The 53911-nt window shown below is 59.7% G+C and carries 57 protein-coding genes and 1 pseudogene; 37 read left to right on the top strand and 21 right to left on the bottom strand.

Translation table 11 applies throughout. From position 1 onward, the window contains the following. Positions 1-112: 112 nt before the first annotated feature. The 7 genes from AC1MDC_RS27675 to AC1MDC_RS27645 all read right to left on the bottom strand — a co-directional run bounded on the left by AC1MDC_RS27675 (position 113) and on the right by AC1MDC_RS27645 (position 5527). Positions 113-460, bottom strand: coding sequence for a ribonuclease E inhibitor RraB (locus AC1MDC_RS27675; protein WP_085701190.1), 348 nt, complete (start codon positions 458-460; stop codon positions 113-115). Between the two features lie 209 nt (positions 461-669). Beyond that, positions 670-903 (bottom strand): hypothetical protein, encoded by a 234-nt coding sequence (locus AC1MDC_RS27670; protein WP_085690506.1) that lies wholly within the window; start codon positions 901-903, stop codon positions 670-672. A 156-nt stretch (positions 904-1059) separates the two neighbouring features. Beyond that, on the bottom strand, positions 1060-1935 hold the full coding sequence (speE, locus tag AC1MDC_RS27665; protein WP_085701189.1) for a polyamine aminopropyltransferase: 876 nt from the start codon (positions 1933-1935) through the stop codon (positions 1060-1062). 253 nt (positions 1936-2188) lie between these two features. Beyond that, complete coding sequence (locus AC1MDC_RS27660) at positions 2189-2380, bottom strand: PLDc N-terminal domain-containing protein (RefSeq protein ID WP_007959984.1); 192 nt, start codon at positions 2378-2380, stop codon at positions 2189-2191. A gap of 71 nt (positions 2381-2451) precedes the next feature. Next, positions 2452-2982 (bottom strand): hypothetical protein, encoded by a 531-nt coding sequence (locus tag AC1MDC_RS27655; protein WP_085701188.1) that lies wholly within the window; start codon positions 2980-2982, stop codon positions 2452-2454. 90 nt (positions 2983-3072) lie between these two features. After that, positions 3073-3591, bottom strand: coding sequence for an ankyrin repeat domain-containing protein (locus AC1MDC_RS27650; RefSeq protein WP_085705301.1), 519 nt, complete (start codon positions 3589-3591; stop codon positions 3073-3075). A gap of 97 nt (positions 3592-3688) precedes the next feature. Further along, entirely contained in the window at positions 3689-5527 is a 1839-nt protein-coding gene (locus AC1MDC_RS27645; protein ID WP_480394110.1) for a long-chain-acyl-CoA synthetase, read from the bottom strand. Positions 5528-5914: 387 nt separating this feature from the next. Between AC1MDC_RS27645 and AC1MDC_RS27640 the strand changes: the two genes are divergently transcribed. Then, entirely contained in the window at positions 5915-6193 is a 279-nt protein-coding gene (locus AC1MDC_RS27640) for a DUF3509 domain-containing protein (RefSeq protein WP_085701185.1), read from the top strand. A gap of 78 nt (positions 6194-6271) precedes the next feature. Here the strand turns inward: AC1MDC_RS27640 and mtnC are convergent, their stop codons facing one another. From mtnC to aroC, 5 genes are all read right to left on the bottom strand, one after another. After that, complete coding sequence (mtnC, locus tag AC1MDC_RS27635) at positions 6272-6955, bottom strand: acireductone synthase (RefSeq protein ID WP_085701184.1); 684 nt, start codon at positions 6953-6955, stop codon at positions 6272-6274. A gap of 4 nt (positions 6956-6959) precedes the next feature. Continuing rightward, positions 6960-7505, bottom strand: coding sequence for a 1,2-dihydroxy-3-keto-5-methylthiopentene dioxygenase (locus tag AC1MDC_RS27630; protein WP_039770173.1), 546 nt, complete (start codon positions 7503-7505; stop codon positions 6960-6962). A 91-nt stretch (positions 7506-7596) separates the two neighbouring features. Beyond that, on the bottom strand, positions 7597-8223 hold the full coding sequence (locus AC1MDC_RS27625; protein ID WP_085710648.1) for a methylthioribulose 1-phosphate dehydratase: 627 nt from the start codon (positions 8221-8223) through the stop codon (positions 7597-7599). Further along, the gene (locus AC1MDC_RS27620) at positions 8220-9365 is read right to left on the bottom strand and encodes an MFS transporter (protein WP_480394109.1); all 1146 of its coding nucleotides are present in this window, start codon (positions 9363-9365) and stop codon (positions 8220-8222) included. The genes AC1MDC_RS27625 and AC1MDC_RS27620 overlap by 4 nt, the downstream gene beginning before the upstream one ends. Before the next feature lie 31 nt (positions 9366-9396). Continuing rightward, positions 9397-10488, bottom strand: coding sequence for a chorismate synthase (aroC, locus tag AC1MDC_RS27615; RefSeq protein ID WP_227234993.1), 1092 nt, complete (start codon positions 10486-10488; stop codon positions 9397-9399). 130 nt (positions 10489-10618) lie between these two features. On the opposite strand from aroC, the gene AC1MDC_RS27610 reads away from it, so the two are divergent. Together AC1MDC_RS27610 and AC1MDC_RS27605 are read left to right on the top strand one after the other, a co-directional pair. Beyond that, positions 10619-11572, top strand: coding sequence for an alpha/beta hydrolase (locus AC1MDC_RS27610; RefSeq protein ID WP_227234991.1), 954 nt, complete (start codon positions 10619-10621; stop codon positions 11570-11572). A gap of 148 nt (positions 11573-11720) precedes the next feature. After that, positions 11721-12512, top strand: coding sequence for a hypothetical protein (locus AC1MDC_RS27605; protein ID WP_085701179.1), 792 nt, complete (start codon positions 11721-11723; stop codon positions 12510-12512). Positions 12513-12554: 42 nt separating this feature from the next. On the opposite strand, the gene prmB is transcribed toward AC1MDC_RS27605, so the two are convergent. After that, a complete protein-coding gene (gene prmB / locus AC1MDC_RS27600) occupies positions 12555-13463 on the bottom strand; it encodes a 50S ribosomal protein L3 N(5)-glutamine methyltransferase (RefSeq protein WP_085701178.1) in 909 nt (302 codons plus the stop codon). A gap of 239 nt (positions 13464-13702) precedes the next feature. Here prmB and AC1MDC_RS27595 point away from each other — a divergent pair, with 239 nt between their 5' ends. The 5 genes from AC1MDC_RS27595 (at position 13703) to AC1MDC_RS27575 (ending at position 16474) form a co-directional block, all read left to right on the top strand. Then, positions 13703-14293, top strand: a complete 591-nt coding sequence (locus tag AC1MDC_RS27595) for a cysteine hydrolase family protein (protein ID WP_011333204.1) — start codon at positions 13703-13705, stop codon at positions 14291-14293. 131 nt (positions 14294-14424) lie between these two features. Next, positions 14425-14745 carry a hypothetical protein gene (locus tag AC1MDC_RS27590; protein ID WP_007960009.1) on the top strand — a complete coding sequence of 107 codons (321 nt, stop codon included), beginning with the start codon at positions 14425-14427 and terminating at the stop codon, positions 14743-14745. Between the two features lie 74 nt (positions 14746-14819). After that, positions 14820-15377, top strand: coding sequence for a Smr/MutS family protein (locus AC1MDC_RS27585; protein WP_039769915.1), 558 nt, complete (start codon positions 14820-14822; stop codon positions 15375-15377). Between the two features lie 77 nt (positions 15378-15454). Next, entirely contained in the window at positions 15455-16000 is a 546-nt protein-coding gene (gene folE, locus AC1MDC_RS27580) for a GTP cyclohydrolase I FolE (protein ID WP_085705311.1), read from the top strand. Between the two features lie 102 nt (positions 16001-16102). After that, positions 16103-16474: a glutaredoxin family protein gene (locus AC1MDC_RS27575; RefSeq protein WP_039769909.1), complete on the top strand. Its 372-nt coding sequence runs from the start codon at positions 16103-16105 to the stop codon at positions 16472-16474. A 32-nt stretch (positions 16475-16506) separates the two neighbouring features. Here AC1MDC_RS27575 and AC1MDC_RS27570 read toward each other — a convergent pair whose 3' ends face one another. Beyond that, entirely contained in the window at positions 16507-17673 is a 1167-nt protein-coding gene (locus AC1MDC_RS27570) for an aminotransferase-like domain-containing protein (protein ID WP_480394108.1), read from the bottom strand. A gap of 82 nt (positions 17674-17755) precedes the next feature. On the opposite strand from AC1MDC_RS27570, the gene AC1MDC_RS27565 reads away from it, so the two are divergent. The 4 genes from AC1MDC_RS27565 (at position 17756) to AC1MDC_RS27550 (ending at position 22182) form a co-directional block, all read left to right on the top strand. Continuing rightward, complete coding sequence (locus AC1MDC_RS27565; RefSeq protein WP_011333199.1) at positions 17756-18199, top strand: MarR family winged helix-turn-helix transcriptional regulator; 444 nt, start codon at positions 17756-17758, stop codon at positions 18197-18199. A gap of 196 nt (positions 18200-18395) precedes the next feature. Next, on the top strand, positions 18396-19745 hold the full coding sequence (locus AC1MDC_RS27560; RefSeq protein ID WP_039769903.1) for an NCS2 family permease: 1350 nt from the start codon (positions 18396-18398) through the stop codon (positions 19743-19745). Positions 19746-19832: 87 nt separating this feature from the next. Continuing rightward, positions 19833-20462: a LysE family translocator gene (locus AC1MDC_RS27555; protein WP_480394107.1), complete on the top strand. Its 630-nt coding sequence runs from the start codon at positions 19833-19835 to the stop codon at positions 20460-20462. A gap of 139 nt (positions 20463-20601) precedes the next feature. Beyond that, positions 20602-22182: a hypothetical protein gene (locus AC1MDC_RS27550; protein ID WP_480394106.1), complete on the top strand. Its 1581-nt coding sequence runs from the start codon at positions 20602-20604 to the stop codon at positions 22180-22182. Between the two features lie 107 nt (positions 22183-22289). Here the strand turns inward: AC1MDC_RS27550 and uraH are convergent, their stop codons facing one another. Next, positions 22290-22643, bottom strand: a complete 354-nt coding sequence (gene uraH / locus AC1MDC_RS27545) for a hydroxyisourate hydrolase (RefSeq protein WP_011333195.1) — start codon at positions 22641-22643, stop codon at positions 22290-22292. Between the two features lie 430 nt (positions 22644-23073). Between uraH and puuE the strand changes: the two genes are divergently transcribed. The 9 genes from puuE (at position 23074) to AC1MDC_RS27500 (ending at position 31141) form a co-directional block, all read left to right on the top strand. Beyond that, positions 23074-24000 carry an allantoinase PuuE gene (puuE, locus tag AC1MDC_RS27540; RefSeq protein WP_085701129.1) on the top strand — a complete coding sequence of 309 codons (927 nt, stop codon included), beginning with the start codon at positions 23074-23076 and terminating at the stop codon, positions 23998-24000. Continuing rightward, complete coding sequence (gene uraD / locus AC1MDC_RS27535) at positions 23997-24512, top strand: 2-oxo-4-hydroxy-4-carboxy-5-ureidoimidazoline decarboxylase (protein WP_085748493.1); 516 nt, start codon at positions 23997-23999, stop codon at positions 24510-24512. The genes puuE and uraD overlap by 4 nt, the downstream gene beginning before the upstream one ends. A gap of 90 nt (positions 24513-24602) precedes the next feature. After that, positions 24603-25598, top strand: coding sequence for an allantoicase (gene alc / locus AC1MDC_RS27530; protein WP_085701128.1), 996 nt, complete (start codon positions 24603-24605; stop codon positions 25596-25598). A gap of 117 nt (positions 25599-25715) precedes the next feature. Then, positions 25716-26219, top strand: a complete 504-nt coding sequence (locus AC1MDC_RS27525; protein ID WP_027613342.1) for an ureidoglycolate lyase — start codon at positions 25716-25718, stop codon at positions 26217-26219. 51 nt (positions 26220-26270) lie between these two features. Next, positions 26271-27584 (top strand): urate hydroxylase PuuD, encoded by a 1314-nt coding sequence (locus AC1MDC_RS27520; protein WP_064378710.1) that lies wholly within the window; start codon positions 26271-26273, stop codon positions 27582-27584. Between the two features lie 170 nt (positions 27585-27754). Then, entirely contained in the window at positions 27755-29113 is a 1359-nt protein-coding gene (locus AC1MDC_RS27515; RefSeq protein WP_011333188.1) for a nucleobase:cation symporter-2 family protein, read from the top strand. An 84-nt stretch (positions 29114-29197) separates the two neighbouring features. After that, positions 29198-29983 carry an outer membrane protein OmpK gene (locus AC1MDC_RS27510; RefSeq protein WP_085701126.1) on the top strand — a complete coding sequence of 262 codons (786 nt, stop codon included), beginning with the start codon at positions 29198-29200 and terminating at the stop codon, positions 29981-29983. 1 nt (position 29984) lies between these two features. After that, on the top strand, positions 29985-30359 hold the full coding sequence (locus AC1MDC_RS27505; protein WP_139832634.1) for a hypothetical protein: 375 nt from the start codon (positions 29985-29987) through the stop codon (positions 30357-30359). Next, positions 30356-31141 carry an outer membrane protein OmpK gene (locus AC1MDC_RS27500; RefSeq protein WP_085701125.1) on the top strand — a complete coding sequence of 262 codons (786 nt, stop codon included), beginning with the start codon at positions 30356-30358 and terminating at the stop codon, positions 31139-31141. Before AC1MDC_RS27505 ends, AC1MDC_RS27500 begins: the two co-directional genes overlap by 4 nt. 130 nt (positions 31142-31271) lie before the next feature. Here the strand turns inward: AC1MDC_RS27500 and AC1MDC_RS27495 are convergent, their stop codons facing one another. Beyond that, positions 31272-32444: a patatin-like phospholipase family protein gene (locus AC1MDC_RS27495; protein WP_085705323.1), complete on the bottom strand. Its 1173-nt coding sequence runs from the start codon at positions 32442-32444 to the stop codon at positions 31272-31274. A 36-nt stretch (positions 32445-32480) separates the two neighbouring features. After that, positions 32481-33413 (bottom strand): lipid A biosynthesis lauroyl acyltransferase, encoded by a 933-nt coding sequence (locus AC1MDC_RS27490; protein ID WP_480394105.1) that lies wholly within the window; start codon positions 33411-33413, stop codon positions 32481-32483. 117 nt (positions 33414-33530) lie between these two features. Here AC1MDC_RS27490 and minC point away from each other — a divergent pair, with 117 nt between their 5' ends. From minC to AC1MDC_RS27450, 8 genes are all read left to right on the top strand, one after another. Then, entirely contained in the window at positions 33531-34268 is a 738-nt protein-coding gene (gene minC / locus AC1MDC_RS27485) for a septum site-determining protein MinC (RefSeq protein WP_085701203.1), read from the top strand. A 169-nt stretch (positions 34269-34437) separates the two neighbouring features. Then, the gene (gene minD, locus AC1MDC_RS27480) at positions 34438-35250 is read left to right on the top strand and encodes a septum site-determining protein MinD (protein WP_085690474.1); all 813 of its coding nucleotides are present in this window, start codon (positions 34438-34440) and stop codon (positions 35248-35250) included. Next, on the top strand, positions 35250-35504 hold the full coding sequence (minE, locus tag AC1MDC_RS27475) for a cell division topological specificity factor MinE (protein WP_007960071.1): 255 nt from the start codon (positions 35250-35252) through the stop codon (positions 35502-35504). The genes minD and minE overlap by 1 nt, the downstream gene beginning before the upstream one ends. Before the next feature lie 91 nt (positions 35505-35595). Beyond that, a complete protein-coding gene (locus tag AC1MDC_RS27470; RefSeq protein ID WP_266200343.1) occupies positions 35596-36231 on the top strand; it encodes an RluA family pseudouridine synthase in 636 nt (211 codons plus the stop codon). A 46-nt stretch (positions 36232-36277) separates the two neighbouring features. Further along, positions 36278-36871 (top strand): hypothetical protein, encoded by a 594-nt coding sequence (locus tag AC1MDC_RS27465; RefSeq protein ID WP_480394104.1) that lies wholly within the window; start codon positions 36278-36280, stop codon positions 36869-36871. Between the two features lie 76 nt (positions 36872-36947). Further along, positions 36948-38237 (top strand): M18 family aminopeptidase, encoded by a 1290-nt coding sequence (locus tag AC1MDC_RS27460; protein WP_085705327.1) that lies wholly within the window; start codon positions 36948-36950, stop codon positions 38235-38237. A gap of 132 nt (positions 38238-38369) precedes the next feature. Continuing rightward, positions 38370-38546, top strand: a complete 177-nt coding sequence (locus AC1MDC_RS27455) for a hypothetical protein (RefSeq protein WP_007960078.1) — start codon at positions 38370-38372, stop codon at positions 38544-38546. Positions 38547-38622: 76 nt separating this feature from the next. Next, positions 38623-40782 (top strand): mechanosensitive ion channel family protein, encoded by a 2160-nt coding sequence (locus AC1MDC_RS27450; protein ID WP_085705329.1) that lies wholly within the window; start codon positions 38623-38625, stop codon positions 40780-40782. A 409-nt stretch (positions 40783-41191) separates the two neighbouring features. On the opposite strand, the gene AC1MDC_RS27445 is transcribed toward AC1MDC_RS27450, so the two are convergent. Further along, entirely contained in the window at positions 41192-41905 is a 714-nt protein-coding gene (locus AC1MDC_RS27445) for a UTRA domain-containing protein (RefSeq protein WP_085701120.1), read from the bottom strand. A gap of 351 nt (positions 41906-42256) precedes the next feature. On the opposite strand from AC1MDC_RS27445, the gene AC1MDC_RS27440 reads away from it, so the two are divergent. From AC1MDC_RS27440 to AC1MDC_RS27415, 6 genes are all read left to right on the top strand, one after another. Beyond that, positions 42257-43321, top strand: a complete 1065-nt coding sequence (locus AC1MDC_RS27440; protein WP_085690470.1) for an ABC transporter substrate-binding protein — start codon at positions 42257-42259, stop codon at positions 43319-43321. A gap of 178 nt (positions 43322-43499) precedes the next feature. Next, positions 43500-44306 (top strand): alkaline phosphatase family protein, encoded by an 807-nt coding sequence (locus tag AC1MDC_RS27435; protein ID WP_085701119.1) that lies wholly within the window; start codon positions 43500-43502, stop codon positions 44304-44306. A 5-nt stretch (positions 44307-44311) separates the two neighbouring features. After that, entirely contained in the window at positions 44312-45148 is an 837-nt protein-coding gene (locus AC1MDC_RS27430; RefSeq protein ID WP_170929806.1) for an ABC transporter permease, read from the top strand. After that, a complete protein-coding gene (locus AC1MDC_RS27425; RefSeq protein WP_085690467.1) occupies positions 45135-45935 on the top strand; it encodes an ABC transporter permease in 801 nt (266 codons plus the stop codon). Before AC1MDC_RS27430 ends, AC1MDC_RS27425 begins: the two co-directional genes overlap by 14 nt. Beyond that, on the top strand, positions 45932-46921 hold the full coding sequence (locus AC1MDC_RS27420) for an ABC transporter ATP-binding protein (protein WP_011333173.1): 990 nt from the start codon (positions 45932-45934) through the stop codon (positions 46919-46921). The genes AC1MDC_RS27425 and AC1MDC_RS27420 overlap by 4 nt, the downstream gene beginning before the upstream one ends. Before the next feature lie 34 nt (positions 46922-46955). Beyond that, positions 46956-47609 carry an HAD family hydrolase gene (locus AC1MDC_RS27415; protein WP_085701116.1) on the top strand — a complete coding sequence of 218 codons (654 nt, stop codon included), beginning with the start codon at positions 46956-46958 and terminating at the stop codon, positions 47607-47609. 45 nt (positions 47610-47654) lie between these two features. Here AC1MDC_RS27415 and AC1MDC_RS27410 read toward each other — a convergent pair whose 3' ends face one another. Beyond that, on the bottom strand, positions 47655-48617 hold the full coding sequence (locus AC1MDC_RS27410; RefSeq protein ID WP_480394103.1) for a zinc-binding dehydrogenase: 963 nt from the start codon (positions 48615-48617) through the stop codon (positions 47655-47657). Between the two features lie 181 nt (positions 48618-48798). Between AC1MDC_RS27410 and AC1MDC_RS27405 the strand changes: the two genes are divergently transcribed. Continuing rightward, positions 48799-50883 (top strand): carboxy terminal-processing peptidase, encoded by a 2085-nt coding sequence (locus tag AC1MDC_RS27405; protein ID WP_170929802.1) that lies wholly within the window; start codon positions 48799-48801, stop codon positions 50881-50883. A gap of 133 nt (positions 50884-51016) precedes the next feature. Then, positions 51017-52807: a bifunctional diguanylate cyclase/phosphodiesterase gene (locus AC1MDC_RS27400; RefSeq protein WP_480394102.1), complete on the top strand. Its 1791-nt coding sequence runs from the start codon at positions 51017-51019 to the stop codon at positions 52805-52807. Between the two features lie 135 nt (positions 52808-52942). On the opposite strand, the gene AC1MDC_RS27395 is transcribed toward AC1MDC_RS27400, so the two are convergent. Together AC1MDC_RS27395 and AC1MDC_RS27390 are read right to left on the bottom strand one after the other, a co-directional pair. Continuing rightward, positions 52943-53359: a hypothetical protein gene (locus AC1MDC_RS27395; protein ID WP_480394101.1), complete on the bottom strand. Its 417-nt coding sequence runs from the start codon at positions 53357-53359 to the stop codon at positions 52943-52945. Further along, positions 53359-53911: pseudogene (locus AC1MDC_RS27390) on the bottom strand (type IV secretion protein Rhs); the annotation flags it as partial. The pseudogene AC1MDC_RS27390 and the gene AC1MDC_RS27395, both read right to left, overlap by 1 nt.

Here is a 53911-nt window from a genome sequence, read left to right as displayed (position 1 = left end):
TTTTTTTTGCGCCGGTTTCTTGTTTCAGGGTTTTGCCGTGCAATGTTCAAGGTGCAGAAACGACAACGGCCGACCCGAAGGTCAGCCGTAGCTCGACGTGTTGCGAGAGTAATCAGTTCAAACGGTGCCGGCTGCGGATCTCCTGTTTCACGCCCCAGCCTTCGATGATGCCGCCCAAAGGCTCGACCACCGCCGAAAAGCCCTGCTCGAAATCGCCAATATCGTCGTAGGTTGCGTACATCACTTTGCTCAATTCCAGCGACCAGGCGCCGTCGTCGCGCGCACTGACCTGGGCATTGATGGATTCACCGCGAAACTTGCCTGCCGCCCTGCGCGCCCGCTCCTCGTCCGGGAAAATGGCGTAGAACTCGATGGGATGGAATCGGGAAAAATCGAAACCGCCTTCTTTCATGCGGCGCAGCACGCTGCTGCTGATGTCTTCTTGATAGGCTGTGCTCATGAAACGTCCCCCTCGCATAGATGGATAGACTTTCCGTATTCCCTGCACCTGGCCGAACAGCCCAGGCATTACGGCAACCGCGTTGCCGCCGGGAAACAAGCATGTAGCTGACAAGACCAGACCTTAGCGATCCGTTCGCTGATCTCGCTTGCAGAGTAGCCCCAAGAGAGAGCCGCTGCCAAGGCCTGGCAAGTAATGTAAAAGAAGATTCAGATTGGGGTGATGCTGCGGATTTCGATGCTGTGCTGGGTTTTCAGGCTTTTTACGCCGGCATCGGCGGTGCGCCCTTCCAGGTCGTTCAGGTCAAGCTCGGCGGCGACCGGCAGCAATCGTTCCTTGATGAGGCGGGCTGCCCGTTCATGGCTGGGGCATTCCTCGCACTCGAAGACCTCGTCGATCGTTTCACCATGATCGTCCACGAAAGTGACTTTCCACTTTGACATCGGAGCCTCCTCGATCAAACCCGCAAGTGGGCTTACATCTATCTCGACTTTTGTCAGGATTGATCGTTCCCGGGGATTGCAGCCTTGAACATTAAAAAAAGCCGAGGCCGGTGTGTTTTCGCACACCGGCCTCGGCTTTTTCTTACCCGCGAAGGATCAGTCGTTGCTGGGCTTGTTCACCGCTTGCAGCACGTATTGCGGCAAGGCGAAGGCGCCAATGTGAATTTCCGGGTTGTAGTAGCGGGTGACGATGCCGCTGCCGATGAAGCGCTGTTGCAGGATTTCGCGACTCAGCTTGCGGTAGGCCGGGTTGGTCGAACCCCAGGCGAACGTCATCGAACCGCCGATGTAGGTCGGCACGGCCGCCTGATAGAAGTGCCAGTCCGGGAACAGGCTGCGCAGGCGGCCGGCGGTGGTTTTCACTTCTTCGATCTGCATGAACGGCGTGCCGTTCTGGGTCACGAGGATGCCGCCCTCGTTCAGGCAGCGGTGGCAGGCCTGGTAGAAGTTTTCCGAGAACAGCACTTCGCCCGGGCCGATCGGGTCGGTCGAGTCGGAAATGATCACGTCGAATTTTTCGGTGGTGGTGGCGACGAAGCGCATGCCGTCGTCGATCACCAGATTCAGGCGCGGATCGTCGTAGGCGCCCCTGGAGTGGTTCGGCAGGAACTCCTTGCACATGTCGACCACGGTGCCGTCGATCTCGACCATGGTGATGTGCTCGACGCTCGCGTGTTTGGTCACTTCGCGCAGCATTCCGCCGTCGCCGCCGCCGATGATCAGCACGCGTTTGGCGGTGCCGTGAGCAAGGATCGGCACGTGGGTGAGCATTTCGTGATAGATGAATTCATCGGCTTCGGTGGTCTGGATCACGCCGTCCAGCGCCATCACCCGGCCCATGCGCGGGTTCTGGAAGATCACCAGGTGCTGATGTTCGGTGCGCACTTCGTGCAGCAGTTTTTCCATGCGAAAACGCTGGCCGTAGCCTTCGTACAGGGTTTCCAGGTATTCGCTGGTCTTGGTGACGGTCATGGTGAAGTGCTCCGATGAATGCGCGGGCGCCAATCGTCAGGTTCGATTGCCCGGGAAAGGCGCGCATTCTACGTTGCCGAAGATGACAGGTCGAACCTTCCGCTGACAGACGACATTTTGAAGCCGCAGAAAGGCAAATGTGGGAGCGAGCTTGCTCGCGAAGAGGCCATCCGACTCAACACATTTGCTGAATGAAAAATCGCCTTCGCGAGCAAGCTCGCTCCCACAGGAAAGAACCTGTTCAGTTGTGAAACTAGATCCGCACGTTGCCCCGCGGCCCGGCAATCGCCCAAATGATCAGGCCCAGTACCGGCAGAAGGATGATCAGCAGCACCCAAAGGATTTTCATCCCGGTCTCGGCGCCGCTTTTCAGCACATTGATGATCGCCCAGATGTCGAGCGCAAGAATGATCAGGCCGACCAGGCCGTTGAACGTGGAACCCATAGTGTCGCTCCAGAATAGTGGCATGCACTTTTAGGATAGACGGCCGCGCACAGGGTTCCCTTTTATTGCGTTCAAACGTGAACGGCGACCTTCAGGGCTTCCAGCGACGGCGCGGCAGCAATGCCGACTTCGGCGCACAGTTCCATTACCCGTGGCACGTCGTTGCCGTAGACCAGCACCACTTGCAGTTCGTCGTCGAGCAACTGGCTGAAGTTCATCAGCGTGTAACCGCCGTTTTCCTTGTTCAGGCTGCTCATCTGCACCTGGATGCGGTTGAGCGCGGTCAGCGCTTCGGTCTTGGCCAGTTGCTTGGGCTTGAGGTTGAACTCGACGCCTGGCCCGAACGAGGCAATGATCTGCGCGAACAGGTCAACGTAGGTGTCGGCCTGGAACAGCACGGTCTCCGGCAGACTGCCGACCACGACCCACTCGCCCAGCGGAATCGGGAAAGTGTCGTCGTAGTTGATGTCTGGGTTGGCGGTCAGAAAGGCGTCGGCATCGGCGTAGGCCTGTGCCGCTTCGTCAGCGACCTTCAGGATCTCGTCTTCGCCCATGCAGCCGGAGCTGATTTTGCTGATGAGTTCGGCGAGTGCGGCTTTCATGGGGGCGGATCCTGTGGCGAAGGGAATTTTGAGGGCGCGAAGGATAGCGCATTCTCGCCTTCGCCACAGAGCGGGTTCCGGCCAGCGGCTTCAGCCCAGCAGTTTTTCCAGCTGCGCGGTGGTGTCCACAGCGCCCATGGTGCGGGCAGCGTCCAGCGCGGTGATGCCGTTGGCATCCTTGGCTTTCGGGTCCGCGCCCTGGTCGATCAAGTAGTCGACGATTTCAACCCGGTTGAACATCGCCGCCATCATCAGCGCCGTGCGTCCGTCAAAGGAAGCGCCTTCGATCTGCGCCCCACCGGCGACCAATGCCTTGACCACCGCCAGATCACCCTTGAACGCCGCGCCGGCAATCGGGCTCTGGCCGTTGCCGTTGCGTTGTTCCGGGTCGGCCTTGTGCTTGAGCAGCACTTGCACCGCGTCCACGTGACCGTAGTAACTGGCGAGCATCAGCAGGGTGTCGCCCTTGCTGTTGGTCAGGTTCACCGGTAGGCCCGCAGTGATCAGGCGATCCAGCATCACCGCATCGCCCTCGCGCGCCTTGTTGAATACCTGTTCGGTGAATTCGGCAGCTTCTTCGGGGGTCATCTGGCGGCTTTGGTCGGACATTGGGCAACTCCACTTTCGGTCAATCGGAAAGCCGATAGTTTCCCGAGCGCGGCGATAGCTGTCATCCCCTTTTTTCCAAGACCGGCGATAGCCAATATCAATAGCGGTACTTGCCTGCACGGATATCCGCGAGAACTTCATCCGTCAACTGTACGTAGGTTTCGGTCCCCGGCAGCCAGGCATAGATCGGGTCATCCCCCGTCAGGCCAGGATCGAAGCCTTCGTTTTTCAAGCGCGTCTTCTGGTATTTGAAGGTGCCGGTGGTTTCCATTTTCACCTTGACCCGCAAGAACAGCGGCACCGCGTAGGCCGGCATCCGTTGGCGGGCGAAGGCCAGCAATTCGGCGAAATCCAGGGTTGCCAGCGACTCGGCCGGGGTGATAGCCGCCATCCCGGCGCGGCCATTGGTGTTGGGGATTTCCACGCCATAGGCCACGGCTTCGGAAATGTGCGGGTGCTGGAGCAGCAGATTTTCAACCTCGGTGGTCGAGACGTTCTCGCCCTTCCAGCGGTAGGTGTCGCCGAGGCGGTCGACAAACTGCGCATGACCGAAACCGATGTTGCGCAGCAGATCGCCAGTGTTAAAAAAGCGATCGCCCTTGGTGAATACGTCCTGCAGCACGACCTTGGCGGTTTTCTGCGGATCGGTGTAACCGTCCAGCGGCGCCTTGTCGTCGATTCGCGCCAGCAGCAGGCCCCGCTCGCCCCGGTCGACCTTGCGCATGAACCCGTCAGCGCCACGAATCGGCTCGCCGCTGTCCTGATCGTAGGCGACCAGCTCCCAGGCCATCAGCGAGAAACCGATGGTGTTGTCGAAGTTGAGGATGTTGGTGAAGCCGATATTGCCGTCGCTGGCGGCGTAAAGCTCGCAAATGTGTTGCACCCCGAAACGGGTCTTGAACTCGGCCCACGCGCCGGGCCGCAGACCATTGCCAATCATCTTGCGCACGTCGTGACGGCTGTCGTCGGCGCTGAGCGGCTGATCCACCAGATACCGGCACAACTCGCCGACGTAACCGATGGTGGTGGCGCGGTAGCGGCGCACATCGCTCCAGAATTGCCGGGCGCTGAACTTGCGGCGAATGGCGAAGCCGGACGCGCCGTTGACCGCCGAGCCCCAGCACACGCAAAGCCCGGTGGCGTGGTACAGCGGCAGGGTGCAGTAGACGATGTCGTCCGGGCGCATGTCGAGGGCGATCATGCCGAAGCTCGCCGAACTGCGCATCCAGCGCCCGTGCTTGAACACGCCGGCTTTCGGCAAACCGGTGGTGCCGGAGGTGTAGATATAGAAACAGGGGTCGTCGAAAAAAATCTGCCGGCTGCTGGCCGGGTTGTCGCCCGAGGCGTCGGCACTGGCGCTGATCAGGTTGATATAGCCCTCGGGCGCGATGCCCGGATGGCTGAAGGTATCCTGATCGGCGACGAACCAGATGCGCATTGCAGGGATCGACACTTGCTCGCGTACCGCCGCAAATGCCGGCAGCAGTTCCTCGCCGACGACGATCGCCGCCGGCGTCACCAGATTGATGCTGTGAATCAGCGTATCGCGGGTCTGCGAGGTATTGAGCAGCGCGCTGACGGCGCCGACCTTGGCCAGCGCCAGAATCGTCACCAGCAGTTCCGGGCGGTTCTCGATGAACACCGCCACCACATCGCCCTTGCCTATGCCCTGCCCGATCAGATAGTGGGCGATGCGGTTGGCCCACTGGTTGACCTGTGAATAACTCAGCACCACCTCGCCCGAGAGCAGCGCAGGGCCATCGGGGTTACGCAGGGTCGCTTGCTCGAATGTCCAGCCCAGGCCACAGGTTTGGGTCGGATCCTTGACGTTGGCCACCTTCATGCCTTTCACCACCCGTGGGATAGCTCTGGCAATCGTCGGCAGTTTGCGGAGCATCATGCCCCAGGTAATCGTGTCGCTCGGCGCGTGGCGCATGGCAGCTCCCGTTCGACCTTGACGTGCAGGCCGGATTTTTATTGTCGGGCAATCGGGTGAGGCAACCGGCGCTTCTCGAGCGAGGGTCGAGGCCGAAAATACGTCAGGGATTCGCGGGCTGTACACGCGGTTTTTGCAATGTTTTGTATCCGCCAGCGCTACAAGACGAAGCGCGATTGCGGCAGTCCGGAATGGTTCCATCAGATCGACAACGATCCCGCAAAATGCAGGATGCACGATGGCCATTCATGCAGATTGCACGACAGGAGAAATCAATGAATTTTATATGTTATTGATTTATAAGGATTTTTAAAAACGAAAATACTGGCACAATCGCTGCAACTCCCTACGCATGCTTGCCATTCAAGTGCATACGGAGCGAAAGACATGAACCTGATCCAAGAAAAATTTACTTCCCTGTTCTCCAACTTCGCCGTCACCACTGCGCCACGTCCTGATGGCGGGATTTTGCTGACCCTGAAGAGTGCCGACGGCAAAGTGTTCAAACGCGTGCTCTCCTATCAGCAATTGCACGCCGCCGACCAATTGTCGTGGGCGATCAGCGCGATCCGCCGTGATCTCGCGGAACAAGCCAGTGAGCTGCCGCAAATCGGCATGCTGCAAAGTCAGCAGCGTTTTGCCCTGCCGACCTATCACTCGATGTAATTCGAACACCGTAAAAAAAAACAGGCCGTGAAGCTTTCGCTTCACGGCCTGTTTTTTTTACGCGTCGATTGTGTGAACTCAGAAGGCTTCCGGTTCGATCCCGGTAAAGCTGTCGACGGTCACATGCCCTTCCAGCTCCCCGCCCTCACGGGCCAGCCCGCAAGTTTGCAAACCGGCGGCCCTGGCGGCGTCGAGTTCCTGGACGATGTCGGACAGAAACAGAATTTCTTTCGGCTCCACTCCGATGGCCTGCTGGATATTGCTGTATGACTGCGCTTCGCGCTTCGGGCCCGACGTGGTGTCGAAGTAGCCGCTGAACAGCGGCGTCAGATCCCCGGCTTGCGAGCAGCCGAAAATCAGCTTCTGCGCCTGGATCGAACCGGACGAATAAACAAACAGTTGATATCCGGCCTGATGCCAGCGCTGGAGCGCTTCGACGGCGTCCGGGTAAACATGCCCCTTCAACTGCCCGGCCTGATAACCCTGTTCCCAGACCATGCCCTGCAACGCTTTCAGCGGCGTGGCTTTGCGGTCTTCGGCGATCCACGCCAGCAGAATTTCCACGACCCGCTCAACGTCGGCGTGCGGTTCGTTGCTGTCGCGGCGCACCGCGTCCAGTTGCTCGGCGACGTCAGCGCGCTGGGCATTCTGGCGAACGAAGTCCGGCAGATGTTTCGCTGCGTACGGGAACAGCACGTCGAACACAAAACTCACCGCGCTGGTGGTGCCTTCGATGTCGGTGAGAATGACCTTGATCGACATCGGCTCAGTCCTCCAGACGCGGGAAGCGGCCGGCAATGTCTTCGCCGGTGAAGTTGGCAACCCAGCCTTCAGGGTTGTTGAACAGACGGATCGCCACGAAATGCGGGTTCTCGCCCATATCGAACCAATGCTTGGTACCGGCCGGCACCGAAATCAGGTCGTTCTTCTCGCACAGCACGGCGTAGACGTAATCGTCGATGTGCAGGGTAAACAGGCCACGACCGGCGACGAAAAAACGCACTTCGTCTTCGCCATGGCGATGTTCTTCGAGGAACTTGGCGCGCAATTCGGCTTTTTGCGGATGGTCGCTGTTGAGGCTGATCACATCCACCGTGATGTAGCCGCGCTCGGTCATCAGTTTGTCGATCTGCTCTTTATAGGCTCCGATCACCTCTTCCTGGCTGGCACCGGGCTGGATTTTCGCGGCGGCCTGCCAGCGGTCGAAGCGTACGCCCTGCTCGGCCAGGGTCGAGGCGATGTCTTCGAAATGGGTCAGCACCTTGTTCGGAATTTCGGGGCTGGAAACGTGATAGACGGACAGGCTGCTCATGGGGCACTCCTCGGTATCGGCCTTGCCGTCCGGTTCTTTCAGACCGGTCGGGCACTGCATTCATCAGGCAAATGGGCTGGTTCTGGTGAAGTCAGCCTTGGCGGTTCATGACGCTGCGGGTCTTCAACTCGCATTCAAACAGGAATTCAAAGGCCTCGATCTGGCGCAACGCGTCGCTCATCTGCGCGCCCCAGGTGTAGAGACCGTGGCCGCGAATCAGATAACCGACGCAATCGGGATGGGCGTCGAGCCAAGGCTGCACCTTGGCGGCAAGGCGCGCAATGTCCTGATCGTTGTCGAAGATCGGCACGCGCACCCGGGATTCGTGGGTGGAGATGCCGCTGAAGGCCTTTTGCAGTTCGTAGTCTTCGAACTCGATAAAGTCTTCCGGCGTCAGGCGCGACAGCACCGTGGCGTTCACCGAATGGGTGTGCAACACGGCGCCGATTTCCGGACGCCAGCTATAGAGCTGGGTGTGCAGCAGAGTTTCGGCGGACGGTTTTTTGCCCGGTTCCAGGCTGTTGCCGGACAGGTCGGTAGCGAGCACATCGTCCAGACCCAACTGGCCCTTGTGCTTGCCGGACACGGTCAGCAGCGCTTCGCTCGGTGACAGGCGCGTCGAGTAATTGCTGCTGGTGGCCGGCGACCAGCCGCGACCATAAAGAAAACGCCCGGCGTCGACAATTTGCTGGGCGAGCTGTTCACGGGTAAGGCTCATGGCCTGTCCTCTTGCATTCGAATGGCAATGATAACGGCAGCGGCGAGCGCTGCGAGACTGGCAATACTAAAGGTCAATGTCGCGCCGAGGGCATTCCAGCTGTAGCCGGAATACAACGCGCCGAGCGCACCGCCCGTGCCGGCCAGCGCTGCGTACAACGCCTGGCCCTGCCCTTGCTGGCGCGCGCCGAAGCTACGTTGCACGACCGCGATGGCAGCCGCATGAAAGCTTCCGAACGTCGCCGCGTGCAGCACCTGGGCAAACAACAGGATCCACAGGAATTCGGCGAACGAACCTAGCAGCAACCAGCGCAGCGCCGCCAGCAGAAAACTCGCCATCAGCACCCGCCGCAGGGAAAAACGCGCGAGGATCCGGCTCATGGCCATGAACATCAGCACTTCCGCCACCACGCCGACCGCCCAGAGCATGCCGATCACGCCACGGCTGTAACCCAGTCGTTCGAGGTGCAAGGTCAGAAACGTGTAATACGGCCCGTGACTCATCTGCATCAGCGCCACGCAACCGAAGAACGCCAACACGCCGGGATTGCGCAACTGTTTGAGAAAGCCTTCGCCCGTCGGCCGGTTACCCTGAGGCGGCTGAGCGTTCGGCACCCACAAACTGCTGAGCACGATGCCGGCCATGATCAACACCAGCGCCGCCGGGTAAATGTCGAGGCTGAGCCATTCGAACAGGCGCCCGAGGGCGACCACGGTGATGATGAAACCGATCGAGCCCCACAGGCGAATCTGACTGTAGCGGGCGGTCTGGCCCTGTAAATGCGCCAAGGTGATGACTTCGAACTGCGGCAGCACCGCGTGCCAGAAGAAAGCGTGCAAGGCCATGACCATCGCCAGCCAGGCGTAGGTCTTGCTGACGAAGATCAGTGAGAAGGTCAGCAGCGTACACACCGCGCCAAAGCGCACGATCGCCAGGCGTCTGCCGGTGTAATCGCCAAGCCAGCCCCAGATGTTCGGCGCCACGCAGCGCATCAGCATCGGGATCGCCACCAGCTCGCCGATGCGCGCGGCGCTGAATCCGAGGTGATCGAAGTACAGCGCCAGAAACGGCGCCGTCGAGCCAAGCAAGGCGAAATAGAACAGATAGAAACTGGACAGCCGCCAGTACGGGAGCGCCGCCACGGTCAGACCGCGGCGGCTTTGAGATCACCCATCAAAGCTGACCCAGCACCGGAGTGCTTACACGCACGTCGGCGTTCTGGCCACGGTGACGCAACAGGTGATCCATCAACACGATGGCCATCATCGCCTCGGCAATCGGCGTGGCGCGGATGCCGACGCACGGATCGTGGCGGCCTTTGGTAATCACTTCGACCGGGTTTCCATCGATGTCAATCGAACGGCCCGGAGTGGTGATGCTCGAGGTCGGCTTCAAGGCCAGGTGCGCGACGATCGGCTGACCCGAAGAGATCCCGCCGAGGATGCCGCCGGCGTTGTTGCTGAGGAAACCTTGCGGGGTCAGTTCGTCACGGTGCTCAGTGCCGCGTTGGGCGACGCAGGCGAAACCGGCGCCGATTTCCACGCCTTTGACCGCGTTGATGCTCATCAGCGCGTGGGCCAGTTCGGCGTCGAGGCGGTCGAAGATCGGCTCGCCCAGGCCCGGCATCACGCCTTCGGCAACCACGGTGATCTTCGCCCCGACGGAGTCCTGATCGCGGCGCAACTGGTCCATGTAGGCTTCCAGCTCCGGCACTTTGTCCGGATCCGGGCTGAAGAATGCATTCTGCTCGACCGATTCCCAGGTCTTGAACGGGATTTCGATCGGGCCCAGCTGGCTCATGTAGCCGCGAATGACGATGCCCTGGCTGGCCAGGTACTTCTTGGCGATGGCGCCAGCGGCGACGCGCATGGCGGTTTCCCGCGCGGAGCTGCGACCGCCGCCGCGATAATCGCGCTCGCCGTATTTGTGGTGGTAGGTGTAGTCGGCGTGGGCCGGGCGGAACAGGTCCTTGATCGCCGAGTAGTCCTTGGATTTCTGGTCGGTGTTGCGGATCAGCAGGCCGATGGAGCAGCCGGTGGTGCGACCTTCAAACACGCCAGAAAGGATTTCGACTTCGTCGGCTTCCTGGCGCTGGGTGGTGTGGCGGCTGGTGCCCGGCTTGCGACGGTCGAGGTCGCGCTGCAGGTCTTCAAGGGAAATCTCCAGGCCCGGCGGGCAGCCGTCGACAATGGCGACCAACGCCGGACCATGGCTTTCGCCCGCGGTGGTGACAGTGAACAGCTTGCCGTAGGTATTGCCGGACATGCAGGACGCTCCGTGAAATCGAACCCAAATTCGTGATGCGCGCCAGTATACGCAGGCTAACCGAGTAGTTCATCCTCGAACCTTAGCGGTGCGGGTGAGTCCAACCGGCACCTTGGCAAATGATGGCGTGATGATGCTGCGAGTTTTGATCTTGAGTCTTTCCCTGTTTACCGGCTTCGTCCAGGCGACTGTCCTGCAACGTCCGGTCACGTTGACTACCGACAACGGCAAACTTTTCGGCTCGCTGTTGCTGCCGAAATCCGACAACCCCGTGCCGGTTGTCCTGATCCTTTCTGGCTCGGGTCCTACGGATCGTGACGGAAACAACCCCGATGGCGGGCGCAATGACAGCCTCAAGCGATTGGCCTGGGTGCTGGCCAGACACAACGTCGCCAGTGTGCGTTTCGACAAGCGCGGCGTGGCTGCCAGCCTGGCGGCGACCCCGGATGAGCGAAACCTGTCGGTGGAAGCCTATGTGGCGGACGCCGTGGCCTGGGGACAGAAGCTGAAAGCCGATCCGCGCTTCGGCCCGTTGATCCTGCTCGGCCACAGCGAAGGCGCGCTGATTGCCAGCCTTGCTGCTCCAAAGGTCGACGCAGCGGCGGTCATTTCGCTCTCCGGCACGGCTCGACCGATCGATCAGGTGCTGCGCCGGCAACTGGCCCGCAGCCTCCCTCCTGCGCTGATGCTGCGCAGCAATGAACTGCTCGACAGCCTCAAGGCCGGGCGCACCGACGACAATGTGCCGGCGCCGTTGCAGGTGATTTTCCGTCCGAGCGTGCAGCCGTACCTCATTTCGCTGTTCCGTCAGGATCCGGCAGCGGCCTTCGCCCGGCTGAAAATGCCGGCGCTGATCGTGCAAGGCAGCAACGACATTCAAGTTCAGGTCGATGATGCGAAATTGCTCAAGGCCGCCAAACCGGACGCGCAACTGGCGCTGATCGAAGGCATGAACCACGTGTTGCGCATCGTGCCCAACGACGTGAAGCGGCAACTGGCTTCCTACAAGGACCCGAATTTGCCCCTGGCGGCGGAGCTGGGGACCCGCGTCCTTGAATTTATTGACGGACTTCGCACCCGTTAAGCGCTAGGGGGCGTTCTCAGCTAGTTTTCACGCGTAAAAACTAGCTGAGAACGCCCCCAGACCCTCTAGGACTTTGAAAAACGGCCGATAAGCCTTTGTCGCCAGCGTACTGGCTGGCGGCAAGCAGCTTGGACAGGATCTCGCCGTTATGACTGATACCCAGACTTCACCCGACACCACCGCTGAAAAAGACGCACCGCCAGCGGTCGAGCTGCCATGGGCGGACGTCCACGTCGAGCACCACAAGATGCTCCGCCTGGCGCCGTTACAGACCGACCGCAACACCGGCGGACGGCCGCTGCGCTTCGTTGAGTTCGGTTACGCGGAACGCAACAGCAAAGAACACAGCCTGATGCGCATGGCGATCAAGTTGCCCGCTCAGCGCGTTCGCAAGGAACAGAATCATCTGGACGTGTGGGTCGACCACGCGACCAAACGCGTGCATTTCGGCCCGGACAGCGGTTTGCAGATCGAACCGATGAACCGTGGCATCGGCCGTTTCATGGCCGCCCAGGGCATCAATTGGGCGAAAAAGCGCTGGCCCACCTACACCGTCGACGGCATGGACTTGAACAACAAGGACGCGCTGAACGAAGACACCCGCCTGCGCCGCGACCACTTTCTGCGGGTGCATGGCTTCGACGTGGTTTACGCCGACGCCCAGCATTTGAAGGGTAGCGTCAAGGAAGTCCAGGTCGGTGACCTGCTGGGCGACTGGAACAGCGAAAAGCTGCAGATCGTCGAAATTCTTGAAGCTGCACAGATGTTGCAGCAGGCCGAGCAGAATCTGGCCGAGCAGGAAGTGAAGCTGAAGAAGCAGGAAGACAAGGTCAGCAAGTTCAAGCGCGAAGACGCCGGATTGCGCTTCACCATTACCTGCCTGGTGGCGTTTGCGGTGTTTCAGGCCGGGCTGCTGATCTGGATTGCAACGCACCGCTAAGCCAATGATCGTTCCCACCGGGGTGGGAACGATCGTTTCAGGTCAGACGCGGGAAGCGAACAGCGCCTGATGTTCGCGGCACTGTTCGGCAGTCAGCATGAACACGCCATGCCCGCCGCGCTCGAACTCCAGCCAGGCGAAATCGACTTCCGGGTACAGCGCTTCGACGTGTACCTGGCTGTTGCCCACCTCGACAATCAGCAAACCCTTCTCGGTCAGATGATCCGCCGCTTCGGCGAGCATCCGACGCACCAGGTTCAAACCATCGTCGCCGCAGGCCAGGCCCAGTTCCGGCTCGTGCTGGTATTCGTCCGGCATGTCGGCGAAATCTTCCGCATCGACGTAGGGCGGGTTCGACACGATCAGGTCGAAACGTTGACCCGGAAGCCCATCGAAACCATCGCCCTGCACGGTGAACACACGCTCATCGACGCCATGACGCTCGATGTTCTGGTTCGCCACTTCCAGCGCTTCGAATGACAGATCCGCCAGCACCACTTCGGCGTTCTGGAACTCGTATGCGCACGCGATACCGATGCAACCGGAGCCGGTGCACAGATCGAGAATGCGCGCGGGTTCGTCACCGATCCATGGGGCAAAACGGTTTTCGATCAGCTCGCCAATCGGCGAACGCGGGATCAGCACGCGTTCATCGACGATGAACGACATGCCGCAGAACCAGGCTTCGCCCAGCAGGTAAGCGGTCGGAATGCGTTCTTCGATGCGGCGCTTGAGCAGGCGCTGAAGGTTGACCAGCTCATCGTCTTCCAGCGCGCAATCGAGATAGCTGTCGGCGATTTCCCATGGCAAGTGCAAGGCACCGAGCACTAGCTGTCGGGCTTCGTCCCAGGCATTGTCGGTGCCATGGCCGAAAAACAGATCCTCCCCATGGAAGCGGCTGACGGCCCAACGGATGTGGTCGCGCAGGGTACGAAGTCGGGAAGTGATCACGGGGCAGAACTCCAGAAAAAACGACTGGCGATTCTAGCAGCCAAAACGCTCCACGACGACGCAGGAAGGATTCCGGGGCGACGGTAGGACGCTTCCGATTTTCCACTCGGCTATTGAACAGATCGTGTAACTTGACAAGGCTGCAGGCCAGCAACGACGGTGCCTACGATGGTAGCGATTCACAGAACCGCTCAGCCAGAGGACAATGTCGCAAAAGCCCCACCCGAAGGAGCCCCAGAATGTCCGTTCCAAAAACGATGTTTCAACTCAGCGGTCGCGGTTACGCAGCGGCCACGTTGAGCCATGCCACCGTGGTCATCATCGATGCCCAGAAAGAGTACCTCAGCGGCCCGCTGGCCCTGAGCGGCATGGACGCGGCGGTTGCGAACATCAAACAACTGGTTGCCGCCGCCCGTGCAGCCGGCCGGCCGATCGTGCACGTGCGTCACCTCGGCACTGTCGGCGGTCTGTTCGACCCGCAGGGCGAGCGCGGCGAGTTCATCCCCGGCCTGGAACCCCAGGGCGATGAAACCATCATCGGCAAGTTGCTGCCGAGCGCCTTTCACGGCACCGAACTCTACGATCGTCTGCAAACCATCGGCTCGCTGGACCTGATCGTCTGCGGCTTCATGAGCCACTCCAGCGTCAGCACCACCGTGCGCGCGGCGAAAAACCTGGGTTTCCGTTGCACCCTCGTCGAAGACGCCTGCGCCACCCGCGATCTGCCGTTCAAGGGCCGCGTGCTCAGCGCCGAACAGGTGCAGGAAGCGGAAATGGCAATCATGGCCGACAACTTCGCCACCCTCGCGCTGACCCAGGATCTGATCTGATCGACCGAAAATGAGCGGCTCAGCCCGCCGCTCATCTGCAAAGACCTCGCATTTGCTTCAATTACCCTAGCCTCAGGAACAACCCGGTCAACTCCCGGTCGAAGGGCCGATACCCATTGAGGAAGGTCGGAATGAAGTTATCCGATGGATTTGACGCACGCCGCTTGCGGCCCAAAGGCCAAAGCAACTGGCGATTTCGATTCGGCGCGGCGATCGCGGCCATTCTGGCCACGTTCGGCGTGCTGCTGGCGATGGCCGGGGCCGCCAGCCTGCTGGGGCGCCCGCCGGCGCTCGGCGATCTGAATGCAACACCGCTCGGCTCGGCAATCATTCTCGCGGTCGGCCTGCTGTTCCTGTATTTCGGTGTGGCCCTGTGGCGTCGGTGCCGGCGTCGCGCACGTCAATCGCGGGAGCTGAACATGTCCCCGCACCTGATGAAAAAACATGATTGAATCGACGGCCTGGCTTTTTGCCGGGCCGTTTCGTGTCTGTTTGGGTAAACTGGCCGCCCTTCGCGGAGGCTGACATGCAAGACGACGATTTTTCCCTGTTCAAAAGTGCGATCCAAGGCGTCAAGCCGATCAAGCACGACCGCGCCGACACCGGCAAACCCAAGGCTGACCGTGACCGGATCGCCAAGCTGCGCCAGTCTGCCACCGTGCGCACCGACACCACGACCGTTGACGGTTTGTCCGATCAGTTCGTGATTGACGTCGGCCCGGAAGACGAGCTGATGTGGGCTCGCGACGGGGTGCAGGAAAGCCAGATGCGCAAGCTCAAGATCGGGCAGATCCCGTTCGAAGGCAGCCTCGACCTGCACGGCATGAGCGTGGAAAAGGCCCGCGAAACCCTTTGGGCCTTTCTGGCCGAAGCGACCAAATTCGAAATCCGCTGCGTGCGCGTCACCCACGGCAAGGCTGTGCGTCTGGACGGCAAGCGGCCGATGATCAAAAGCCACGTCAACACCTGGCTGCGCCAGCACGCGCAAGTGCTCGGTTTCTGCTCGTGCCAGGCGAAACATGGCGGTGCCGGCGCCGTGTATGTGATGCTCAAACGCACCATGATGGAAGGCCGCGACGAATAATCCCGTTACACCGAACTTGCAGGGTCGTGTCCGCCACCGTACCCTTGCCCTTTGCGAAAATCCCCACAGGTAGTTTCATGTCCCTGGAACAGAATTACACCGCGATTCTCGGCCAATTGGGCGAGGACGTCTCCCGCGAGGGCCTGCGCGACACGCCAAAACGTGCCGCCAAAGCCATGCAGTACCTCTGCCGCGGTTATGAACAGACGCTCGAAGAGGTCACCAACGGTGCCCTGTTCAGCTCCGACAACAGCGAAATGGTGCTGGTCAAGGACATCGAGCTCTACTCGTTGTGCGAACACCACCTGCTGCCGTTCATCGGCAAGGCCCACGTCGCGTACATCCCGAGCGGCAAAGTGCTGGGCCTGTCGAAGGTCGCGCGGATCGTCGACATGTACGCCCGCCGCCTGCAGATCCAGGAAAACCTCAGCCGCCAGATCGCCGACGCGGTCCAGCAGGTCACCGGCGCGCTGGGCGTGGCGGTGGTGATCGAGGCCAAGCACATGTGCATGATGATGCGCGGTGTGGAGAAACAGAATTCGTCGATGATCACCTCGGTGATGCTCGGTGAGTTCCGCGAAAACGCGGCGACCCGCAGCGAGTTTCTCAGCCTGATCAAGTAATTGATTGCAGAAAAGAACCGGCGTTGATCGCCGGTTTTTTTTCGTCCGTGAAAAATCGGGTAAGCTGCGCGCCTTCTTCAATGTCCCTGTGAGGCTTGTAACGTGTTCGTCAAAGCGCTTCGTGTCGGCCTCGGCCAACTGATCATCTTCGTTGATTTCCTGACTCGCCCAGGCAAGAAACAGCGCCCCGCCGCTGCCCAGGCTCAGGTTGACGCCGCCGCCAAGGACCTGACCCTGTATCAGTTCCACGCCTGCCCGTTCTGCGTGAAGACCCGCCGCAGCCTGCGCCGCCTGAACGTTCCGGTGGCCCTGAAGGACGCGAAAAACAACGAGCAGGATCGTCAGACCCTGCTGGAACAGGGCGGCAAGATCAAAGTGCCGTGCCTGCGCATCGAAGAGAACGGCCAGACCACCTGGATGTACGAGTCCAACACCATCATCGAATATCTGAACCAGCGGTTCGCCGCAGTCTGACTCAAAAAAAACCGGCCTGAGGGCCGGCTTTTTCATGCCGCCTGCGCCGCCTGCGCCTGGCGCACCACCGCTGCCAGCCGCTTGAGCCCTTCGTCCAGACGAGCCGGATCAATGTGGCTGAAGTTCAGGCGCAGGTGGCCGGAATTGCGATCGGGCTCGGGGAAGAACGGTTCGCCTGGCATGAACGCTACATCATTGGCCAGCGCGGTATTCAGCAACGTTCGGGTGTCCAGCGGTTGCTTCAGTGTCAGCCAGAAAAACAGCCCGCCTTGCGGCGTGTTCCAGTCCGCCAGGTCGGCGAAATGGATTTCCAGCGCTGCTTGAAATGCATCGCGGCGCTGACGGTAGAAGCTGCGCAATTCACTCAAGTGCTGCTGATATTTCTCACTGCCGATCCACTGCAATGCTTGCCACTGACCGATACGATTGGTGTGCAGATCTGCCGATTGTTTCAGTTTGAGCAGGTGCGGGAACAGCTCCGGGCTGGCAATCAGGTAGCCGACACGCAAGCCTGGCAACAGGGTTTTCGACACGGTGCCGGTGTAGATCCAGCTGGATTTTTTCAGGCGTCCGGCAATCGGCTGGGCGCTGCCGCCGTCGAAGGTCAGTTCGCGGTAGGGTTCGTCTTCGATCAGGGTCACGCCGAATTCGTCGAGCAATGCCGCAACGGCTTCGCGCCTGGCTTCGCTGTAGCGCACGGCAGACGGGTTCTGGAAGGTCGGAATCAAATAGATGAACGCCGGACGATGCTGCTCCAGACGCTGACGCAATTGCGCAAGGTTCGGACCGTCAGCCTCCAGCGGCACGGTCAGGCAATCGGCGCCGAACAGTTGGAAAATCTGCAAGGCCGCCAGATACGTCGGCGCTTCGAGCAGGATTTCGGTGCCTTTGTCGATGTACAGCTTGGCCGCCAGGTCGAGGGTCTGCTGAGAACCGCTGACCACCAGCACCTGACTCGCCTCACACGGCAAACCCAGCGCCCTCGCCTCTGCCGCCAGCGCTTCGCGCAGTGCAGGCTCTCCTTCGCTCATGCCGTACTGGCCGAGAGACAGCGGCATGTCGGCCCACTCGACCTTCGGCAACATGGCTTCTGCAGGCAAACCGCCGGCAAAAGACATGACTTCCGGGCGCTGGGCCGCGGCAAGGATTTCACGGATCAGAGAACTTTTGAGGCGCGAGACACGTTCGGAAAAAGCCATGGAAGTCACCGCTAGCGAGGCATGGGAAAAATGAGTCAAACTTGTTGACTGAAATTACGACACCCTCACTGGAAGCGTCAATATGCTTGACCTTAAAAACTGCGCCAGCCAACAACAGGCCATGGAAGCCTTTTTCTTTGGTTACCAGGCATTCACCGCCAAGGCCGATGAAATGCTTGAGCGTCGCGGCTTGTCCCGAGTGCACCAACGCATTGTGTTTTTCATCGCCCGCTACCCGAACCTGAGCGTCAAGGAATTGCTCGCGCTGCTCGGCGTCAGCAAGCAGGCGCTGAACATGCCGTTGCGTCAGTTACAGGAAATGCATCTGGTGGACAGCGTGGCGTCCGAGACTGACAAGCGCAAGCGCCTGCTGGAGCTGACGGTTGAAGGCGCGAAATTCGAACAGGCGCTGCGCCGCGAGCAGGTGAAATTGCTCGAGCGGGTCTTTGCCGAAGCCGGCGAAACGGCGGTCAACGGTTGGCTGGCGGTGAATCTGGCGCTGGGAACCAATCGCCCGAACGAGTGATATAGCTCGATCGCCGATCTTTTCGTCCACAAAATCAAAAACAATATTTGCTTTATTTGTACACAAAAGCATAATCCACAGCGTGCGAGTTCCTGACCGCATGGTCAACAAATTCGCGTATGCCTCAAAGGGCCGCTGCCACCCCTCATGGGTCCGGTCCTGGAAATAACAATAAAACTCTTGAGGAGTACTCGCTGTGGAAAGCCGCAAATCCGAAGCATCGACGCTGGAACTCTCGCCGCCGTTACGCACTGGCCTGCTTGAGCGCATCTTCAAACTCAGCTTGCATGGCACCACGGTGAAGACCGAGCTGATTGCCGGTCTGACAACCTTCATCACCATGGCCTACATCATTTTCGTCAACCCGAACATCATGGCCGATGCCGGGATCGATCACGGTGCAGCCTTTGTCGCCACCTGTATCGCCGCTGCGCTGGGCTGCCTGCTGATGGGCCTCTACGCCAACTGGCCGGTAGGCCTGGCGCCGGGCATGGGCCTCAACGCGTTTTTCACCTATACCGTGGTCGGCACCATGGGCTACAACTGGGAAACCGCCCTCGGTGCGGTGTTCGTCTCGGGCGTGCTGTTCATGATCCTGACCTTTTCGCGGATTCGCGAATGGCTGCTCAACAGCATTCCGGTCAGCCTGCGCTATGCAATGGGCGCCGGCGTGGGTCTGTTCCTCGGGCTGATCGGCCTGAAAACCGCCGGCATTGTGGTCGATAGCCCGGCCACCCTGATCAAACTCGGCTCACTGCGTGAACCCGGCCCGCTGCTTGCCGCCATCTGCTTCCTGATGATCGCGATCCTCAGTTACCACAAAGTGTTTGGCGCGATCCTCATCAGCATCATCACCGTCACCCTCGCCGGCTGGGGGATTGGTCTGGTGCACTACGAGGGCATCATGTCCGCCCCGCCAAGCCTGGCGCCGACCTTCATGGCCATGAACGTCGCCGGCGTATTCAACGTCAGCATGATCAGCGTGGTACTGGCCTTCCTCTTCGTACACATGTTCGACACCGCCGGCACCCTGATGGGCGTCGCCCAGCGCGCCAACCTGGTGAACGCTGACGGCCGCATCGAAAACCTTTCCCGCGCGATGAAAGCCGACTCCGCCTCCAGCGTATTCGGTGCAGTCGTCGGCGTTCCGCCGGTCACCAGCTACGTGGAAAGTGCTGCCGGTGTAGCGGCTGGTGGTCGGACTGGTCTTACCGCAGTCACCGTGGGTGTGCTATTTATAGCCGCGATGTTCTTTGCACCGCTGGCCGGCATGATTCCCGCCTATGCCACCGCCGGCGCGTTGATTTACGTAGCGATGCTGATGATGGGCGGCATGGCGCACATCGAATGGGACGAAGCGACCGACAGCATTCCGGCGATCGTCACCGCGATCATGATGCCGCTGACCTTCTCGGTTGCCGACGGTATCGCGCTGGGCTTCATTACCTATGTCGCGCTGAAGGCCGGCACCGGTAAATACAAAGAGATCTCCGTCAGCCTGTGGGTGCTCTGCGCGATCTTCATCGCCAAGTTCATCTTCCTGTAAGCGCTACGCGGTTCACGCTTCAAAACAGCCTCACCCCAACGGGTGGGGCTTTTGCACATTCTTGATAACGATAAAAAGGAGCAAGTGATGAGTCTGGAAACCTGGCTGCTGTTCAGCGGCGCTGCGCTGGTGGTGATCCTGATTCCGGGGCCGCTGTCGTTGCTGATGATCAGCAACAGTCTGAATTACGGTTTGCGCCGTTCCTATCCGGCCTTTCTGGGAGGCGTGAGTGCGTCGATCTGCCTGCTCAGCGCTTCGGCACTGGGGTTGGGCGCCCTGCTGCTGGCCTCGGAAAAACTCTTCAGCACATTGAAGATCGTCGGTGCGCTGTACCTGTTCTACCTCGCCTGGCAGAGCTGGCAGCAATCGCGTCAGCCATCGGTTGGCGCAGAAGTACCGCAGGCGGCGCCTGTTCCACGCTTTCGCGCGCTCTTTGGACGTGCATTCATGCTGGGCGCCAGCAACCCGAAAGACATCCTGTTCTTCGCCGCTTTCCTGCCGCAGTTCCTCAATGCCGAGCAGCCGTTTCTGCCACAACTGCTGGTGATGATTGCGACCTGGACAGTGCTTGATCTGCTGTGCAAGTTGACCTACGGCCTCGGCGCTCACGGTGCAGCACGCTATCTGCGCAGCGGCAAGGGCCAGAGCTGGTTCAACCGCATCAGTGCCGGTTTGTTCGGCGGCGCAGGGGCAGCTTCATTGTTGAGCAGTCACTGAGGCCACAGAGGGCGGGCAACACCCGACCACATTTCGCCTCACACATAGATATATGTACCGCACTTCGCGACGTTGATTCACCGAACATCCGGCCCTTCTGGCCAGATCAACGTGAATCAACCTTGCGAGCGAACTACCCATGAGCCCCAAACGCCCGATAAAACCCGGTGCCTCGAGCACCTCCCCCGAAACGCCTTTCACCCGTCCCGATGTCGGGCTACCGCCGCTGCACAGGCTGCCGCTGAACGTCGCCCTCGACGATGCAGGCAGAGTCTCTGTCGACCCGCCAGTTCAATCATCCTCCTCCCAACCATTGGCTTTAGAGATCGTCGATCTTCCGGGCGACACCCATATCACCCCTGTCATCACCCATGCACCGATCGAGCACTTTTTCCTTCCGCCCAATCACTTGTCCCGACTACCGGCGCCAAATGCACTTTCCGGCATTCGAGAACTCGGGACGCAAAGGCACTTCGTCGATCTCCAGGAAGGGGGGACGATATTGCTGGGCATCGATTCGGAAAACCATTTTCGGGCCCGATTGAACAGCGACCACAGACCCACCGGGCCACGCGTCGAACAGGTTGAGGGCTCGCTCTTGTGGCGCGTCAAACCCACTGACAACAGCGCTGGCAGCAGCGATTCCACATTAACGCTCAAACGCCTGCGCAACCCGGATGAAGATCCTGAAGAGATTGTCGCGCCCAAACGCTCTGCCACTACGACGGATGATGAGTGGTCCGATCCCTGGAAAAACTGGGGTGTTTCACTCGAGCACGCTCCCTTCGGCAGCATTGAAGTCGATGGCATCCGGTTTCCACTGATGCCTCGAGGCAGCGACCCGGATCACCCGATCGCCTACATCAAGAATCCGAACCACTGGGTATACGATTTCGATTACATGGAACGCATCCTTGGCACAGACCTGATGCAGCAACCCAGAGGCGCGATCCGCGTTCCGCCCGCCAATCAGTGGGAGATAGATCCGAATCTCCCCTTCCAACATCCACTGAAGCAATACATCGCCACTTTTTTTCCTCAACTGTCCGAAACCTCAGTGAACAAGGTGGCCAGGCATCAATTCGGTCTGGCCAATGAAGGGGACATGGCAACCAGCGTCGGCCTGACCCGGCTCAGGCAGACATTCAATGACTGGAAAAGTGGCAACAGCACTCCCCGCCCGGAGCTGGCCGATCCGTTACTGATGCTCCCGATACTGCCAACCACCAGCGAGGGGGGATTCAACCGGATTCTGGAACTACCCTCCGCGTCCCCGGAAGGTCCTCTCCAGCGACTGGACTTCGATCTGACGAAGAAGGAATGGGACTATTTCAAAACAACGCAGTCAGGCACAGAACTCAAGCGCGTCATGGCCGGTGTCCTGAACCGGCAGGGTTATGACGTTTTTACCCCGACCCAGGCAGATGCTTATCCGGCGCTGGTGTTTCGTCGCAAGAATCATCCTTTTGTTTTTTTCATCAGCCTGTACCGCATCAGAGGAAAGAAAATTTACCAACACTTGAGGTTCGCTCCCGAGGCAGCCGATATGCGCCTGACCACTCAGGTTGGCTATTCGGCCCATCAGGAAATGCTTCAGGCGCATGCCGAAAAAAGGCTGGTCTGGCTCAAGGGAGGATCGCAGATCCTGGCTTCGCAGACCGATTCCGTTTTCATCGTCAGGGATGATGATTCGAAGTTTGGAGCGCTTCCCGACCGTTAATCCGGGACGTCTTTCGGGGCACGAAAAAAAGCCCGCAGTGTGAGCGGGCGAAAGACCAAAGAAGCTATATGCGCAGTCGCTTCCCGGCAGGGGCAGCCGCTTGGGGGTCAGCTGCCCCGATAGGTGGAATAGCTGTAAGGCGAGATCAGCAACGGTACGTGGTAGTGATCCTGTTCGGCAGAGATGCCGAACCGCAGTACGACCACGTCCAGGAATGCCGGCTCCGGTAACTGGACGCCACGGGCGCGGTAATAATCGCCGGCGTGGAACTGAACCTGATAGACACCGGTACGGTAGTCATCGCCTTGCAGCAGCGGCGCATCAACCCGGCCATCGCTGTTGGTAAGCGCACTGGCGACCAATTCCAGGTGCGAACCTTCAACGCGGTACAGCTCGACCTTGATCGAGCTGCCCGGGCAACCGTGTGCAGCGTCCAAAACGTGTGTTGTCAAACGTCCCATTGATTCTGCGCGCCTGCCTGCGTGGAGCAGTCAGACTTCGCGCCTCCCGAAGTCAGTTGAAAAGGAGACCGCACCGTTTCGGAGCACGAAAAGCTGCGGCGAGCGATTGATTAAGACACTTTTCAAAAAAATTGTACACAATAAAAACGACATTTTTCCTGCCACCCCCGCCATCCTTCGATTTTCCGGTGATTTGCCGTGCAACCTTGCATTCATTGAACCCCCAATCCATTAGCTGACTGGTCAGGCAGGTTTCTTGCAGGTTCACGCCATTAACAGCAAAAGATGACAGCCGGCGAAAAATGCGAAAAATCAGGCTTACAAATTGAGAATAAAGTTGTATACAATCAGCCCATCGCTGTGACGCCAGCCTGCCATCCAAATTTCAGGGCGCCACACAATCTGTCAACGAATAAGAAGGAAGACTGCAGTGAGCGCTGACTACCCACGCGACCTGATCGGTTACGGCAGTAACCCTCCTCACCCACACTGGCCGGGCAACGCCCGGATCGCCCTGTCGTTCGTACTCAATTACGAAGAAGGCGGCGAGCGCAACATTCTGCACGGCGACAAAGAATCGGAAGCCTTCCTCTCGGAAATGGTCGCGGCCCAGCCTCTACAAGGCGTGCGCAACATGAGCATGGAGTCGCTTTACGAGTATGGCAGCCGTGCCGGCGTCTGGCGGATTCTGAAACTGTTCAAGGAATTCGACATTCCGTTGACCATCTTTGCCGTGGCCATGGCTGCCCAGCGCCACCCGGACGTGATCCGCGCGATGGTCGATGCCGGTCACGAGATCTGCAGCCACGGTTATCGCTGGATCGACTACCAGTACATGGACGAGGCGCAGGAACGCGAGCACATGCTCGAAGCGATCCGCATCCTCACCGAACTCACCGGCGAGCGCCCGCTGGGCTGGTACACCGGCCGCACCGGCCCGAACACTCGTCGCCTGGTGATGGAAGAAGGCGGTTTCCTCTACGACTGCGACACCTACGACGACGACCTGCCCTACTGGGAACCGAACAACCCGACCGGCAAGCCGCACCTGGTGATCCCGTACACCCTGGACACCAACGACATGCGCTTTACCCAGGTCCAGGGTTTCAACAAGGGCGACGATTTCTTCGAATACCTCAAGGATGCGTTCGACGTGCTTTATGCCGAAGGCGCCGAAGCGCCGAAGATGCTGTCGATCGGTCTGCACTGCCGTCTGGTGGGCCGTCCGGCGCGTCTGGCTTCGCTCAAGCGCTTTATCGAATACGCTAAAAGTCATGAGCAGGTGTGGTTCAGCCGCCGCGTCGACATCGCGCGTCACTGGCACGAAACCCACCCGTACCAAGGGGCTGCCAAATGAGCACCTTTCAAACCCTGCAACCGTCGACCCTGAGCCGCGACGCCTTCGTCAAAGCCTTCGCCGACATCTACGAACATTCGCCATGGGTGGCCGAGAAGGCCTTCGACCTGGGCCAGGACGCGTCGATCGACCAGATCGAAACCCTGCACCAGCGCATGAGCGACATCCTGTTGAGCGCCGATCACGCCAGTCAACTGGCACTGATCAACGCTCACCCGGACCTGGCCGGCAAAGCTGCCGTCCAGGGCGAGTTGACCGAAGCCAGCACCAATGAACAGGCTGGCGCCGGTATTCACCAATGCACGGCCGAAGAGTTCCAGCGCTTCACCGAGCTGAACGACGCTTATAAAGCCAAGTTCAAGTTTCCCTTCATCATGGCGGTAAAAGGCAGCAACCGGCATCAGATCCTCGCGGCGTTCGAAACGCGCATTCATAACCCGGTCGACACCGAGTTCAAATGCGCGCTGGCGGAGATCAACAAGATCGCCCTGTTCCGATTACTGACTCTCTAGCAAGCCTGGCCCGAGAAACCTCTAGAACGCTTGTGTTTCCCAGGGCCTTGCAAGCATCCCCAGCCACTTATTTAAAGGCAGACAAGAAGAATGAAAGCTTACGCCGTACCTTTCGAGAAGTTCGTCAACCTGGCCGATGCCCGTCTGGGCACCAAAATCATCTCGGTCACCGATGACTGGTTCGCAGACGCCAATCGTCTGTTTCAGCCGACCCCGGCCGTGTGGAAGGAGGGCGTGTTCGATGACAACGGCAAGTGGATGGACGGCTGGGAGTCCCGCCGCAAGCGCTTCGAAGGCTATGACAGCGCGGTGATCCGCCTGGGCGTGCCGGGTTCGATCAAAGGCGTGGACATCGACACTTCATTCTTTACCGGCAACTTCCCGCCATCGGCCTCGCTGGAAGCGTGCTTCCTGGCGTCGGGCGAGCCGGACGAAAACACCCAGTGGACAGAAGTGCTGTCGGCCGTCGAACTGCAAGGCAACAGCCACCACTACCACGAAATCAGCAACGACAAGGCGTTCAGCCACCTGCGCTTCAACATCTACCCGGATGGCGGCGTGGCCCGTCTGCGCGTGTACGGCATTCCGTTCCGCGACTGGTCGGCAGTTGGCGACAACGAGCAAGTCGACCTGGCAGCAGCCCTCAACGGTGGCCGCGCCCTCGCCTGCTCCGACGAACACTTCGGCCGCATGAGCAACATCCTCAACCCGGGCCGTGGCATCAACATGGGCGATGGCTGGGAAACCGCCCGTCGTCGCACGCCAGGCAATGACTGGGTGATCGTCGCGCTGGGCCACCCGGGCGAGATCGAAAAGATCATCGTCGACACCCTGCACTTCAAGGGCAACTACCCGGACAGCTGCTCGATCCAGGGCGCGTTCGTCAAGGGCGGCACCGACAGCCAGATCGAAACCCAGTCGTTGTTCTGGCGCGAACTGCTGCCAAGCCAGAAGCTGGAAATGCACGCCGAACACACCTTCGTCGAGCAGATCAAGGCACTGGGCCCGATCACCCACATCCGTCTGAACGTGTTCCCGGATGGTGGCGTGAGCCGCCTGCGCGTTCTCGGCAAGGTAGCGAAGTAAGCGGCGCGACCATTCGCGAGCAAGCTCGCTCCCACATTGATCGCAACTCCTGTGGGAGCGAGCTTGCTCGCGAAAGCGTCAGATCAAACAACACAGAATTCGGATAAGAAGAACAGCATGCGCACACTGACGATTGAACCGCTGACCAAAGAAGCCTTCGCCCCTTTCGGTGACGTGATCGAAACCGACGGCAGCGATCACTTCATGATCAATAACGGTTCGACCATGCGCTTCCACAAACTGGCGACGGTCGAAACCGCGACGCCAGAGGACAACGCGATCATCAGCATCTTCCGCGCCGACGCGCAGGACATGCCGCTGACCGTCAGCATGCTGGAACGCCATCCGCTGGGCAGCCAGGCTTTCATTCCGCTGCTCGGCAACCCCTTTCTGATCGTGGTCGCGCCACTTGGCGATGTACCTGTATCAGGCTTGGTCCGCGCCTTCGTCACCAACGGCAGGCAGGGCATCAATTACCATCGCGGCGTCTGGCACCACCCGGTGCTGACGATCGAAAAGCGGGATGACTTCCTGGTGGTTGATCGCAGTGGCACAGGCAATAACTGCGATGAGCATTTTTTCAAAGAGGATGAGCGTTTGATCCTCGCCCCCCACCAATAAGAGAAGGTCTGATCACTCGACAACAAGAGTGACAGGCGAGAGGTAAAGACTGTGGAAGCACATCTGTTGGAATGGCTGAACCTGAGCGTGCGCTGGGTTCACATGATCACTGGCGTGGCCTGGATCGGCGCGTCGTTCTACTTCGTCTGGCTGGAGAACAACCTCAACCGCGTCAACCCGAAAACCGGTCTTGCCGGTGATCTGTGGGCGATCCACGGCGGCGGTATCTATCACCTGGAAAAATACAAACTGGCCCCTCCGTCGATGCCGGAGAACCTGCACTGGTTCAAATGGGAAGCCTATTTCACCTGGATGTCGGGGATCGCGCTGCTGTGCGTGGTGTTCTACTCCAACCCCGTGCTCTATCTCGTGGCACCCGGCAGCGGCCTGACCGGCCCTGAAGGCGTGGCCATCGGCATCGGTTCGCTGATCGCCGGCTGGTTCATCTACGACTTCCTTTGCGATTCACCCCTCGGCAAGAAACCCGCCCTGCTCGGCTTCATCCTGTTCGTGCTGATCATCGGCGCGGCGTATGGCTTCAGCAAGGTGTTCAGCGGTCGTGGTGCGTACCTGCACGTCGGCGCGATCATCGGCACCATCATGGTCGGCAACGTGTTCCGCATCATCATGCCAGCGCAGCGCGCACTGGTTGCCGCGATTGCCGAGAACCGCACGCCGGATCCGGCCCTGCCGGCCAAAGGCCTGCTGCGTTCGCGTCATAACAACTACTTCACCCTGCCGGTGCTGTTCATCATGATCAGCAACCACTTCCCGAGCACTTACGGCAGCCAGTACAACTGGCTGATCCTGGCCGGGATCGCAGTGTTGGCGGTGTTGGTGCGTCACTACTTCAACACCCGTCACGACAGCCACAAATTTGCCTGGACCCTGCCAGTGGCAGCAGTGGGCATGATCAGTCTGGCGTACGTCACCGGCCCTGCGCCGATGTCGACCGCTCCGGACGTGGCCAAGGCGCCTGCGAAAATCGAGTACCAGCCGCTGCCGGAAACGGCTTTGGGTGGTGGCGCGAAACCGGCTGAAGCGGCGCAACCAGCAGCCCCTGCTGCACCGGCCGCAGCTCCCGCTCAGGCCTCCAACGCCGGCCCTGCGTTCGACAAGGTGCACAACGTGATCCAGGAACGCTGCGCGGTCTGCCACTCGGCCAAACCAACCAGCCCGCTGTTCAGCGCTGCACCGGCCGGTGTGATGTTCGACACCCCCGAGCAAATCCGCCAGAACGCGGCACGGATCCAGGCGCAAGCCATCACCACGCAGATCATGCCACTGGGCAACATCACGCAGATGACCCAGCAGGAACGTGACCTGATCGGTGCATGGATCGCCCAGGGAGCCCAGACCAACTAAGTAGCAAAAAAGCTTCGCGAGCAAGCTCGCTCCCACACAGGTCATGCAGTACCTGTGGGAGCGAGCCTGCTCGCGAATCGCCGCAACGCGGTTTACCTGATGCAAAGAGGACAGCGGCAAGCAACCCGGCCGCTGTTCATCACAAGAATAAAAAAGATCCGAGGTGTTGCATGTCCGAGCTGTCCAAAGCGCGCATCCCCGACGCACCCGCCATTCAGCGTTTGCCCCTTTTGCAACTGATCCTGGTCGGTTTGCAACATGTACTGCTGATGTACGGCGGCGCCATCGCGGTACCGCTGATCATTGGACAGGCCGCTGGCCTGAGTCGTGAAGAGATTGCCTTCCTGATCAACGCCGACCTGCTGGTCGCCGGCATCGCCACCATCGTGCAATCCTTGGGGATCGGCCCGATGGGCATTCGCATGCCGGTGATGATGGGCGCCAGTTTTGCCGCCGTCGGCAGCATGGTCGCCATGGCCGGCATGCCCGGCATCGGTCTGCAGGGAATCTTCGGCGCAACCATAGCCGCCGGTTTTTTCGGCATGATCATCGCGCCGTTCATGTCCAAGGTCGTACGCTTCTTCCCTCCCCTGGTGACCGGCACGGTCATCACCTCGATCGGTTTGTCGCTGTTTCCCGTGGCCGTGAACTGGGCCGGTGGCGGCGCTGGCGCCGCTCAATTCGGTTCACCGATTTACCTGGCCATCGCCGCACTGGTGCTGGCCACCATTCTGTTGATCCACCGCTTCATGCGCGGTTTCTGGGTCAACATTTCCGTGCTGATCGGCATGTGCCTGGGCTACGTGCTCTGCGGCGCCATCGGCATGGTCGACCTGAGCGGCATGGCCAACGCGCCATGGGTTCAGTTCGTCACCCCGCTGCATTTCGGCATGCCGAAGTTCGAACTGGCGCCGATCCTGTCGATGTGCCTGGTGGTGGTGATCATCTTCGTCGAGTCCACCGGGATGTTCCTTGCGCTGGGCAAGATCACCGGCCAGGAAGTCTGCCCGCGCATGCTGCGTCGCGGACTGCTGTGTGATGCCGGCGCATCGTTCTTCGCCGGATTCTTCAACACTTTCACCCACTCCTCCTTCGCGCAGAACATCGGACTGGTGCAGATGACCGGCGTGCGCTGCCGCTCGGTGACCATCGTTGCCGGCGGCTTGCTGATCGTCCTGAGCCTGCTGCCGAAAGCGGCGTTCCTGGTGGCGTCGATTCCACCGGCGGTGCTGGGCGGGGCGGCGATCGCGATGTTCGGCATGGTGGCGGCGACCGGCATCAAGATTTTGCAGGAAGCCGACATTGGCGACCGGCGCAATCAATTGCTGGTGGCGGTGAGCATCGGCATGGGCCTGATTCCCGTGGTCCGTCCGGAATTCTTCGCCCACCTGCCGTTGTGGATGAGCCCGATCACCCACAGCGGGATCGCCATGGCCACCCTGAGCGCGCTGACGCTGAACCTGTTGTTCAACATTCTCGGTGGCGCCGAACGCGCCGCGATCAACGACTGCCACGCACACCCGCACTGATCCGAAGAGTAAAAAAGGGGCTCGCCAACGCCAGCCCCTCGCGACAGCTTTGCCTCAAACAATAAAAACAAGAGGGAGCAACAGATGATCCGGACTCAAACCAACGTGTTGTTGAGCGGCGGCCTGCTGGCCGCATCCCAGGCCATGGCCGGCGATTTATTGCTGTGGCAGACCAACAGCCTGAGCTACCTGTACGGCAAGAACTTCGCGATCAACCCGTCGATCCAGCAGACGGTGACGTTCGAGCACGCCGACAAATGGAAATACGGTGACAACTTCCTGTTCGTCGACAAGATCTTCTACAACGGTAAGGAAGACCGCAACAAAGGCCCCCACGCGTTCTACGGCGAATTCAGCCCGCGCCTGTCGTTCGGCAAGATCCTCGACAGGAAGCTGGAGTTCGGCCCGATCAGGGACGTGCTGCTGGCCATGACCTACGAGTACGGCGAAGGCGACAGCGAGGCCTATCTGATCGGTCCCGGCTTCGACCTCAAGGTGCCGGGTTTCAACTATTTCACCCTGAATTTCTATCGCCGCCAGACCGAAGGCCCGCGCCCTGGCGACGGCGTCTGGCAGATCACTCCCGGCTGGTCCTACAGCATTCCCGTGGGCAATTCCGACCTGCTCATCGACGGCTATCTGGACTGGGTGGTCGACAACGACCAGAACTCGCGCGGCACCTATCACGCCAACCTGCACATCAACCCGCAGATCAAATACGACTTGGGCAAAGCCCTTGGCTGGGGCGAAAAGCAGGTGTACGTCGGCACCGAATACAGCTACTGGAAAAATAAATACGGCATCGAAAACACCCACAGTTTCGACACCAATCAGAACACCGCCAGCCTGCTGGTGAAGGTGCACTTCTAAGATGACCCGCAACCGTGCGCCTTACCTGTCGTCGGTGCTCTGTTGCGGGGCACTTGAGGCCTGGCCGTTGAGTCAGTATTCTCCGCGGCCTCCTGAATTCGGTCTAAAAAAAAGCCCGAATTTAATTCCTGACCGAAAAGCCAACTTATCCCGGCCGCGGTCAGTACCGAGGCATCCCGAAAACACGCTCAATCGACTGTTTTTCAGCAGCCGACGGGCGTTTTTTTGTTTTTCGAAAAGCCTTGGCTCAGCTCTTGCTAACAGCATGAAAGCTGACCGGATGGATGATTTTTGCTGCAACGAAAAAAGGCGCCACACCAGAGCGCCGACTCAAAAAAATAAACGTGGAACACCTACTTTGGGAGCAACCGAATGAAACGTATGTGCACCAGCCTGATGCTCGCGGGATCGCTGCTGGCAGGGGGTCAGGCCATGGCCGACGGTCTGCTGCAATGGCAGAACAACAGCCTGACCTACCTTTACGGCAAGGACTTCAAGGTCAACCCGGCCATCCAGCAGACCGTCACCTTCGAGCACGCCGATGCCTGGAAGTACGGGGACAACTTTTTGTTCGTCGACAAGATTTTCTACAACGGCAAGCCTGACGGTGGTGTCGGCAACAACACTTACTACGGCGAATTCAGTCCACGCCTGTCGTTAGGCAAGATCCTCGATCAGAAGATCGAATTCGGCCCGGTCAAAGACGTGTTGCTGGCGATGACCTACGAGTTCGGCGAAGGCGACGTCGAGTCCTACCTGATCGGTCCAGGCTTCGACCTGGCGATTCCCGGCTTCGACTACTTCCAGTTGAACTTCTATCAGCGTCACACCGAAGGCTCGCGTCCGGGCGACAATGTCTGGCAGATCACACCGGTCTGGTCTTACACCATTCCGGTCGGCGACTCGAACATCCTGATCGATGGTTTCATGGACTGGGTGGTCGACAACGACGTTAACAGCAAGGGCGAATACCACGCCAACCTGCACTTCAACCCACAGGTCAAATACGACCTGGGCAAGGCGCTGAATTTCGGCGAGAAGCAGCTGTACGTCGGTGTTGAATACGACTACTGGAAAGACAAGTACGGGATTGATGACACCCGTGCCTTCACCACCAATCAGAACGTGACCAGCTTCCTGGTGAAATTCCACTTCTGATCCGGCGGCGTCCTTACGGACGCCATCGCGAGCAAGCTCGCTCCCCCAGGGTCACGCGCCGTTCACAGCGGTTGTGTACACCGCAGAACCCTGTGGGAGCTGGCTTGCCAGCGATTGCTGCGCCCAAATCTCAAGCGGGAACAAGCGCCTCGCCGATCCCGAGAAACCGGCACAGCTCATCGCGCTTGGCCAAGGCATCGCGCCGCCCAAGGTCGATCAATTCGCTGCAATAACCCGCCTCGAACAGCAAGTAACTCAACACCCCTGCCCCGCTCGTCTTGGTCGCCCCCGGCCCACGCAAGAACAACCGCAACGCCGCCGGCAGTTCCTGGCGATGCCGCGCCGCGATTTCATCGATCGGCTGACTTGGTGAAATCACCAGCACTTCAACCGGCGCCACACCCAGCGCGCGGGTCGGCGTGCCTTCGGGCATCAGCCGGCTGAACTGGTTGAGACGCTGAAGCAATTCGATATCGCTTTCCAGGCTATCAATGAAGGTGCTGTTGAGCATGTGCCCGCCGATCTGCGCCAGTGTCGGCTGTTGACCGGTGTAGGTGCGCTCCAGTGGTTGCGCCGGATCAAAACCGCGCGGGTTGCCGCTGACACCCACCACCAGCACCCGGCTCGCCCCCAGGTGCAGCGCCGGACTGATCGGCGCTGACTGCCGCACCGCGCCATCGCCGAAATACTCCTCGCCGATTTTCACCGGCGCGAACAATAGGGGGATCGCCGAACTGGCCAGCAAGTGCTCAACCGACAACTGCGTCGGCACGCCGATGCGACGGTGACGCAGCCAGGAATCGATGGTGCCGCCGCCCTGGTAGAAGGTCACCGCTTGCCCGGACTCGTAGCCGAATGCCGTCACTGCAACCGCGTGCAATTGCTTGCGCGCGATGGATTCGGCGATGCCGGGCATGTGCAGTTTTTCATTGAGAAGATGACGCAGCGGCGAACTGTCGAGCAGCGCCACCGGCACTTGCCGGCCCATGCCCAACAGACTGTGGCTGACAAAACGACTGGCCTGGCGGATCACCCCCGGCCAGTCGCTGCGCAGCACGCGATGGCTGCGAAAGCCTTGCCAGAACAGCGTCAGACGTTCGATGGCGGCGCGAAAATCCGTGGCACCGCTGGCCAGGCTGACCGCGTTGATGGCACCAGCAGAAGTGCCGACGATCACCGGAAACGGATTGTCCGCCCCCAATGGCAGCAATTCGGCGATCGCCGCCAGCACTCCCACTTGATACGCCGCCCGAGCCCCACCGCCGGAAAGAATCAAACCTGTGACCGGTTCAGCTGGGCTCATCGCAACGCTCCGTGGTGCTTGTGGGGATGGGTCAAATCAACCGCGTTTGGCGTACAGCTTCGGCTCGCCCGGTGGCCGGCTCTTGAAGCGTCGGTGCGCCCACAGGTATTGCTCGGGGCATTCACGCAACACGCTTTCGACCCACTGATTGATGCGGATGCAATCTTCCTCTTCGGTCTCGCCCGGGAAACCTTCCAGCGGCGGATGAATCACCAGACGATAACCGCTGCCGTCGGCCAGACGCTCCTGGGTAAACGGCACTACCAGCGCCTTGCCCAACCGGGCGAACTTGCTGGTGGCGGTGACCGTTGCAGCCTGAATGCCGAACAGCGGCACGAAGATACTTTGCTTGGCGCCGTAGTCCTGATCCGGTGCATACCAGATCGCCCGGCCGGAACGCAGCAGCTTGAGCATGCCACGCACGTCGTCACGCTCCACCGCCAGCGAATCGAGGTTGTGCCGCTCGCGACCCTGACGCTGGACGAAGTCGAACAGCGGATTCTTGTGTTCGCGGTACATGCCGTCGATGGTGTGCTGCTGGCCGAGCAGCGCCGCGCCGATTTCCAGGGTGGTGAAATGCACCGCCATCAGAATCACGCCCTTGCCTTCGCGCCGGGCCTTTTGCAAATGCTCCAGACCTTCGACGTGAGCCAGTTTGGCCAGACGCTGACGCGACCACCACCAGCTCATCGCCATTTCAAAGAAGGCGATGCCGGTGGAGGCAAAGTTTTCCTTGAGCAGGCGCTTGCGTTCGGCGGCGGACTTTTCCGGGAAACACAGTTCCAGATTGCGCTTGGCGATGCGCCGCCGGTCGCCGGCGAAGCGATACATCAGGGCACCGAGAAAACGACCGATGGCCAGCAACGCCGGATAGGGCATCTGCACGATCAGCCACAACAGCCCGAGGCCGCACCAGAGCGGCCAGAAGCGCGGGGCAAGAAATGCTTTTCGAAAACGCGGGCGATCCATTAAAGCTTCCGTAAATACAGTGGCCGCGCATTCTACATCGTTCGACCCGGCTTGCGGCCTGCGGGCGTTCTCGTTATAAGTCTCGGCACTTTTAGTGACAAGCCGTTGTATGCCGACATGAGCCAAACCGAACCGAAAGACCAAGATCCCGTGTTCCAGCTGAAGGGCAGCATGCTCGCCATTACAGTGCTGGAGCTGTCCCGCAACGACCTGGACAGCCTCGATCGGCAATTGGCCGCCAAAGTCGCCCAGGCACCGAATTTCTTCAGCAACGCGCCTCTGGTTCTGGCGCTGGACAAACTGCCGCCAGGCGAAGGCGCCGTCGATTTGCCGGGCCTGATGCGCGTGTGCCGTCAGCACGGCCTGCGCACCCTGGCGATCCGCGCCAGCCGCATCGAAGACATCGCCGCCGCCATCGCCATCGACATCCCGGTGCTGCCGCCGTCTGGCGCCCGCGAACGACCGCTGGAAAGCGCTGAACCCGTCGCACCGAAGAAGCCGGAAAAACCGCCGGAGCCGGCCGTCAAACCGACCCGCGTCATCACCACGCCAGTACGTGGTGGCCAACAGATATATGCCCAGGGTGGCGATCTGGTGGTGGTGTCCTCGGTCAGCCCGGGGGCGGAACTTCTCGCCGATGGCAACATCCATGTATACGGCCCGATGCGCGGTCGTGCGCTGGCCGGGGTCAAGGGCGACACCAAGGCGCGGATTTTCTGTCAGCAATTGAGCGCTGAACTGATCTCCATCGCAGGCCACTACAAGGTTTCCGAGGACCTGCGTCGCGATCCGATGTGGGGCTCGGGCGTACAGGTCAGCCTGTCGGGCGACGTGTTGAACATCATTCGGCTTTAACGGATACTGCCGCATTTTCCAAGCATCTCTAAAACGTAGCGAAAACGGCTCAAACGAAGTAGGAAAAAGGCCAAAAGCCGAATTCCAGCCAAGGCTGTCCGACTGCAGTAGTTTTCTAGAGATGTTTTTCAGGGGCTGAACAGTCCTTCTTCCTTAGGGGTGAAACACCTTGGCCAAGATTCTCGTGGTTACATCCGGCAAGGGTGGTGTGGGTAAGACCACCACCAGCGCCGCTATCGGTACCGGCCTCGCTCTGCGCGGCCACAAAACAGTGATCGTCGACTTCGACGTGGGCTTGCGTAACCTCGACCTGATCATGGGTTGCGAGCGCCGCGTGGTGTATGACTTCGTCAACGTGGTGAACGGCGAAGCCAACCTGCAACAGGCCCTGATCAAAGACAAGCGCCTGGAAAACCTCTACGTGCTGGCCGCCAGCCAGACCCGCGACAAGGACGCGCTGACCCAGGAAGGCGTGGAAAAAGTCCTGATGGAGCTCAAGGAGCAATTCGAGTTCGTCGTCTGCGACTCCCCGGCGGGCATCGAGAAAGGCGCGCACCTGGCCATGTACTTCGCTGACGAAGCGATCGTCGTGACCAACCCGGAAGTGTCCTCGGTACGTGACTCCGACCGCATGCTGGGCCTGCTGGCCAGCAAGTCCCGTCGCGCCGAAAAAGGCGAAGAGCCGATCCAGGAACACCTGCTGATCACCCGCTACCACCCGGAGCGCGTCGAAAAAGGCGAAATGCTGGGCGTCGAAGACGTCAAGGAAATCCTCGCCGTACGCCTGCTGGGCGTCATTCCGGAATCCCAGGCCGTACTCAAGGCCTCCAACCAGGGCGTACCTGTGATCCTCGATGATCAAAGCGACGCCGGCCAGGCCTACAGCGATACCGTTGATCGCCTGCTGGGCAAGGAAAAAGAACACCGGTTCCTGAATGTCGAGAAGAAGGGATTCTTCGAGCGTCTGTTTGGAGGTAGGTAATGAACCTTTTTGACTTCTTTCGTGCCAACAAAAAGCCAAGTACCGCCTCGGTCGCGAAAGAGCGTCTACAGATCATCGTGGCGCATGAACGCGGCCAGCGCAGCACCCCTGACTACCTGCCATCCTTGCAGAAGGAACTGGTGGAAGTGATCCGCAAGTACGTCAACATCGGCAACGACGACGTACACGTGGCACTGGAGAGCCAGGGCAGCTGCTCGATTCTGGAACTCAACATCACCCTGCCAGACCGCTGAGTCGATCCGGCAGGAACGACGGCGGCTCAGGACCCTTCCGATAGTGGAGGGGCCCTGAGCCGCCGTTGGCATTTGTTACGAGGCTGTTTTAATGCCGTTGTCCAACGTCCAAATCATTCATCAGGACGCCGCCGTTCTGGTGGTGAACAAACCGACCCTGTTGCTCTCCGTCCCCGGCCGGGCCGACGACAACAAGGACTGCCTGATCACCCGCCTGCAGGAAAACGGCTACCCGGAAGCGCGAATCGTCCATCGCCTGGACTGGGAAACGTCGGGGATCATCCTGCTGGCCCGCGACGCCGATACCCACCGCGAACTGTCACGCCAGTTTCATGATCGTGAAACAGAGAAAGCCTACACCGCGCTCTGCTGGGGCCAGCCGGAACTGGACAGCGGCAGCATCGACTTGCCGTTGCGCTACGACCCGCCGACCAAACCGCGCCATGTGGTAGATCACGAACTCGGCAAGCACGCGCTGACTTTCTGGCGTGTACTGGAGCGTTGCGGCGACTGGTGCCGCGTCGAACTCACGCCGATCACCGGCCGCTCGCACCAGTTGCGGGTGCACATGCTGTCGATCGGCCATCCGTTGCTCGGTGACGGCCTCTACGCCCACGAGCTAGCCCTCGCGGCCTGGCCACGACTGTGCCTGCACGCGAGCATGCTCAGCTTCACCCACCCACAGTCCGGCGAACGCTTGCGCTTCGAATGCCCGGCACCGTTTTAAGCACTGCCTGACCGGCAGTCGCCCGTTTTAAAGGATTTTGTTCCGGATGAGTTGTACTGATTCCCTGGCAACACCCGTCAAGAAGACCCGTCATCAACTGCTCTACCTGATTTACGGCAAACAGGATGTCTACCGGCGCGAAGCCAAATTCAGCATCCTCACAGCCCTGTCCCAGGCCAAAAACGGCAAACGTCCGGCGATCAGGATTCTCACTGACCGGCCGCAGGACTACGAAGGCTGGCAGGTCGACACCGTGTTGCTCGACGAAGCGACCCTGACGCGCTGGCAGGGACACAATGGCTACCACCATCGGCGCAAGGCATGCGCGATTGCCGCCGGTATGCAGTTGGCCGAGAAAACCCTGTTCGTCGACACCGACACCCTGTTCACCAGCCCCCCGAGCAGCCTGTTTCAATACATCGATGCGAATCAGTCGGTGATGGATCACCCCTACTACAGCGCCTGTCGTCATGAATGGTGGGAATGCGCGTCGCGGGAGATTCTGCGCTGGGACGAGAGCCGTCAGAAAAAGCTGCTCAATCAGAGCCGCTGGCCAAAACAACTGCCTCGTCCGGACAAGCCTGAAGACGAAAAAGTGATCATGAACTATCTGAAAAAAAGGGTGGCCGCCGCTCGTTGATGCGAGTGGCACATGTCTAGTCCCAAGCATCAGGCCGATGCGTTAAACTCCCGCCCATTGCTGTCTGGAGCTTCTTATGCGCGAAGAGTTGAACCAAGGCCTGATCGACTTCCTCAAGGCCTCCCCTACCCCGTTCCACGCCACCGCCAGCCTTGTTCAACGGCTGGAGGCCGCCGGTTATGTGCGCCTCGACGAGCGTGAAACCTGGCACACCGAAGCCAATGGTCGTTACTACGTCACCCGTAACGACTCCTCGATTGTCGCGATCAAGATGGGCCGCAACTCACCGCTGCACGACGGCATCCGTCTGGTCGGCGCCCACACCGACAGCCCGTGCCTGCGAGTCAAACCACAACCTGAGCTGCAGCGCCAGGGCTTCTGGCAGCTCGGCGTCGAAGTCTACGGCGGTGCGCTGCTCGCACCGTGGTTCGACCGCGACCTGTCGCTGGCCGGCCGCGTCACCTTCCGCCGTGACGGCAAGGTCGAAAGCCAATTGATCGACTTCAAGGCCCCGATCGCGATCATTCCCAACCTGGCCATTCACCTCAACCGTGAAGCCAACCAGGGCTGGGCCATCAACGCCCAGACCGAACTGCCACCGATTCTCGCGCAGTTCGCCGGTGATGAGCGGGTGGACTTTCGCGCGGTGCTCACCGACCAACTGGCTCGTGAACATGGCCTCAACGCCGACGTGGTGCTGGATTACGAGCTGAGTTTCTACGACACCCAAAGCGCCGCCATCATCGGTCTGCATGGCGACTTCATCGCCGGTGCGCGCCTGGACAACCTGCTGTCGTGCTACGCCGGCCTGCAAGCCTTGCTGACCGCCGACACCGAAGAGACCTGCGTGCTGGTGTGTAACGACCACGAAGAAGTCGGTTCCTGCTCTGCCTGCGGCGCTGATGGCCCGATGCTGGAGCAGACCCTGCGCCGTCTGTTGCCGGAAGGTGACGAGTTCGTGCGCACCATCCAGAAATCCCTGCTGGTCTCGGCCGACAACGCCCACGGCGTGCACCCGAACTACGCCGAAAAGCACGACGCCAATCACGGTCCGAAACTCAACGCCGGCCCGGTGATCAAGGTCAACAGCAACCAGCGCTACGCCACCAACAGTGAAACCGCCGGTTTCTTCCGCCATCTGTGCATGGCCGAAGAAGTCCCGGTGCAGAGCTTCGTGGTACGCAGCGACATGGGTTGCGGCTCGACCATCGGCCCGATCACCGCCAGCCACCTGGGCGTGCGCACCGTCGATATCGGCCTGCCGACGTTCGCCATGCACTCGATCCGCGAACTGTGCGGCAGCCACGACCTGGCCCACCTGGTCAAAGTGCTGAGCGCGTTCTACGCCAGTCGCGAACTGCCGTAGGACACAGTCGGGATCGCAGCTTCGGGCTGCGATCCCTCGGCCTGTAAAACCGGCTCGGTTCTGATACAGATCACCACCGGTCGGCCAAATCCCACCTAGACTTAAATTATTTCCTTCGACAAGGCTGTCGCCATGATCTCGATGTCTGCGTTTCACTCCATGCTCATTCCCATCCTGTGCGGAATGATTCTGCTGGCCATCGGCTTCAACTTCCGTGACAAGAACGCCGGTGTGTTCGCCATGTGGATCGGCATGCTGATGATCCTGGCCACCGTGGTCTACAAGATCCTTGCCAAACTCAACGAATAAATCCGCCCCCGGCTCGCATTGAATCTGGCGGGCTCGTACACTCGCCCGATCCGCCCCTTGCGAGGTTGACCGCCTAGTGTTCGCTCGTCTTTTTGCCCTGCCCTGCCTGTTTCTCGTTTGCCTGATGACCCTGATGTCGCCGGCACCTGCCGATGCTGCCGGTCTGCCGGGGCTGCTCACGGGCTCCGGCAATACTCAGCCCGAAGCCCAGGCACCGCTCGGCCAGTCCCTGGACGAAGTCATCAAGTCGCTGGAAAACGACAAGCAACGCGCCCAGTTGCTGACTGATCTGAAAAAACTGCGCGACGCCACGAAAAAGGCCCAGGCCAGCCCGGAAGAAGGCGTGCTGGGACTGATCGGCGGCACCCTCGCCACCTTCGAAAAACAGTTCACCGGCGCCGACAGCCCGCTCAATCGCTGGTCCGCCGAATTCGACATGGCTCAGGACGAGCTCAAAGGCCTGATGCTGCCGGCCAGCGAATGGCTGCCGATCATCTTCGCCTTCGCCGTGATCCTCGCGGTCTGGAGCCTGCTCGCCGCCGCGCTGATCTGGCTCGGCCACCGGGTACGCATGCGCTTCGGTCTGACCGAAGAACTGCCGCAGAATCCCCGGGCCCTCGACATGTTGCGCTTCGCCCTGCGCAAGCTCGGGCCCTGGCTGATCGCGTTGGTGATCACGGTTTACATGAGCTACGCACTGCCCTCGTCACTGGGCAAAAGCCTGGCGATGGTGCTGGCGTATGCGCTGGTGGTCGGCACCTGTTTCTCGGCCATCTGCGTGATCGCCTTTTCCGTACTCGACGGCCCGCACCGCCATCGCGCGTTGTACATCCTGCGTCACCAGGCCTTCCGCCCGTTGTGGCTGATCGGCAGCTTCGCCGCCTTCGGTGAAGCCCTGAGCGATCCGCGACTGGTGGCCGGCCTCGGCGTACACCTGGCCCACACCGCCGCCACCGTCGCCAATGTCCTTGCGGCGCTGTCGACCGGGCTGTTCATCCTGCGCTTCCGCCGGCCGATCGCCCACCTGATCCGCAACCAGCCGTTGTCCCGGCGCCTGACCCGCCGCGCCCTCAGCGACACCATCGAAATCCTCGGCACCTTCTGGTACGTCCCGGCACTGGTGCTGGTCGGCATTTCCCTCTTCGCCACCTTCATCTCCGCCGGCGACACCAGCACCGCACTGCGCCAGTCACTGATCTGCACCGTGCTGCTGGTGTTGTGCATGGTCATCAACGGCCTCGTCCGCCGCCACGCCCTCAGACCCCAACGTGGCCCGAAACGTCATGCGTTGTATTCCGAGCGCCTGAAAAGCTTTTTCTACACCCTCGCCCATTTACTGGTGTGGCTGGCTTTCATCGAACTCGGCCTGCGGGTCTGGGGCATGTCACTGATCGGCTTCACCGAAGGCGAAGGCCACGACGTCAGCGTAAAAATCTTCAGCCTGATCGGTACGCTGATCTTCGCGTGGCTGATCTGGATTCTCAGCGACACCGCCGTCCACCACGCCCTCACCCGCTCCCGCAAAGGCCTGGCCAACGCCCGCGCGCAAACCATGATGCCGCTGATCCGCAACGTGCTTTTCGTGGCGATCTTCATCATCGCCCTGATCGTCGCCCTGGCAAACATGGGCATGAACGTCACGCCTCTGCTGGCCGGTGCCGGCGTGATCGGTCTGGCCATCGGCTTCGGCGCCCAGTCGCTCGTAGCGGATCTGATCACCGGCCTGTTCATCATCATCGAAGACTCCCTGGCCATCGACGACTACGTCGACGTCGGCGGCCACCTGGGCACCGTCGAAGGCCTGACCATCCGCACCGTTCGCCTGCGGGACATTGACGGCATCGTCCACACCATCCCGTTCAGCGAAATCAAAAGCATCAAAAACTACTCCCGCGAATTCGGCTACGCGATCTTCCGCGTGGCCGTGCCGTTCAACATGAGCATCGATGAAGCCATCAAACTGATGCGCGACGTCGGCCAGAAAATGCGCACAGATCCGCTGCAACGCCGCAACATCTGGTCGCCGCTGGAATTTCAGGGCGTGGAAAGCTTCGAATCCGGCAACGCGATACTGCGCGCAAGGTTCAAGACAGCACCGATCAAACAGTGGGAAGTTTCACGGGCGTTCAACCTGTCGCTGAAACGGCATCTGGATGAAGCCGGCCTGGATCTGGCGACGCCGAGGATGAATGTGCAAGTGATCACCGCAGGCGGTGGTGGCCAAACTCAAGAATAGATCCGGCGAATCTGACCGACTTCCGGCCGCCATCGCTGGCAAGCTAACTCCCACCACTCACCACGATGAGCGTTAGCTCGAGTAAAGCTTTTGATCTTTTGGCCCCATCGGAAGGCTGAGTGGAGGGATTTATCCGGGGGTGGGAGCGCAGCGACCGTGCGGCGCAGCCGCATGCATCGAGAGGAGGTGCAGCGAAGCAAACCGTAGGCGATGCCCCCGGATGAATCCCGGAACGAAGGAACACCGAGCCTCAGCGAGGTGCCGAACGCAGGGGCCCAGCGTTTTGGTTACTTTGGGGCGTTTGCCAAAGTGACTCGCCGTAAGGGCGAAACCGTCAGCGGCAGCACCCGAAGCAACGGATATTCACCCAAAACAACCCAAAACCTGGTCGGCCCAGAGGCCGCCAAGGTCAAACCACATCAACCCCCACGTGAATCGCATCATGCCGCCAAAACTCCAGATCACAATCAATCAACCGCCCGGCCTGATCATAATTAACCCGAGCAATCCTCAACCCCGGACTCCCCACCGAAACCCGTAAAGCCGCTGCCGCATCCACCGACAACGACGTCGGCACAATCTCGAACCGCACCCGCCCATAGTGCAAGTCGTAATGCCGCGCATACAGCTCGGTAATCGACTGATTCAAATCAAACTCCAGAATCCCCGGAAAAAACTGCGGATTCAGATAATGCTCCACATACAACACCAGCCGCCCATCGATCCGCCGCGACCGGCAAATCTGAATCACGCTCGACAACGCCGGCAACTGCAACCAGGCACATACCGCCGCTGACGCCGGTTGCAACCGCGCCGAAATCACCTCGGTCGACGGCACCCGCCCCTGCGCACTGACCATCGCGTGAAAGTGACTGCGCTGCATCAGGTTGTAGGCCAGACGCGGTGGCGACACGAACCAGCCCCGCCGCTCCTCGCGATAAATCTGCCCTTGCGCCTCCAGTTGCAACAAGGCTTCACGCACCGTAATCCGCGTCGTGCCGAACAACTCACTGAGCTTGCGCTCGGCCGGCAACTTGCTCCCCGCCGCCAGCAACCCGTGATCGAGCTGCTCCTGAAGGATCTGGCCAATCGCTGTCACCGCTTTTGTTGCCTCATCGCGCATCAACGTTACCTATCTGGACTAGACCAGCACTGTTTCGGGGCAAAACCGCACAGCTATTGCGCCATTCGGTCGTGTTGCAAGCCTAGGCAGTGCAGATGACCGAGAGATGACAAAACTACCGAACGGTCGCCCTGACAACTTGCAATACATCGGCCAAGTCCCTTGCCCACCGGGACTTTGAGGGTGGTCTACGCTTAGCGGGCAGCCGACGATATCGGCGAAATAAAGGGCGGGTCAGGTATCCGCCGACATCAAAGTGTCATCCAGCCCCCCTACATTGGCTCAGGTATTGCTGACCTAGACCAACACAAACCGCAATCGCAGCGTTGAACACGACCAAGGAGCTTCGGAATGAAACAGCTTTTCCTGGCAACACTGTTAGGCTCGACCATTGCCATGTGCACCGCCGCCATGGCGGCTGATGATCTGAAAACCCTCGAAGCCGCTGCGAAAGCGGAAGGCGCCGTCAACAGCGTCGGCATGCCCGATGACTGGGCCAACTGGAAAGGCACCTGGGAAGACCTGGCCAAGAACTACGGCCTGAAACACATCGACACCGACATGAGTTCGGCCCAGGAAATCGCCAAGTTCGCCGCCGAGAAAGACAACGCCACCGCCGACATCGGCGACGTCGGCGCGGCTTTCGGCCCGATCGCCGTCAAGCAAGGCGTGGTGCAACCGTACAAGCCGACCACCTGGGATCAAGTACCGGACTGGGCCAAGGACAAGGACGGCAACTGGGCACTGGCCTACACCGGCACCATCGCTTTCATCGTCAACAAGAAGCTGCTGCACGGCTCCGAAGTTCCGACCAAATGGGCTGACCTCAAGGGCGGCAAATACAAGGTTTCCATCGGTGACGTGAGCACCGCTGCACAAGCTGCCAACGGTGTACTCGCCGCTGCGCTGGCCAACGGCGGCGACGAGAAAAACCTCCAGCCTGCCCTGCTGCTGTTCGCAGACATCGCCAAGCAGGGTCGCCTGTCGATGGCCAACCCGACCATCGCCACCATGGAAAAAGGCGAGATCGAAGTCGGCGTGGTCTGGGACTTCAACGGCCTGAGCTACAAGGCCAAGATGGCCAACCCGGATGACTACGTGGTGCTGATTCCGTCAGACGGCTCGGTGATTTCCGGCTACACCACCATCATCAACAAATACGCGAAGAACCCGAACGCCGCCAAGCTGACCCGCGAATACATCTTCAGTGACGCCGGCCAGACCAACCTCGCCCGCGGCAACGCTCGCCCGATCCGCGCCGAGCACCTGCAATTGCCGGAAGACGTGAAAGCCAAACTGCTGCCGAACGAGCAGTACAAGAAGGTCACACCGATCAAGGACGCCGATGCGTGGGAAAAAACCTCCAAGGCCCTGCCGCAGAAGTGGAACGAAGAAGTCATCGTAGAGATGAAGTAAGCCCGTAAGTCCCGCTTCCGGGATTGCTGGAGATCCCTGTGGGAGCGAGCTTGCTCGCGAATGCGGTCTTTCGTTCAACATTGATGTTGGCTGACACGACACCTTCGCGAGCAAGCTCGCTCCCACAAGGGCTCCCGACTGAATCTGAAATTTTCTGTTTCGCGGAGTTTTTGCCCCTATGAAGCACACCGTCATCCTTGTCGTGCTCGACGGCCTCAGTTACGAGGTTGCGTGTCACGCCATGGGGCATCTGCAGGCTTACGTTGGCGCAGGACGCGCGGCGCTGTACCAGCTGGAGTGCGAGCTGCCGGCCCTGTCCCGACCGCTTTACGAATGCATCCTCACCGGCGTGCCACCGATCGAGAGCGGCATCGTCCACAACAACGTCTCGCGCCTGTCCAACCAGCGCAGCATATATCACTACGCCCGCGATGCCGGTCTGAAAACCGCCGCCGCGGCGTACCACTGGGTCAGCGAGCTCTACAACCGCTCGCCGTTCGTGGCGGCTCGGGATCGGCATACCGATGACCCGACGCTACCGATCCAGCACGGCCACTTCTACTGGAACGATCACTACCCGGACTCGCACCTGTTCGCCGACGCCGAAAACCTGCGCCTGCGCCACGCCCCGGATTTTCTGCTGATCCATCCGATGAACATCGACGACGCCGGCCACAAGCACGGCCTCGACACCCCGCAATACCGCAACAGCGCGCGCAGCGCCGACATCATCCTCGCCGACTACCTGCAAGGCTGGCTCGACGCCGGTTACCAAGTGCTGGTGACTGCCGACCACGGCATGAACAACGACCGCTCGCACAACGGCCTGCTGCCGGAAGAACGCCAGGTGCCGTTGTTCGTACTCGGTGACGCTTTCAGCCTGCACGCCGGCGCCACGCCGAAGCAGACCGACATCTGCGGCACCGTCTGCGAACTGCTCGGCGTACCCCACGACAAACCTGTTTGCCGGGAGTTGCTCAAGTGAACTCAATGACTCGCGGCAAATGGCTGGCCGCCCTGTGCCTGGTGCCTTTCGCGCTGTTCTTTATCGCGTTCGAAATCGCCCCGCTGATCTGGGTGATGATCAACAGCCTGCAATCGGAAGAATTCGGTTGGGGCTTCGCCAACTTCAGCAGGATCTTCAGCTCGAAGTTCTACCTGCAGGCGATCCAGTACAGCCTCGAAATCAGTTTCTGGTCGAGTGTGTTCGGGATCATCATCGCGGTGCTGGGTGCGTACTCCCTGCGCCGGGTCGATTCGAAACTGCGCAACTTCGTCAATGCCTTCGCCAACATGACCAGCAACTTCGCCGGCGTGCCTCTGGCGTTTGCCTTCATCATCCTGCTCGGCTTCAACGGCAGCATCACCATCATGTTGAAGCAGGCCGGGATCATCGAAGACTTCAACCTGTACTCGAAAACCGGGTTGATCATCCTCTACACCTACTTCCAGATTCCCCTCGGCGTCCTGCTGCTGTACCCGGCATTCGATGCGCTGCGTGAAGACTGGCGCGAATCCGCCGCCCTGCTCGGCGCTGACAGCTGGCAGTTCTGGCGCCACATCGGCCTGCCGGTGCTGACCCCGGCCCTGCTCGGCACCTTCGTGATCCTGCTGGCCAATGCCCTCGGCGCCTACGCCACGGTTTACGCGCTGACCACCGGCAACTTCAACGTATTGCCGATCCGGATTGCGGCGATGGTGTCCGGCGACATTTCCCTCGATCCGAACCTGGCCAGCGCCCTGGCCGTCGTGCTGGTGGCGCTGATGACCCTGGTGACCGTCGTGCATCAACTGTTGCTGAAGAGGAGCTACCATGTCTCGCGCTGAATCCGGCCCGGCCGGCGTCTACCACCGCGTCGTGGTGTATCTGCTGTTCGCCATCCTGCTTCTGCCGCTGCTGGGCACGCTGATCTACTCGATTGCCAGCAGCTGGTCGGCCACCATCCTGCCCAGCGGTTTCACTTTCAAGTGGTACGTCCAGTTGTGGAGCGACCCGCGCTTCCTGCACGCCTTCGGTCAGTCGCTGCTGGTGTGCGTCGGCGCGCTGATCCTGTCGGTGGTGCTGATCCTGCCGCTGCTGTTCGTGGTGCATTACCACTTCCCGAAACTCGATGCGCTGATGAACATCCTGATCCTGCTGCCCTTTGCGGTGCCGCCGGTGGTGTCGTCGGTGGGGCTGTTGCAGCTTTACGGTTCCGGGCCGTTCGCGATGGTCGGCACGCCGTGGATCCTGATCGGTTGCTACTTCACCGTTGCCCTGCCGTTCATGTACCGGGCGATCACCAACAACCTGCAAGCGATCAACCTGCGCGACTTGATGGACGCCGCCCAACTGCTCGGCGCCAGCACCTTTCAGGCAGCTTTCCTGGTGGTACTGCCGAACCTGCGCAAAGGCCTGATGGTCGCCTTGCTGTTGTCGTTCTCGTTCCTGTTCGGTGAGTTCGTGTTCGCCAACATTCTGGTCGGCACCCGCTACGAAACCCTGCAGGTCTACCTCAACAACATGCGTAACAGCAGCGGCCACTTCACCAGTGCGCTGGTGATCTCCTACTTCTTTTTCGTGCTGGTCCTGACCTGGGTCGCCAACATCTTGAACAAGGACAAAAGCGAATGAGCTATGTCAGCGTCCAACACCTTCAGAAAAACTACGCGGGCACCACGGTGTTCAGCGACATCAACTGCGAAATCCAGAAGGGTGAATTCGTCACCCTGCTCGGCCCATCGGGTTGCGGCAAATCCACCTTGCTGCGCTGCATCGCCGGCCTGACGCCGGTGGATGGCGGCAAGATTCTGCTCGATGGTGTCGACATCGTGCCGCTCACCCCGCAGAAACGCGGGATCGGCATGGTGTTCCAAAGCTACGCGCTGTTTCCCAACATGACCGTTGAACAGAACGTCGCCTTCGGTTTGCGCATGCAAAAGGTCAACGCCGACGACAGCCACAAGCGGGTTGCCGAAGTGTTGAAACTGGTTGAACTCAACGATTTCGCCAGCCGCTATCCGCATCAGTTGTCCGGCGGTCAATGCCAGCGTGTCGCCCTCGCCCGCTCGCTGGTCACCCGTCCGCGCCTGTTGCTGCTGGATGAACCGCTGTCGGCCCTCGATGCACGGATTCGCAAACACCTGCGTGAGCAGATCCGTCAGATCCAGCGCGAACTCGGCCTGACCACGATTTTCGTCACACACGATCAGGAAGAAGCGCTGACCATGTCTGACCGGATTTTCCTGATGAATCAGGGAAAGATCGTACAAAGCGGCGACGCCGAAACCCTCTACACCGCGCCGGTCGACGTGTTCGCTGCCGGCTTCATCGGCAACTACAATCTGCTGGATGCCGAAAGTGCGTCGAAGCTGTTGCAGCGGCCGATCAACCACCGCATCGCGATTCGCCCGGAGGCCATCGAATTGAGTCTGAGCGGTGAGCCCGACGCGCAAATCCGCAGCCACAGCCTGCTGGGCAACGTGATTCGCTACCGCGTCGAAGCCCGGGGCGTGGAACTGGTGGTGGATGTGCTGAATCGTTCGGCAGCGGATCTGCATCCCGACGGTCAGCGCCTGTCACTTTCCATCGATCCCACCGCCCTGTGTGAGGTAGCCTGATGACTTTGCTGACACCCAAGAGGGAACTGAACTGATGGCCCTGGCAATTTTTGATCTGGACGACACGCTGATTCATGGTGACTGCGCAACGCTATGGTGCGAGCAGATGGGGCGCCTGGGCTGGGTCGATCCCGAGTCGTTCATGCGCAGGAACAATGAGCTGATGGACGCCTACAGCCATGGCAAGTTGCGCATGGAGGACTACATGGACTTCAGCCTCGAGCCGCTGATCGGCCGCACCTCGGAAGAAGTCGAGCATCTGGTAGCGCCGTGGGTTGAAGACTTCATCGAACCCATCATCTTCAGCGATGCCACCAGGACCATCGCCGCCCACCGCCAGGCCGGCGACCGGATTCTGGTGATCTCGGCCTCGGGCACGCACCTGGTGAAACCGATTGCCGAACGGCTGGGTATCGACGAAGTTCTGGCCATCGAACTGGAAGTGGCGCATGGCGTGTACAGCGGCCAGACCGTAGGCACCCTGACCTACCGCGAAGGCAAAATCACCCGGTTGCTGGAATGGCTGGACGCCGAAGAAGAAAATCTTGAGGGCGCGAGTTTCTATTCCGACTCACGCAATGACCTGCCGCTGCTGCTGAAAGTGGATTACCCGCATGTGGTCAATCCGGATCCGGTGTTGCTTGCGCAGGCCGAGAAATCCGGCTGGCCGATTCACCTCTGGAAGTAAGCGATTGCCTTGTGGGAGCAGGCCTGCTCCCACAAGCATCGATGATCAACTCAGGCTTTCGTCGATCACCAGCACCAGCTTCCCCGCCACCGTGTTGCTCGCCAGCTCGGCGAACGCCGCCTCCGCATCCTTGATCGGGAAAGCCTTGGCCAGTTGCGGCTTCAGGCGCCCTTCGGAAAACAGCGGCCACACGTGCTGGCTCAGATCGCTGAACAGATCGGCCTTGAACTGATCGTCACGGCTGCGCAGGGTCGAGCCCAGCAGTTGCACGCGCTTGGCCAGCACCTGGGCCAGATCCAGTTTCGCTTCACGGCCACCCATCAGACCGATCAGCACCCAGCGGCCGTCCTGAGCCATCAGCTTCAGATTCAGCGCTGAATAATTGCCGCCGACCGGATCCAGAATCACATCGAACGGCCCGAAATCCCGGAGACTTTCCAGATCATCGGTGCGCACCACCCCGCCCTGGGCACCCAGCGATTCGCAATAGGCCAGTCGCTCAGCCGAGCCGACGCTGACCCAGCATGGATTGCCGAAAGCCTTGCACAGTTGAATCGCGGCTGAGCCGATGCCACTGGCCCCGGCGTGCAGAAGAACTTTCTCACCCGGTTTGAGCGCAGCGAGTTGAAACACATTCAGCCAGACGGTCGCGTACACCTCGAGCAAGGCAGCGGCCTCGATCAGCGATACACCTTCCGGAACCGGCAGCACATGCCGTCCGTCGACGACCACCTCTTGCGCCATCCCGCCCCCGGCCAGCAGGGCGCAGACCCGGTCACCGACCTGCCAAGAAGAGCCCGCGCCGACCTCGCAGATCACCCCGGAGCACTCAAGACCCAGCACCTGGCTGGCACCCGGAGGGGGCGGATAAAGTCCGGCTTTCTGTAATAAATCCGCACGATTGAGGCCCGCTGCCGCTACTCGGATGCGAACTTGTCCTACATCACATGTAGGACTTGGTTCATCAACCCATGCCACTTGACCTTCAACGCCTTGCAATGCCTTCACAGTGCCTCCATAGTGAGTCTGGACTGAGCCCGAAGCTGTAGCGCCGGGCTTTTTGCATTATGCGACCGGCCCTGGGGTCTGAACGAACGCTGAACAGCAGTTATCGTACAGAGCGTAGAGGTACCGGCGACTTCAAAGACGGCCTAATATGCGTTATCAATTGTCCCCGCGTCGAATCAGCATGAAGCATCTGCTCCCCAGCACCGCCCTCGCTCTTTTCATCGGTATCGGCCTGTTGCCGGTGTCGGGCACCACCTTCGCAGCCAACAGCTGGGACAAGTTGCAGCCTGATCGCGACGAAGTGATCGCCAGTCTGAACGTCGTCGAGTTGCTCAAGCGTCACCACTACAGCAAGCCGCCGCTCGACGATGCGCGCTCGGTGATCATCTACGACAGCTACATCAAGCTGCTCGACCCGTCGCGCAGCTATTTCATGGCCAGCGACATCGCCGAATTCGACAAGTGGAAGACCCAGTTCGACGACTTCCTCAAGAGCGGCGACCTCAACGCCGGGTTCACCATCTACAAGCGCTATCTGGACCGCGTGAAGGCGCGTCTGGACTTCGCCCTTGCCGAGCTGAACAAAGGCGTCGACAAGATGGACTTCACCACCAAGGAAACCTTGCTGATCGATCGCAAGGACGCTCCTTGGCTCAAGTCCACCGCCGAACTCGATGACCTGTGGCGCAAACGCGTCAAGGACGAGGTGCTGCGGCAGAAGATCGCCGGCAAAGACCCGAAGCAGATCCAGGAAACCCTGACCAAACGCTACAAGAATCAACTGGCGCGTCTGGACCAGACCCGCGCCGAAGACATCTTCCAGGCATACATCAACACCTTCGCGATGTCTTACGATCCGCACACCAACTATCTGTCGCCGGATAACGCGGAGAACTTCGACATCAACATGAGCCTGTCCCTCGAGGGCATCGGCGCCGTGTTGCAGAGCGACAACGACCAGGTGAAAGTCGTGCGTCTGGTGCCCGCAGGCCCGGCCGACAAGACCAAGCAGGTTGCTCCGGCCGACAAGATCATCGGTGTTGCCCAGGGCAACAAAGAGATGGTCGACGTGGTCGGCTGGCGTCTGGACGAAGTGGTCAAGCTGATCCGTGGCCCGAAAGGCACCGTGGTGCGTCTGGAAGTGATTCCGGCCAGCAATGCGCCGAACGACCAGACCAGCAAGATCGTGCCGATCACCCGTGAAGCGGTGAAGCTCGAAGACCAGGCCGTGAAGAAGTCCGTGCTGAACCTGAAACAGGACGGCCGCGACTACAAGCTCGGCGTGATCGAGATTCCGGCGTTCTACCTCGACTTCAAGGCCTTCCGTGCCGGCGATCCGGACTACAAGAGCACCACCCGCGACGTCAAGAAGCTGCTGACCGAACTGCAGAAAGAGAAAGTCGACGGCGTGGTCATCGACCTGCGCAACAACGGCGGCGGTTCCCTGCAGGAAGCCACCGAGCTGACCAGCCTGTTCATCGACAAGGGCCCTACCGTGCTCGTGCGCAACGCCGATGGCCGGGTCGATGTACTTGAAGATGAAAACCCGGGCGCGTTCTACAAAGGCCCGATGGCGTTGCTGGTCAACCGCCTGTCCGCCTCGGCTTCGGAGATCTTCGCCGGCGCCATGCAGGACTACCACCGTGCGCTGATCATCGGTGGCCAGACCTTCGGCAAAGGCACCGTGCAGACCATTCAGCCGCTGAACCATGGCGAACTGAAACTGACCCTGGCCAAGTTCTACCGGGTTTCCGGTCAGAGCACCCAGCATCAGGGCGTCCTGCCGGACATCGATTACCCGTCGATCATCGACACCAAGGAAATCGGCGAAAGCGCCCTGCCGGAAGCCATGCCGTGGGACACCATCCGCGCGGCGATCAAACCGGCGAGCGATCCGTTCAAACCGTACCTGGCCCAGCTGAAATCCGAGCATGACACCCGTTCCGCCAAGGACGCGGAGTTCGTGTTCATCCGCGACAAGCTGGCCCTGGCGCAAAAGCTGCTGGAAGAGAAAACCGTCAGCCTCAATGAAGCCGAACGCCGTGCCCAGCACGCCGATATCGACGCCAAGCAACTGGCGATGGAAAACATCCGTCGCAAGGCCAAAGGCGAAGAACCGCTCAAAGAGCTGAAGAAAGAAGACGACGACGCCCTGGCAGCCGCCGAGCCGGACAAGGTCAAACCGGAAGACGACGCCTACCTGAGCGAGACCGGCCGCGTGCTGCTGGATTACCTGAAGCTGAGCAACCAGGTCGCAAAGAAGTAAGGTGATGGCAATTTAATGCTGACGATCCCCGGATCGTCATCAAACAGTCATCATTCTGTCGTGCAATAAAGGACTGGGAGCGGTTCTCTTCATCGAGAACGCTCCCAGTCCTTTTTTATCGCCAGAGATTGCCATGACCACGACCGAACAGCTGAGTGCCTTGAGCTCGATCCTGACTCAAAGCGGTTTACACAGTCTGTTCCAGCCGATCATTTGCCTCTCCGAACGACGCATTCTTGGCTACGAAGCCTTGACCCGCGGCCCGTCCAACAGCCCGCTGCACTCCCCCATCGCCCTGTTCGCCGTGGCCCGCCAGGCCGGCCGCTTGAGCGAACTGGAAATCGCCTGCCGCCAGAGTGCCTGTCGTCGTTTCAACGAACAGCAATTGCCGGGCAAACTGTTTCTCAACGTCTCTCCCGAATCCCTGCTCGAAGCCGCGCACCAGCCGGGGCGGACACTGCAGTTGCTACAGGATTTTGGTATTCCGCCGAGTCAGGTGGTGATCGAACTCACCGAACAGACACCGATCGACGACTTTCAGTTGCTGCAAACCGCGCTGCATCACTACCGGGCGATGGGTTTTTCGATTGCTCTCGACGATCTGGGCGCGGGTTACTCGAGCCTGCGCCTGTGGTCGGAGCTGCGGCCGGATTACGTGAAGATCGACCGGCACTTTATCGACGGCATTCATCAGGACGCGTTGAAGCGTGAGTTCGTCGGATCGATCCTGCAAATCGCCAAGGCCTCGCGGGCGCAGGTGATTGCCGAGGGCATCGAGTTGCCGGAAGAGTTGGCGGTGCTGACCGAGATGGGCGTTGATCTGGTCCAGGGCTATTTGCTGGGGCGCCCGCAGGAACATCCGTCACGCGACGCCCGGACCCTGATGCCCAAACACGACAGTAGCGCCGTGGCGCTGAATGACGAAGGCAGCGACCTGAGCGCCCTGCTCATCGATCAACCGGCCGTGAATCGCGACACACCGACCGCCACCGTACTGGAAGCCTTCCGCCGCCAGGCCAACCTGAACTCACTGGCGGTGCTCGACGAACAGGGTCAGCCGTGCGGCATCGTTCATCGTCATTCATTGTCCGATGCCCTTCTCAAGCCGTTCGCCACCGACCTGTTCGCTCGCAAACCGATCAGCCGACTGATGAACGACGACTTCCTCGCCGTGGAAATGAGCCAGTCACTGCAACAGGTCAGCCGTCTGATCACCAGCCGCGCCCGACAACGCATCGAAGAAGACTTCATCATCACCCTCAACGGCAGCTATCTGGGTCTGGGCAGGGTGATCGACGTGCTCAAACTGATTACCGAACTGAAAATCCAGCAGGCTCGGTATGCCAATCCGCTGACCTTGCTGCCGGGGAATGTGCCGATTCAGCAATGCCTCACCCGACTACTACAACAGGGGCGCGAGTCGGTCATTTGCTATGTCGACATCGACAGTTTCAAACCCTTTAACGATATCTATGGGTATGGGCGTGGGGATGAGGTGTTGTTGTGTCTGGCGCAATGCCTAAACGAACGCGTCGACCCGTCCCGCGATTTTGTTGGCCACATCGGTGGTGACGATTTCCTGTTGGTGCTCGGCCCGGAAGATTGGCGCAAACGGCTGAACCAATTGCTTGATGATTTCCAAAGCCAATGCCGTCGCTTCTACCGCCCCGAACATCTAGACGCTGGTTGTTTTATTGCGCCGAACCGCCAGGGTATTCGTCAGGAGTTTCCATTGCTGTCATTGTCCATTGGCGTGGTGCATTTGCATCCTGAAACTTGTGCGCAACTGGATGCGAGTCAATTGGCGGAAATGGCTTCGCAGGCGAAGCATCATGCGAAGAATGTTCCGGGGTATAGTGTGCATTTGATTGATAGTCTCGCCGCTTCCGAGCTTCATTCTCCGCAACTAATGGGTCAACACTGAGCCCCAGACCACGTCCCCCGCGGAAGCAGGGCTGCACACGAAGGGGTAGGTTAATGTACTAACTACTTACCTAGACACTAATTCAGCAAATAACGCCAATAACACCCATTCTTTGTTTTAATTTTATAGTCACACTCACCACATGGATCTATCCTCACTCGCTGCGAGCTCAAGGTCTTCCCTCCAGACATCTCCCGCCAAACGGTAGACCTCTTTAAAAAAACAACGCGAACTGTCTAACGAATACCATTCCCCCCTAGGCCAACTAGATGTCTCGTACTCATCAATATCAAAGAGACTATTAAAATTATAGTTTGAATCATCTAACGCTACTTTTAAAGCCTCAACCAAAACCAGCTTATGCCTATACGAAAGGTATGGCAGATTCAGACAATACTTCCTGATAAGAATCTCTCTATCAGCAGAATTATTAGGATTGTAAACCTCGAGTTCCGCACCTCGAGTTTCCTCCCGATCATAAACGTCGAAAACGCCTATAAACCACATCAAATCCGGTTCAAACTTTTCATTTAAATATGGATCTTTCAACATCACTTCACCTCGGTCGGAAATGCTGTAAATGGATTTTGTGTATTTACCTGATCAAACTTAACCTCAAACCAATTCAAATTTTCATTCAAGCTAGGATTTTGATCGTCTTTTTTGTTCGGCTTGTACCCACGCCCTGCACCAGGTAGTTCCAATCTCACTATTGGATTTTTGTTATGATCTTTTCCGGTGTGCATAATCAAGCCATTCTTATCCTTCGTCATCGCTTTATTTAGTGCGCCCAAATGCATGCGCCAATTATGAAATTGAGAGCTCCGGTTGCCTTTCGCACCTTTTGGGATTAATCCAGTGTGAGGATTCGCACCATTGATTGCTCTCTGTTCAAGAGCTTTATCAGAAATTTCTGAACTGTGCTTTTCGACAGTGTGCATTCCATACCGCTTTTCATATTCCCACACACGCCTCTTCGCATTCGCCTCTGCCAACTCATCAATCTTCGCCCGCCGTTCCTGCGCTGTCATCTTCGGCAGCTGCGGCTCGCCTTTATCAACAACCGAACCACCTACCCCATCCGGCACCGAACACCCCGGCCTA

The organism is Pseudomonas sp. 1, assembly GCF_056626735.1.
The sequence above is the reverse complement of the archived record's forward strand: the minus strand, read 5'-3'. Positions and strand labels throughout refer to the sequence as shown.

Excerpts from the sequence above, each read along its gene's own strand:
- AC1MDC_RS27585 (WP_039769915.1), top strand. The coding sequence starts at position 14,820 with ATGCAAGACGACGATTTTTCCCTGTTCAAAAGTGCGATCCAAGGCGTC.
- AC1MDC_RS27625 (WP_085710648.1), bottom strand. The coding sequence starts at position 8,223 with ATGAGCCTTACCCGTGAACAGCTCGCCCAGCAAATTGTCGACGCCGGG.
- minC (WP_085701203.1), top strand. The coding sequence starts at position 33,531 with ATGAGCCAAACCGAACCGAAAGACCAAGATCCCGTGTTCCAGCTGAAG.
- AC1MDC_RS27590 (WP_007960009.1), top strand. The coding sequence starts at position 14,425 with ATGAAGTTATCCGATGGATTTGACGCACGCCGCTTGCGGCCCAAAGGC.
- AC1MDC_RS27395 (WP_480394101.1), bottom strand. The coding sequence starts at position 53,359 with ATGTTGAAAGATCCATATTTAAATGAAAAGTTTGAACCGGATTTGATG.
- AC1MDC_RS27430 (WP_170929806.1), top strand. The coding sequence starts at position 44,312 with ATGACTCGCGGCAAATGGCTGGCCGCCCTGTGCCTGGTGCCTTTCGCG.
- AC1MDC_RS27515 (WP_011333188.1), top strand. The coding sequence starts at position 27,755 with ATGTCCGAGCTGTCCAAAGCGCGCATCCCCGACGCACCCGCCATTCAG.
- uraH (WP_011333195.1), bottom strand. The coding sequence starts at position 22,643 with ATGGGACGTTTGACAACACACGTTTTGGACGCTGCACACGGTTGCCCG.
- AC1MDC_RS27465 (WP_480394104.1), top strand. The coding sequence starts at position 36,278 with ATGAGTTGTACTGATTCCCTGGCAACACCCGTCAAGAAGACCCGTCAT.
- AC1MDC_RS27630 (WP_039770173.1), bottom strand. The coding sequence starts at position 7,505 with ATGAGCAGCCTGTCCGTCTATCACGTTTCCAGCCCCGAAATTCCGAAC.
- uraD (WP_085748493.1), top strand. The coding sequence starts at position 23,997 with ATGAGCACCTTTCAAACCCTGCAACCGTCGACCCTGAGCCGCGACGCC.
- AC1MDC_RS27670 (WP_085690506.1), bottom strand. The coding sequence starts at position 903 with ATGTCAAAGTGGAAAGTCACTTTCGTGGACGATCATGGTGAAACGATC.
- AC1MDC_RS27470 (WP_266200343.1), top strand. The coding sequence starts at position 35,596 with ATGCCGTTGTCCAACGTCCAAATCATTCATCAGGACGCCGCCGTTCTG.
- AC1MDC_RS27505 (WP_139832634.1), top strand. The coding sequence starts at position 29,985 with ATGACCCGCAACCGTGCGCCTTACCTGTCGTCGGTGCTCTGTTGCGGG.
- AC1MDC_RS27405 (WP_170929802.1), top strand. The coding sequence starts at position 48,799 with ATGAAGCATCTGCTCCCCAGCACCGCCCTCGCTCTTTTCATCGGTATC.
- mtnC (WP_085701184.1), bottom strand. The coding sequence starts at position 6,955 with ATGTCGATCAAGGTCATTCTCACCGACATCGAAGGCACCACCAGCGCG.
- AC1MDC_RS27400 (WP_480394102.1), top strand. The coding sequence starts at position 51,017 with ATGACCACGACCGAACAGCTGAGTGCCTTGAGCTCGATCCTGACTCAA.
- AC1MDC_RS27565 (WP_011333199.1), top strand. The coding sequence starts at position 17,756 with ATGCTTGACCTTAAAAACTGCGCCAGCCAACAACAGGCCATGGAAGCC.
- AC1MDC_RS27610 (WP_227234991.1), top strand. The coding sequence starts at position 10,619 with ATGATGCTGCGAGTTTTGATCTTGAGTCTTTCCCTGTTTACCGGCTTC.
- AC1MDC_RS27595 (WP_011333204.1), top strand. The coding sequence starts at position 13,703 with ATGTCCGTTCCAAAAACGATGTTTCAACTCAGCGGTCGCGGTTACGCA.
- speE (WP_085701189.1), bottom strand. The coding sequence starts at position 1,935 with ATGACCGTCACCAAGACCAGCGAATACCTGGAAACCCTGTACGAAGGC.
- AC1MDC_RS27660 (WP_007959984.1), bottom strand. The coding sequence starts at position 2,380 with ATGGGTTCCACGTTCAACGGCCTGGTCGGCCTGATCATTCTTGCGCTC.
- AC1MDC_RS27490 (WP_480394105.1), bottom strand. The coding sequence starts at position 33,413 with ATGGATCGCCCGCGTTTTCGAAAAGCATTTCTTGCCCCGCGCTTCTGG.
- minE (WP_007960071.1), top strand. The coding sequence starts at position 35,250 with ATGAACCTTTTTGACTTCTTTCGTGCCAACAAAAAGCCAAGTACCGCC.
- AC1MDC_RS27495 (WP_085705323.1), bottom strand. The coding sequence starts at position 32,444 with ATGAGCCCAGCTGAACCGGTCACAGGTTTGATTCTTTCCGGCGGTGGG.
- AC1MDC_RS27650 (WP_085705301.1), bottom strand. The coding sequence starts at position 3,591 with ATGTCCGACCAAAGCCGCCAGATGACCCCCGAAGAAGCTGCCGAATTC.
- AC1MDC_RS27570 (WP_480394108.1), bottom strand. The coding sequence starts at position 17,673 with ATGGCTTTTTCCGAACGTGTCTCGCGCCTCAAAAGTTCTCTGATCCGT.
- aroC (WP_227234993.1), bottom strand. The coding sequence starts at position 10,488 with ATGTCCGGCAATACCTACGGCAAGCTGTTCACTGTCACCACCGCGGGC.
- AC1MDC_RS27555 (WP_480394107.1), top strand. The coding sequence starts at position 19,833 with ATGAGTCTGGAAACCTGGCTGCTGTTCAGCGGCGCTGCGCTGGTGGTG.
- AC1MDC_RS27455 (WP_007960078.1), top strand. The coding sequence starts at position 38,370 with ATGATCTCGATGTCTGCGTTTCACTCCATGCTCATTCCCATCCTGTGC.
- AC1MDC_RS27525 (WP_027613342.1), top strand. The coding sequence starts at position 25,716 with ATGCGCACACTGACGATTGAACCGCTGACCAAAGAAGCCTTCGCCCCT.
- folE (WP_085705311.1), top strand. The coding sequence starts at position 15,455 with ATGTCCCTGGAACAGAATTACACCGCGATTCTCGGCCAATTGGGCGAG.
- AC1MDC_RS27460 (WP_085705327.1), top strand. The coding sequence starts at position 36,948 with ATGCGCGAAGAGTTGAACCAAGGCCTGATCGACTTCCTCAAGGCCTCC.
- AC1MDC_RS27440 (WP_085690470.1), top strand. The coding sequence starts at position 42,257 with ATGAAACAGCTTTTCCTGGCAACACTGTTAGGCTCGACCATTGCCATG.
- AC1MDC_RS27425 (WP_085690467.1), top strand. The coding sequence starts at position 45,135 with ATGTCTCGCGCTGAATCCGGCCCGGCCGGCGTCTACCACCGCGTCGTG.
- AC1MDC_RS27510 (WP_085701126.1), top strand. The coding sequence starts at position 29,198 with ATGATCCGGACTCAAACCAACGTGTTGTTGAGCGGCGGCCTGCTGGCC.
- AC1MDC_RS27445 (WP_085701120.1), bottom strand. The coding sequence starts at position 41,905 with ATGCGCGATGAGGCAACAAAAGCGGTGACAGCGATTGGCCAGATCCTT.
- AC1MDC_RS27420 (WP_011333173.1), top strand. The coding sequence starts at position 45,932 with ATGAGCTATGTCAGCGTCCAACACCTTCAGAAAAACTACGCGGGCACC.
- AC1MDC_RS27640 (WP_085701185.1), top strand. The coding sequence starts at position 5,915 with ATGAACCTGATCCAAGAAAAATTTACTTCCCTGTTCTCCAACTTCGCC.
- AC1MDC_RS27415 (WP_085701116.1), top strand. The coding sequence starts at position 46,956 with ATGGCCCTGGCAATTTTTGATCTGGACGACACGCTGATTCATGGTGAC.
- AC1MDC_RS27605 (WP_085701179.1), top strand. The coding sequence starts at position 11,721 with ATGACTGATACCCAGACTTCACCCGACACCACCGCTGAAAAAGACGCA.
- alc (WP_085701128.1), top strand. The coding sequence starts at position 24,603 with ATGAAAGCTTACGCCGTACCTTTCGAGAAGTTCGTCAACCTGGCCGAT.
- AC1MDC_RS27655 (WP_085701188.1), bottom strand. The coding sequence starts at position 2,982 with ATGAAAGCCGCACTCGCCGAACTCATCAGCAAAATCAGCTCCGGCTGC.
- AC1MDC_RS27675 (WP_085701190.1), bottom strand. The coding sequence starts at position 460 with ATGAGCACAGCCTATCAAGAAGACATCAGCAGCAGCGTGCTGCGCCGC.
- AC1MDC_RS27645 (WP_480394110.1), bottom strand. The coding sequence starts at position 5,527 with ATGCGCCACGCGCCGAGCGACACGATTACCTGGGGCATGATGCTCCGC.
- AC1MDC_RS27550 (WP_480394106.1), top strand. The coding sequence starts at position 20,602 with ATGAGCCCCAAACGCCCGATAAAACCCGGTGCCTCGAGCACCTCCCCC.
- AC1MDC_RS27500 (WP_085701125.1), top strand. The coding sequence starts at position 30,356 with ATGAAACGTATGTGCACCAGCCTGATGCTCGCGGGATCGCTGCTGGCA.
- AC1MDC_RS27435 (WP_085701119.1), top strand. The coding sequence starts at position 43,500 with ATGAAGCACACCGTCATCCTTGTCGTGCTCGACGGCCTCAGTTACGAG.